Annotated in this window: 51 protein-coding genes (2 of these 51 running past the window's edge); 20 read left to right on the top strand and 31 right to left on the bottom strand. The window is 58.3% G+C overall.

Annotation, left to right across the window (positions count from 1 at the left end; genetic code table 11):
- Positions 1-388, bottom strand: the beginning of a protein-coding gene (locus AC1DWZ_RS01260) for a LysR substrate-binding domain-containing protein (RefSeq protein ID WP_477167045.1). Its footprint begins 518 nt before the window's first position; the window shows 388 of its 906 coding nt (coding positions 1-388); it begins with the start codon at positions 386-388; its stop codon lies off the left edge, out of view.
- Between the two features lie 111 nt (positions 389-499).
- On the opposite strand from AC1DWZ_RS01260, the gene AC1DWZ_RS01255 reads away from it, so the two are divergent.
- Positions 500-721 (top strand): hypothetical protein, encoded by a 222-nt coding sequence (locus AC1DWZ_RS01255; protein WP_477167044.1) that lies wholly within the window; start codon positions 500-502, stop codon positions 719-721.
- On the opposite strand, the gene AC1DWZ_RS01250 is transcribed toward AC1DWZ_RS01255, so the two are convergent.
- Positions 711-1,622 carry a diacylglycerol/lipid kinase family protein gene (locus tag AC1DWZ_RS01250; RefSeq protein WP_477167043.1) on the bottom strand — a complete coding sequence of 304 codons (912 nt, stop codon included), beginning with the start codon at positions 1,620-1,622 and terminating at the stop codon, positions 711-713. The genes AC1DWZ_RS01255 and AC1DWZ_RS01250 overlap by 11 nt on opposite strands.
- A 278-nt stretch (positions 1,623-1,900) precedes the next feature.
- Between AC1DWZ_RS01250 and rpmH the strand changes: the two genes are divergently transcribed.
- The 7 genes from rpmH (at position 1,901) to argB (ending at position 7,511) form a co-directional block, all read left to right on the top strand.
- Positions 1,901-2,035: a 50S ribosomal protein L34 gene (gene rpmH, locus AC1DWZ_RS01245; protein WP_298689909.1), complete on the top strand. Its 135-nt coding sequence runs from the start codon at positions 1,901-1,903 to the stop codon at positions 2,033-2,035.
- 51 nt (positions 2,036-2,086) lie between these two features.
- The gene (gene rnpA, locus AC1DWZ_RS01240) at positions 2,087-2,494 is read left to right on the top strand and encodes a ribonuclease P protein component (RefSeq protein WP_477167042.1); all 408 of its coding nucleotides are present in this window, start codon (positions 2,087-2,089) and stop codon (positions 2,492-2,494) included.
- Positions 2,491-2,802 carry a membrane protein insertion efficiency factor YidD gene (gene yidD / locus AC1DWZ_RS01235; RefSeq protein ID WP_477167041.1) on the top strand — a complete coding sequence of 104 codons (312 nt, stop codon included), beginning with the start codon at positions 2,491-2,493 and terminating at the stop codon, positions 2,800-2,802. The genes rnpA and yidD overlap by 4 nt, the downstream gene beginning before the upstream one ends.
- A 27-nt stretch (positions 2,803-2,829) precedes the next feature.
- The gene (gene yidC / locus AC1DWZ_RS01230; protein WP_477167040.1) at positions 2,830-4,677 is read left to right on the top strand and encodes a membrane protein insertase YidC; all 1,848 of its coding nucleotides are present in this window, start codon (positions 2,830-2,832) and stop codon (positions 4,675-4,677) included.
- A 20-nt stretch (positions 4,678-4,697) separates the two neighbouring features.
- Entirely contained in the window at positions 4,698-5,339 is a 642-nt protein-coding gene (gene yihA / locus AC1DWZ_RS01225; protein ID WP_477167039.1) for a ribosome biogenesis GTP-binding protein YihA/YsxC, read from the top strand.
- A gap of 174 nt (positions 5,340-5,513) precedes the next feature.
- A complete protein-coding gene (locus AC1DWZ_RS01220) occupies positions 5,514-6,317 on the top strand; it encodes an endo alpha-1,4 polygalactosaminidase (RefSeq protein ID WP_477167038.1) in 804 nt (267 codons plus the stop codon).
- Positions 6,318-6,629: 312 nt separating this feature from the next.
- A complete protein-coding gene (gene argB, locus AC1DWZ_RS01215; RefSeq protein ID WP_477167037.1) occupies positions 6,630-7,511 on the top strand; it encodes an acetylglutamate kinase in 882 nt (293 codons plus the stop codon).
- Between the two features lie 24 nt (positions 7,512-7,535).
- Here the strand turns inward: argB and AC1DWZ_RS01210 are convergent, their stop codons facing one another.
- Complete coding sequence (locus tag AC1DWZ_RS01210) at positions 7,536-8,339, bottom strand: substrate-binding periplasmic protein (protein ID WP_477167036.1); 804 nt, start codon at positions 8,337-8,339, stop codon at positions 7,536-7,538.
- Positions 8,340-8,558: 219 nt separating this feature from the next.
- Between AC1DWZ_RS01210 and AC1DWZ_RS01205 the strand changes: the two genes are divergently transcribed.
- Positions 8,559-10,364 carry a potassium/proton antiporter gene (locus tag AC1DWZ_RS01205; RefSeq protein ID WP_477167035.1) on the top strand — a complete coding sequence of 602 codons (1,806 nt, stop codon included), beginning with the start codon at positions 8,559-8,561 and terminating at the stop codon, positions 10,362-10,364.
- A 57-nt stretch (positions 10,365-10,421) separates the two neighbouring features.
- Here the strand turns inward: AC1DWZ_RS01205 and AC1DWZ_RS01200 are convergent, their stop codons facing one another.
- Positions 10,422-12,212 carry a GAF domain-containing hybrid sensor histidine kinase/response regulator gene (locus tag AC1DWZ_RS01200; RefSeq protein ID WP_477167034.1) on the bottom strand — a complete coding sequence of 597 codons (1,791 nt, stop codon included), beginning with the start codon at positions 12,210-12,212 and terminating at the stop codon, positions 10,422-10,424.
- Between the two features lie 275 nt (positions 12,213-12,487).
- Between AC1DWZ_RS01200 and AC1DWZ_RS01195 the strand changes: the two genes are divergently transcribed.
- Positions 12,488-12,838, top strand: coding sequence for a hypothetical protein (locus tag AC1DWZ_RS01195; RefSeq protein ID WP_477167033.1), 351 nt, complete (start codon positions 12,488-12,490; stop codon positions 12,836-12,838).
- A 10-nt stretch (positions 12,839-12,848) separates the two neighbouring features.
- On the opposite strand, the gene gcvA is transcribed toward AC1DWZ_RS01195, so the two are convergent.
- Positions 12,849-13,736 carry a transcriptional regulator GcvA gene (gcvA, locus tag AC1DWZ_RS01190; protein ID WP_477167032.1) on the bottom strand — a complete coding sequence of 296 codons (888 nt, stop codon included), beginning with the start codon at positions 13,734-13,736 and terminating at the stop codon, positions 12,849-12,851.
- A 128-nt stretch (positions 13,737-13,864) separates the two neighbouring features.
- On the opposite strand from gcvA, the gene AC1DWZ_RS01185 reads away from it, so the two are divergent.
- Positions 13,865-14,083, top strand: a complete 219-nt coding sequence (locus AC1DWZ_RS01185) for a hypothetical protein (RefSeq protein ID WP_477167031.1) — start codon at positions 13,865-13,867, stop codon at positions 14,081-14,083.
- Here the strand turns inward: AC1DWZ_RS01185 and AC1DWZ_RS01180 are convergent.
- The 3 genes from AC1DWZ_RS01180 to AC1DWZ_RS01170 all read right to left on the bottom strand — a co-directional run bounded on the left by AC1DWZ_RS01180 (position 14,075) and on the right by AC1DWZ_RS01170 (position 16,039).
- Positions 14,075-15,121, bottom strand: coding sequence for a DmpA family aminopeptidase (locus AC1DWZ_RS01180; RefSeq protein WP_477167030.1), 1,047 nt, complete (start codon positions 15,119-15,121; stop codon positions 14,075-14,077). The two genes, AC1DWZ_RS01185 and AC1DWZ_RS01180, sit on opposite strands and share 9 nt — an antisense overlap.
- A gap of 220 nt (positions 15,122-15,341) precedes the next feature.
- On the bottom strand, positions 15,342-15,674 hold the full coding sequence (locus tag AC1DWZ_RS01175) for an HU family DNA-binding protein (RefSeq protein WP_477167029.1): 333 nt from the start codon (positions 15,672-15,674) through the stop codon (positions 15,342-15,344).
- 146 nt (positions 15,675-15,820) lie between these two features.
- Positions 15,821-16,039 carry a hypothetical protein gene (locus AC1DWZ_RS01170; protein WP_477167028.1) on the bottom strand — a complete coding sequence of 73 codons (219 nt, stop codon included), beginning with the start codon at positions 16,037-16,039 and terminating at the stop codon, positions 15,821-15,823.
- A gap of 299 nt (positions 16,040-16,338) precedes the next feature.
- On the opposite strand from AC1DWZ_RS01170, the gene AC1DWZ_RS01165 reads away from it, so the two are divergent.
- The gene (locus AC1DWZ_RS01165) at positions 16,339-16,557 is read left to right on the top strand and encodes a hypothetical protein (protein WP_477167027.1); all 219 of its coding nucleotides are present in this window, start codon (positions 16,339-16,341) and stop codon (positions 16,555-16,557) included.
- 155 nt (positions 16,558-16,712) lie between these two features.
- Here AC1DWZ_RS01165 and AC1DWZ_RS01160 read toward each other — a convergent pair whose 3' ends face one another.
- Entirely contained in the window at positions 16,713-18,536 is a 1,824-nt protein-coding gene (locus tag AC1DWZ_RS01160; protein ID WP_477167026.1) for a VWA domain-containing protein, read from the bottom strand.
- Positions 18,537-19,123: 587 nt separating this feature from the next.
- On the opposite strand from AC1DWZ_RS01160, the gene AC1DWZ_RS01155 reads away from it, so the two are divergent.
- Entirely contained in the window at positions 19,124-21,523 is a 2,400-nt protein-coding gene (locus AC1DWZ_RS01155; RefSeq protein ID WP_477167025.1) for a tetratricopeptide repeat protein, read from the top strand.
- A 272-nt stretch (positions 21,524-21,795) separates the two neighbouring features.
- Positions 21,796-22,851: a choice-of-anchor A family protein gene (locus tag AC1DWZ_RS01150; RefSeq protein ID WP_477167024.1), complete on the top strand. Its 1,056-nt coding sequence runs from the start codon at positions 21,796-21,798 to the stop codon at positions 22,849-22,851.
- 69 nt (positions 22,852-22,920) lie between these two features.
- Here the strand turns inward: AC1DWZ_RS01150 and AC1DWZ_RS01145 are convergent, their stop codons facing one another.
- The 3 genes from AC1DWZ_RS01145 to AC1DWZ_RS01135 all read right to left on the bottom strand — a co-directional run bounded on the left by AC1DWZ_RS01145 (position 22,921) and on the right by AC1DWZ_RS01135 (position 26,689).
- Entirely contained in the window at positions 22,921-24,243 is a 1,323-nt protein-coding gene (locus AC1DWZ_RS01145) for a UDP-glucose dehydrogenase family protein (RefSeq protein ID WP_477167023.1), read from the bottom strand.
- A gap of 56 nt (positions 24,244-24,299) precedes the next feature.
- A complete protein-coding gene (locus AC1DWZ_RS01140) occupies positions 24,300-25,085 on the bottom strand; it encodes an isoprenyl transferase (protein WP_477167022.1) in 786 nt (261 codons plus the stop codon).
- 83 nt (positions 25,086-25,168) lie between these two features.
- A complete protein-coding gene (locus tag AC1DWZ_RS01135; protein WP_477167021.1) occupies positions 25,169-26,689 on the bottom strand; it encodes an exopolysaccharide biosynthesis polyprenyl glycosylphosphotransferase in 1,521 nt (506 codons plus the stop codon).
- 666 nt (positions 26,690-27,355) lie between these two features.
- Between AC1DWZ_RS01135 and AC1DWZ_RS01130 the strand changes: the two genes are divergently transcribed.
- Positions 27,356-27,955 carry a polysaccharide biosynthesis/export family protein gene (locus AC1DWZ_RS01130; protein ID WP_477167020.1) on the top strand — a complete coding sequence of 200 codons (600 nt, stop codon included), beginning with the start codon at positions 27,356-27,358 and terminating at the stop codon, positions 27,953-27,955.
- A gap of 74 nt (positions 27,956-28,029) precedes the next feature.
- Positions 28,030-29,217: a hypothetical protein gene (locus AC1DWZ_RS01125; protein WP_477167019.1), complete on the top strand. Its 1,188-nt coding sequence runs from the start codon at positions 28,030-28,032 to the stop codon at positions 29,215-29,217.
- A gap of 30 nt (positions 29,218-29,247) precedes the next feature.
- Here AC1DWZ_RS01125 and AC1DWZ_RS01120 read toward each other — a convergent pair whose 3' ends face one another.
- From AC1DWZ_RS01120 to AC1DWZ_RS01075, 10 genes are all read right to left on the bottom strand, one after another.
- Positions 29,248-30,390: a glycosyltransferase gene (locus AC1DWZ_RS01120; protein ID WP_477167018.1), complete on the bottom strand. Its 1,143-nt coding sequence runs from the start codon at positions 30,388-30,390 to the stop codon at positions 29,248-29,250.
- Between the two features lie 47 nt (positions 30,391-30,437).
- Entirely contained in the window at positions 30,438-31,289 is an 852-nt protein-coding gene (locus AC1DWZ_RS01115; RefSeq protein WP_477167734.1) for a glycosyltransferase family 2 protein, read from the bottom strand.
- Positions 31,290-31,352: 63 nt separating this feature from the next.
- Complete coding sequence (locus AC1DWZ_RS01110; RefSeq protein ID WP_477167017.1) at positions 31,353-32,837, bottom strand: lipopolysaccharide biosynthesis protein; 1,485 nt, start codon at positions 32,835-32,837, stop codon at positions 31,353-31,355.
- Positions 32,838-33,095: 258 nt separating this feature from the next.
- A complete protein-coding gene (locus AC1DWZ_RS01105; protein ID WP_477167016.1) occupies positions 33,096-33,956 on the bottom strand; it encodes a glycosyltransferase family 2 protein in 861 nt (286 codons plus the stop codon).
- 92 nt (positions 33,957-34,048) lie between these two features.
- On the bottom strand, positions 34,049-34,822 hold the full coding sequence (locus tag AC1DWZ_RS01100; protein ID WP_477167015.1) for a glycosyltransferase family 25 protein: 774 nt from the start codon (positions 34,820-34,822) through the stop codon (positions 34,049-34,051).
- Positions 34,819-35,991 (bottom strand): glycosyltransferase, encoded by a 1,173-nt coding sequence (locus AC1DWZ_RS01095; RefSeq protein WP_477167014.1) that lies wholly within the window; start codon positions 35,989-35,991, stop codon positions 34,819-34,821. The genes AC1DWZ_RS01100 and AC1DWZ_RS01095 overlap by 4 nt, the downstream gene beginning before the upstream one ends.
- Before the next feature lie 146 nt (positions 35,992-36,137).
- Complete coding sequence (locus AC1DWZ_RS01090) at positions 36,138-37,202, bottom strand: ExeA family protein (protein ID WP_477167013.1); 1,065 nt, start codon at positions 37,200-37,202, stop codon at positions 36,138-36,140.
- A 71-nt stretch (positions 37,203-37,273) separates the two neighbouring features.
- Positions 37,274-38,059 carry a CpsD/CapB family tyrosine-protein kinase gene (locus AC1DWZ_RS01085; RefSeq protein ID WP_477167012.1) on the bottom strand — a complete coding sequence of 262 codons (786 nt, stop codon included), beginning with the start codon at positions 38,057-38,059 and terminating at the stop codon, positions 37,274-37,276.
- 237 nt (positions 38,060-38,296) lie between these two features.
- Positions 38,297-39,271, bottom strand: a complete 975-nt coding sequence (locus tag AC1DWZ_RS01080) for an SDR family NAD(P)-dependent oxidoreductase (protein ID WP_477167011.1) — start codon at positions 39,269-39,271, stop codon at positions 38,297-38,299.
- Positions 39,272-39,449: 178 nt separating this feature from the next.
- Positions 39,450-39,995, bottom strand: a complete 546-nt coding sequence (locus tag AC1DWZ_RS01075) for a hypothetical protein (protein WP_477167010.1) — start codon at positions 39,993-39,995, stop codon at positions 39,450-39,452.
- 351 nt (positions 39,996-40,346) lie between these two features.
- On the opposite strand from AC1DWZ_RS01075, the gene AC1DWZ_RS01070 reads away from it, so the two are divergent.
- The gene (locus AC1DWZ_RS01070) at positions 40,347-42,863 is read left to right on the top strand and encodes a tetratricopeptide repeat protein (protein ID WP_477167009.1); all 2,517 of its coding nucleotides are present in this window, start codon (positions 40,347-40,349) and stop codon (positions 42,861-42,863) included.
- A gap of 8 nt (positions 42,864-42,871) precedes the next feature.
- Here AC1DWZ_RS01070 and AC1DWZ_RS01065 read toward each other — a convergent pair whose 3' ends face one another.
- Positions 42,872-44,290 carry an O-antigen ligase family protein gene (locus AC1DWZ_RS01065; RefSeq protein WP_477167008.1) on the bottom strand — a complete coding sequence of 473 codons (1,419 nt, stop codon included), beginning with the start codon at positions 44,288-44,290 and terminating at the stop codon, positions 42,872-42,874.
- Positions 44,291-44,546: 256 nt separating this feature from the next.
- Here AC1DWZ_RS01065 and AC1DWZ_RS01060 point away from each other — a divergent pair, with 256 nt between their 5' ends.
- A complete protein-coding gene (locus AC1DWZ_RS01060; protein WP_477167007.1) occupies positions 44,547-45,986 on the top strand; it encodes a right-handed parallel beta-helix repeat-containing protein in 1,440 nt (479 codons plus the stop codon).
- Between the two features lie 34 nt (positions 45,987-46,020).
- On the opposite strand, the gene AC1DWZ_RS01055 is transcribed toward AC1DWZ_RS01060, so the two are convergent.
- From AC1DWZ_RS01055 to AC1DWZ_RS01035, 5 genes are all read right to left on the bottom strand, one after another.
- Positions 46,021-46,683: a serine O-acetyltransferase gene (locus tag AC1DWZ_RS01055; protein WP_477167006.1), complete on the bottom strand. Its 663-nt coding sequence runs from the start codon at positions 46,681-46,683 to the stop codon at positions 46,021-46,023.
- 51 nt (positions 46,684-46,734) lie between these two features.
- Positions 46,735-47,697 carry a glycosyltransferase family 2 protein gene (locus tag AC1DWZ_RS01050; protein ID WP_477167005.1) on the bottom strand — a complete coding sequence of 321 codons (963 nt, stop codon included), beginning with the start codon at positions 47,695-47,697 and terminating at the stop codon, positions 46,735-46,737.
- Positions 47,698-47,814: 117 nt separating this feature from the next.
- Complete coding sequence (locus tag AC1DWZ_RS01045) at positions 47,815-49,536, bottom strand: hypothetical protein (protein ID WP_477167004.1); 1,722 nt, start codon at positions 49,534-49,536, stop codon at positions 47,815-47,817.
- Positions 49,537-49,589: 53 nt separating this feature from the next.
- Positions 49,590-51,239 carry a VPLPA-CTERM-specific exosortase XrtD gene (gene xrtD, locus AC1DWZ_RS01040; protein ID WP_477167003.1) on the bottom strand — a complete coding sequence of 550 codons (1,650 nt, stop codon included), beginning with the start codon at positions 51,237-51,239 and terminating at the stop codon, positions 49,590-49,592.
- The gene (locus AC1DWZ_RS01035; protein ID WP_477167002.1) at positions 51,217-52,284 is read right to left on the bottom strand and encodes a glycosyltransferase family 4 protein; all 1,068 of its coding nucleotides are present in this window, start codon (positions 52,282-52,284) and stop codon (positions 51,217-51,219) included. Before AC1DWZ_RS01035 ends, xrtD begins: the two co-directional genes overlap by 23 nt.
- A 582-nt stretch (positions 52,285-52,866) precedes the next feature.
- On the opposite strand from AC1DWZ_RS01035, the gene AC1DWZ_RS01030 reads away from it, so the two are divergent.
- A complete protein-coding gene (locus AC1DWZ_RS01030; protein ID WP_477167001.1) occupies positions 52,867-53,661 on the top strand; it encodes a vWA domain-containing protein in 795 nt (264 codons plus the stop codon).
- On the opposite strand, the gene AC1DWZ_RS01025 is transcribed toward AC1DWZ_RS01030, so the two are convergent.
- Both AC1DWZ_RS01025 and galE read right to left on the bottom strand, forming a co-directional pair.
- The gene (locus tag AC1DWZ_RS01025) at positions 53,636-54,013 is read right to left on the bottom strand and encodes a VanZ family protein (RefSeq protein WP_477167000.1); all 378 of its coding nucleotides are present in this window, start codon (positions 54,011-54,013) and stop codon (positions 53,636-53,638) included. The genes AC1DWZ_RS01030 and AC1DWZ_RS01025 overlap by 26 nt on opposite strands.
- A 12-nt stretch (positions 54,014-54,025) precedes the next feature.
- A complete protein-coding gene (gene galE / locus AC1DWZ_RS01020; RefSeq protein ID WP_477166999.1) occupies positions 54,026-55,012 on the bottom strand; it encodes a UDP-glucose 4-epimerase GalE in 987 nt (328 codons plus the stop codon).
- Positions 55,013-55,169: 157 nt separating this feature from the next.
- Between galE and AC1DWZ_RS01015 the strand changes: the two genes are divergently transcribed.
- Positions 55,170-57,059 (top strand): acyltransferase family protein, encoded by a 1,890-nt coding sequence (locus AC1DWZ_RS01015; protein ID WP_477166998.1) that lies wholly within the window; start codon positions 55,170-55,172, stop codon positions 57,057-57,059.
- Between the two features lie 71 nt (positions 57,060-57,130).
- Here AC1DWZ_RS01015 and AC1DWZ_RS01010 read toward each other — a convergent pair whose 3' ends face one another.
- Positions 57,131-57,671, bottom strand: the 3' portion of a protein-coding gene (locus tag AC1DWZ_RS01010) for an acyltransferase family protein (RefSeq protein ID WP_477166997.1). Its footprint extends 476 nt past the window's final position; only the last 541 of its 1,017 coding nucleotides appear in the window; its start codon lies off the right edge, out of view; it ends in the stop codon at positions 57,131-57,133.

Below are 57,671 nucleotides of genomic sequence, written 5' to 3'. Positions count from 1 at the left end.
CCACCAGCACGTCGACCCTGATCTGCGGATGCGCGCGGGCAAAACGCCCCAGCAGCACGGGCAGCCAGCTTTCGGCGAAATCCTGCACCAGGCCGAGCCGCACCCATCCCTCGACCGCCACGCCGCGGGTGGCTGCCAAGGCTTCGTCATTCAAGTCGAGAAGACGCTTGGCATAGGACAGCATGATCTCGCCGGATGCGGTGAGAGCAAGACCCCGGCCATCCTTGCGCAGAAGGGTCTCGCCGACCTGTTCCTCCAGCTTCTTCAATTGCAGGCTGATGGCCGATTGCGAGCGTCCCAGCCGGTCCGCGGCCTTGGCAAAGCTGCCCAGCTCCGTGCCTGTCACGAAGCTGCGCAGCACATCCATGTCCAGGTTCGTCAGCTGCATATCGTTCAGTTATTCAAAAGCATTGGTTTAGAACTACCAATTTTTCAAAACAATCATGCGGAATTACATCTAGGCCGTCAAGCCGCTCAAACCTGAACGATGGAGCTTAAAATGACGGATTCGACCCATAGCCTGTTTCGCGACGACCGCCTGCTTGAAGACCGGGCTCCGGCCAATGTGGCGAGCCTCAGCTTCGGCGCGGCCTTGGTCGCCATGCTGATTGTCGCCGCCTTGGTCCTGGCCGCTCTTAAACTGAGCACATTTCCGGCCCCCGACCTGCCCTCGCTGATCCCGATGGATCAGCCGGCCCTGCATTCGGGCTTCACGGCCTAAATCCGTGGGGCATGACCAGGCGGATGGGCATGCTTGCAATATCGATGATGGCGGGCAGATGGCCCAGGATGTCGCCATCCCCCTGGATGGGGTCCTGGGCTGGCCCGTCGATCACGACATGGCGCCCTTCGAGGATGCGATAGCCACGCGCCCTCGGCAATCTGCCCAACGCCAGCGCCATCGCATAGCGCAGCATATGAAAGGCGCCCTTGCGCTCGAACAGGCACACCTGGAAGGACGGCGCCGCCAACTGCGCCAGCGGTGCCACCACATGCCTACCACCATAGAAACGGCCTTTGGCAACGATCACTGACGCTGCATCGAGGGCAGCATTGTTGTCGATCTGCACGCGGTAGGTGGGAAAGCCGAAGCGGAACAGCTGACGCAGCGCACCGATGACATAGGCCGCCTTGCCGATCCGGCGCTTCAGCGCCACGTCGAGCTCCGCCACCACATGGGCATCGACGCCGACACCGGCCATCAGCGTGAAGGCCCGGCCATTGGCACGGCCGATATGAACCGTCTGTGTCCGCCGGGCATCGAGCGCCGCTGCGATCGCATCGACATTGACCGCAAGCCCGATCTCCGCCGCCAGGACATTGGCCGTCCCCATGGGAATAATGCCGATCGACATCGGGTTGGTGGCGGCGACCAATCCGTTGATGGCCTCGCCAATCGTCCCGTCACCACCTGCCACAGCCAGGAGATCCGGCCGTGTCTCGGCCGGCAGATTGGCAATCTCGCGGGCAAAGCGCTCAGCATCGCCCCTGGCGCCGGTGGGCTTCAGCTCAACCGCCCAGCCCCGTGCCACCAGCCGGTCGCACACATCCTCCAGCACCAGGCGGCGGCTGCGCCCGGCAATGGGATTGAAGATAATGGCGATGCGGGGCGGCAGGCTCAAAGGTGGCTCGGTTGGCAGGAATCGGTAAAACGCGGCAGACCCTAGCCCGATCGGATCACCTTCGCCACACCATGGCTAAGGTGTGTCGGGAAGAGCAGAAGTAAATATTCATGATCGATATATCATAGTGTGATCATCCCAGGACTATACGGCGCCGCTCCGATCCCCTATAAGCAGCGCCTTGCGGCCGTTTCGGTGGCCGGTTGATTGACTCTGGACGAGGCTTTCTTTATATAGCCGCGCCAAACCACAACTGATTGAATTCTTGGAGATAAACTGTGAAACGTACCTTTCAGCCCAGCAAGCTGGTCCGCGCGCGCCGTCATGGCTTCCGTTCGCGCATGTCGACTGTGGGCGGCCGCAAGGTCATTGCCTCGCGTCGTGCCAAGGGCCGCAAGCGTCTCAGCGCCTAATCTGGCGCTGACCTTGTTCCTTGTCGCTACCGTGAAGTCTGTATCCGCGCGATGACCAGCATCGGCCGCCTGAAACGGCGTGCCGAATTCCTGGCCGCCGCCGCTGCGAACCGCAAATGGGTGGCGCCAGGCCTGGTGCTGCAAGCCCGTGCAAACGAGGCAATGGCAGCCGAAGCTTCTCTCATTCGTCTAGGATTCACGGCCAGCCGCAAGGTTGGCAATGCGGTTGCGCGCAATCGCGCCCGCCGGCGCTTGAAGGCTGCCGCGGCCGAGGTGTTGCGCGAAACGACCGTTGCCGGTGCACCGACTGATCTGGTTCTCATCGCGCGCCCAGCCACGGTGGTGCGCGATTACCAGGCCCTCAAGGAAGATTTCCGTCGCGGTCTGAAAAAACTGGGTGTCGCCCAATCAACTCAGCCCCAATCGACTCAGCCCCAATCGACTCAGGCCGCGTCATGATCCATAAAACGGCCCAGAAAACACCCGGGCCCTGGTGGCTGCTGATTGGCATTCTGCCGATTCGTCTCTACCAGCTGACCTTGTCGCCCTTCATCGGCTTTCATTGCCGCTATCAGCCGACCTGTTCGGCCTACGGTATCGAAGCGATTGAGCGGCATGGCCTGGTCAAAGGTGTTGCGCTGACACTGCGCCGTCTCGGCCGCTGCCACCCCTGGGGTCGCAGCGGATACGATCCGGTACCAAATACGCAAGATCACCGCCACGACGCCACACTTTGCAGCCACTCGGCTGCCTCTTCCCGCCATTAACTCTCTTTCTGGGATTCGATCGTCATCATGATGCCGCAGACCGACAAGAAGAACATGATCATCGCCATCGCCTTGTCGGCAGCGATCATCTTTGGCTGGCAATTCTTTTACGAAATGCCCAAGGCCGAGAAGCTGCGTGCGCAACAAGCCCTGCAGGCGGAACTCGCCCAGAGCCAAGCCGCAACCAGCAATGCGACGGCGACGACGAGCACGACGCCCGGCACCACGACCGCGGCTGCCGGCGCCGCAGCGCCTGGCGATGTCGGCGTCAACCAGCAATTGCCGCGGGCCGACGCCCTGGCACAAAGCGCGCGTGTTGCCATCGATGCGCCCAAGCTGAAGGGCTCGATCTCGTTGAAAGGTGGCCGCATCGACGATCTGGTGTTGAAGAATTATCGCGACACCATTGCCGCCGACAGCCCGAACGTCGTCCTGCTCTCGCCCGCCAACACGCTCCACGGCTACATTGCCGAAACCGGTTGGGTCGCAGCTGCGGGTGTCGCTACGCCGACGGCCGACAGCGTCTGGACGGCCAGCGGCACCACGTTGACGCAGCAAGCGCCACTCACCCTCACCTGGGACAATGGCGCCGGCCTCGTCTTCACGCGCAAGATTTCCATCGATGACGGCTACATGTTCAAGATCGAGGAGACGGTCGAGAACAATGGCGGCGCCAATGTAGCGCTGGCGCCCTATTCCCGCGTCGTTCGCTTCGGCCTGCCGCCCTCACCCAGCCAGACCTATGTGCTGCATGAAGGCCCGATGGGCGTCTTCGACGGGACGCTCAACGAAGAGAAATACAGCAAGATCAAAAGCCATGCCGAGGATGCCGAGGCCAATGAGGCCAAATCGCTGAACTTTACCAGCACCGGCGGCTGGGTCGGCATCTCCGACAAATACTGGCTGGTGGCCCAGGTGGCGCCGGCTGATGCAAAGATCAGCGCCCGCTACATCTACGAGCCGAAATTCGATTCCTATCAAGCCGACTACACCGGTGACATGCGCGACGTGGCTGCAGGTGGTGGCTCGACCAGCTTTGCGCATGAGATCTTCGCCGGCGCCAAGGAAATCACGCTGCTCGAACATTATCGCGACACGCTCAACATTCCGCTGTTTGAGCGCGCGGTCGATTTCGGCTGGTTCTTCTTCCTGACCAAGCCGCTCCATGCCTTCCTCGACTGGATCTATCATCTCATCGGTAATATGGGTCTTTCGATCCTGTTCCTCACGGTGTGCGTGAAGGCCGTCATGTTCCCGCTCGCCAACAAATCCTACGCTTCGATGAGCAAGATGAAGGCGCTGCAGCCGCAGATGGCCGGCTTGAAGGAGCAGTATGGCGAGGACAAGGCGCGCTTCCAGCAGGAGATGATGGCGCTCTACAAGAAGGAAAAGGTCAATCCAGCCGCCGGCTGCTTGCCGATCGTCGTGCAGATCCCGGTCTTCTACGCGCTCTACAAGGTGCTCTACGTCACCATCGACATGCGCCAGGCGCCGTTCTTCGGCTGGATCCATGACCTGTCGATGCCGGACCCGACCACGTTCCTCAATTTGTTCGGCCTCATCCCCTGGGACCCGACGCTTTACCTGCACACGCCGGTGCTGGGGTCGCTGATCCATTTCCTGTCGATCGGCGTCTGGCCACTGATCATGGGCTTCACCATGTGGGCGCAGATGCGCCTCAACCCGACCCCGCCGGACCCGGTGCAGGCCAAGATGTTCGCCGTCATGCCGTTCATCTTCACCTTCATGCTGGGCACGATGCCGGCCGGCCTGGTGATCTATTGGGCCTGGAACAACACGCTCTCGATCGCCCAGCAGCGCTACATCATGTATCGGCAGGCGAAGAAGACAGTTAAGCAGCCACAAAAGGCTTAAGTGGCCGGAAAGTCGAAACAGTGAGCGGCGAACGAAAAGCGGGCGAACGCAGCCCCGGAGACAAGCTGTTCCAGCGCGAGTGTGTTTTCGTTGCAGGCGCGATGAAGCTTGATCAATTGCCGCCGATGGGACCGGTCGAAGTCGCTTTCGCCGGCCGGTCGAATGTCGGCAAGTCGAGCCTCTTGAACGCGCTGACCGGCCGCAAGGCGCTGGCGCGCGTCTCGCAGACACCTGGCCGTACACAGCAGCTCAATTTCTTCGACCTCAATGGCGAGCTGGTGCTGGTCGACATGCCGGGCCATGGCTATGCCAAGGTCGGTCGCGCCAAGGTCGCCGAATGGTCGGAACTGATCGAGGGCTATGTCCGCGGCCGTGCCAACCTGCGCCGCGTGCTGCTGCTGATCGACAGCCGCCATGGCTTCAAGGAAAGCGACGAGGCCCTGATGAACCTCCTCGACCAGTTCGCCCTCTCCTATCAGGCGGTCATGACCAAGTCGGACACGTTGAAGCCCTCCGCCCTCGAAACCAACCGCAAGAAATTCACTGCCATGATTTCGAAGCGCCCAGCCGCCCACCCCGAGATCCTGATCACCAGCTCGGAAACCGGCGCTGGCATGACCGAACTGCGTGACAGTCTGGCGACCTTGGCGGCGCAGGGCTGAGCCCCGCCAAGCGACCCTGCCCCAACGACGTCATGACGGGCCTTGCCGATCGTCTCAATCGTTGTCATTCCGAGAGAAATTGCTTTGGCCGAGAGAAATTGCTTTGGTCGAGAGAAATTACTTTGGCCGAGAGAAATTACTTTGGCCGAGAGAAATCACTTTGGGTAGCCAGGCATGAGACGTCCAGCTTGGCTCGCGGCGGCTTTAACCGCGGTTGTGATCGTCGTCTTTCCACATCTGACATTTGCCGACGGCCAGAGACCTTTGAAGCTGCCGCCCAATGCCATCGCCGACTATCAGCTCGGTGGCAGCTATACGCCGCCGGCGACAGTCAATGTCGTGGTACGCGACAGCACCGAGTTGCCGGCCAAGGGGCTCTACAACATCTGCTATATCAATGGCTTTCAAACGCAGCCGGACGTGAAGTGGCCAAAGGATCTCTTGGTTCCTGGCGCCGATGGCGCGGCCTTGATGGACCCGAACTGGCCAGACGAGCACCTCCTGAATATTTCTTCGGCTGGCCTTCGGGGTCGCATTCTTGCTCGCCTCAAAGCCACAATATCTATCTGCGCCAGAGCTGGATTTGACGCGGTCGAATTCGATAATCTTGACTCCTATACGCGCTCAAAGGGTGCGCTGACTGCGAAAGATGCAGTTGCTTTTGCAAATCTTCTTGTCCGCGCGGCTCACGACAATGGATTGGCAGCCGGGCAGAAAAACGCACCGGACTTGAGTGACGTTGGCAGAAACCAAATCGGCTTTGATTTCGCCGTAGCCGAAGAATGCCATCGCTTCGACGAATGCGCTGCGTACACCCGGATATACGGCGATCAAGTCATTGATATCGAATATGTTGGAAGATTGCGCGGCTCTTTCGCAGATGTATGCGCTCATCCCCAAACGCCTCGGGATACCTTGCTGCGCGATCTGGAACTATCGCCACCTGGCAAAGAGCAGTACGCTTATGACCATTGCTAAATGACCGTCCCCTCCCGGCATGACCGAACTCCGCGACAACCTTGCCACCCTGGCGGCCCAGGGGTAAACCGCCCAACGTCTCCTTATTCCCCGTCGTCACCGCCCTCCTACCGTCACCCGCGGGCAAAGCCCCGGGGATCCACACGTGCCGTGGGGGAGCGTGGATGCCGGTTCTGGCCCGGGCATGACGGACGAAGAGACGACCGTCATATAATTCCCTCTTGATTTTAGGGGGCGTGGACCGCAACTTGCGCCCCGAATAACCCTTCTTCACCTCCCCAGATAGGGACGAACCGGGCAGCGATGGCGCAGATGAGCATCACCGACACCAAATATTGGCTGAAGACCGCACGGACGCTGACCGAAGCGCTGCCCTATATGCAGAAATATGCCGGCAAGCGCTTCGTCATCAAATATGGCGGCCATGCCATGGTGGACAAGGAATTGTCCCACATCTTCGCCAGCGACATCACCCTGCTGCGCCAGGTCGGCATCCTGCCGGTGGTAGTCCATGGCGGGGGGCCGCAAATCGGTGAGATGCTCAAGCGCCTCAATATCCAGTCGCGCTTTGTCGACGGCCTGCGCGTCACGGACGCTGCCGCCATGGAAGTGGTCGAGATGGTGCTCTCCGGCTCGATCAACAAGCAGATCGTGGCCGCCATCAACGCGGCCGGCGGCAAGGCGGTCGGCATTTCCGGCAAGGACGATAATCTGCTCCATGCCAAGAAGACCGAGATGACCAAGGATGGCGAACGCGTCGACCTCGGCCTTGTCGGCGAGCCAGACAAGGTCAATCCCAGCATCATCCGCTCGCTGGAGCAGGCTGGTGTCATCCCGGTGATCGCACCGGTGGGCTTCGGCCCCGATGGCCAGACCTACAACATCAATGCCGACACCGCGGCCGGCGCCATTGCCGCGGCCATCGGGGCTTCGCGCCTCCTCATGCTGACCGATGTCCCTGGTGTGCTCGATAAATCGGGCCAGCTGGTGCAGCAGCTTACCGCCGGCGAAGTGCGCGCGCTCGCGGCGGACGGCACGATCTCGGGCGGTATGATCCCAAAGCTGGAAACCTGCCTCAGCGCCGTCGAAAGCGGGGTTGAAGCCGCCGTCATCCTCGACGGCCGCGTGCCGCATTCGATGCTGCTGGAAATCTTCACCCCGCAGGGCATCGGCACGCTGGTGACCCGGGGCTAAGGCATCGCCAATCATGCGGGCACCTCAGTAGAGCGTGTTCCCGCCCATGCCGTATTTTTGCAGGATCGGCGCATAGCCGCCATCCGAGCGCATGACATCGAGCACGCGTTCGAATTCCGACAATTTCGCGGCATGGGGTGATTTTTTGCCGAGACACAGTACGTACTCGAATGTGTCGACCACCAACGGCAGCATCACCAGCTTGGCAGCCAATGCGGGCTCCTGCAGGTAGTAGGAACCGGAGGTCGTGGTACCGAGGGCAAGGTCACCGCGCCCTTGTGCCAGACCGCGCAGCGATGATTGGAAGTCCGTCGCGTAATAGACGTCGAACCCAGCCAGATTCTGCTTTGCCCAGCCGTTGCCGAAATAGCTGACGATATTGAAGCTGCGCAGATCGGCAAGGCTCTTGGCCGCCTCAATGCCAGCCCGGCGCGGATTGTCCTTGCGCACGATGGGATGCAAGCCGGCACGCAGGACCGGGATCCGGCCGCAATTGGCATAGGCGGCACGTTCCTTGGTTGCGACGGTGATGAAGCCGTCGGCTTCGCCGGCACGCACCATCTGCTGCGCGCGTTCCCAGGGATAGAGGGCGGCATCGACGGGCTGGCCCAGGCGCACGGCAAAGACCTCGCGCGCGATATCGACCAGGATGCCGCGGACCTGTCCCGCTTCTTCGAACGAGAGGGGAGCGAGTTCCACCGCGAAGACCAATCGCACCGGCGGAGTGCCTGTCTCGGCCACAGCCGGGCGCAGCTGCGCCACAGATGGTGCCAGGGCCAGCACCAGCATGGTCAGGATGGCGCCCTTCACGAAGCTTCGTCGCGGCATGGCTGGTCTTCCCCATCCTTCCATGGTCGATCTTACCAAAGGATTGCCTGGTGACGAAACGGGTTCGGCTCGATCGACACCAAAGAAGGTGATCCCCATGCCTTCGGCCTTTGCGGTGCAGCAGAGGAGATGGCTATAGTAGGCACGACCGGCGGAACGCGCCGCGTGCGGCACGGCCCAAGAGGTTATTTGGGCCTGAGAATAAGAGGTTACAGCGACTTGGCGTTCATCAATCAGCTCATCTTCCTGGGAGCCCTGCTGGCGCTCATCAGCATCATGCTAGGGCAGATTTCCTCCCGGCTCGGGGCGCCCTTGCTGCTGGTGTTCCTGATCCTAGGCATGCTGGCCGGCGAGGAAGGGCTGCTCGGCATCCAGTTTGAGAGCTACCAGACGACGTTTGCGGTGGGATCCATCGCCCTTGCCATCATCCTGTTCGAAGGCGGCCTGCGGACGCCGCGGGAAGTGGTGCGGTTGGTCTTCTGGCCATCCCTGACGCTGGCAACGGTGGGCGTCCTGCTGACCGCCCTGTGCATGGCCGGCATGGCGGTGGTCGTCATGGGCATGCATCCGCTGGAGGGTATCCTGATGGGCGCCATCCTGGCCTCGACCGATGCCGCGGCGGTGTTCATGCTGCTCCATGGCCAAGGTGTCGCGGTCAACGCCCGTGTCGGCGGCACGCTGGAGCTTGAATCCGGCATGAACGACCCGATGGCGGTGTTCCTCACCCTGATGGCCGTCCATGTGCTGCAGGTCGGGTCCGAAGCCACCGGCCTCTATGTTCTGGGCAGCTTCGTCCTGGAACTGGTGGGCGGCGGCCTCATCGGCGCAGCAGGCGGCTTCGCCCTCCGGTGGCTGCTGCAGCGCCTGACGCTGAGCGCCGGCCTCTATCCCGTGCTGGCGACCGCAGGCGCCCTGCTGATCTTCGGCGGCACGAACGCCCTCCATGCCAGCGGCTTCCTCGCCGTCTATGTGGCGGGGATCATGCTGGCCCAGGCACCCTACCGCGCCCAGCAGGTCATCATGCGCTTCCTGGATGGCCTGGCCTGGCTGGCGCAGATCGCCATGTTCATCATGCTGGGCCTGCTGGTGACGCCCTCGGCACTGCTGGCTGACCTCGCGGCTGCCCTTGTCCTCTCCCTGGGCCTCATCCTGATCGCCCGGCCCGGCGCCGTGCTGCTGTGCCTGCTGCCGTTCCGCTTCAACTGGCGTGAACGCGGGTTCGTGGCCTGGGTGGGACTGCGTGGCGCGGTGCCGATCTTCCTCGCCTCGATCCCGATCCTGGCCGGCGTGCCGAATGCCCAGGTCTTTTTCAATGTGGCCTTCGTGGCGGTGCTGACCTCGCTCCTCGTCCAGGGGTGGACAGTGGGCCGTGCCGCCCGGTTCCTAGGCCTCGAGGTGCCGGCGGCAGCACCGCATGGCCAGGATCTCGACATCAGCCTGGGTCATGGCGCCACGCGTGAACTGGCCGGCTTCCGTGTCCAGGAAGGTGCCCGCATCCTCAATTATGATTATGGCGAGGTCGATCTGCCGGCGCAGGCTGACATCGTCAGCGTCATTCGCGAGTCAGCACCGATCGCCCTCTTCCGCGAGACCCGGCCCAAGGTCGACGATTACGTCATCGCCATCGCACCGCCGGCAGAGATCGCGGGCCTCCATCAGAACTTCGCCTATCACGAACCCGACGAAGCGGTGGCTCCGGCCGGCTTCGGTGAGTTCGTATTCGAAGCCGATGCACCGGCGAGCGACCTTGCGTTGATCTACGGGCTGCCGCTGGGAGCCGATGCCAAGGGTCAGAGCCTGGCTGATTACCTCCATGACCGCCTCGGCGATCATGTGGTGGCCGGTGACCGCTTGAAGCTGGGCGAGATTGAATTGGTGGTGCGCGAGGTGAAAGATGGGCGCATCGTCCGCGTCGGCCTGGAGCTTGAGGATACCCGCGTGCACCTGCCGGTCACACGGGCGCTGCGCAAGCTCAAGCACCCGATGAAGACCTGGCGTGCCTTCCGGCGCCTCACCGGCATGTAGCGCCAGTCAGGGATTTCAGTCAGTCAGGGATTCTTGCCAGTCAGGGATTCCTGTCAGTCAGGGGTGGACCTGGTCCAGCACGTCGCGAATGCAGCTTGCCAGTTCATGGCGCCGGTAGGGTTTTGACAGCAGCCGCACCTGTTCCGGCACATTGCCGCGATCGCGCGCGGCGCCTTCGGCAAATCCCGTGACCAGGATGACCTTGATCTGGGGGTGATTGTGCAGCACATGCTTCGCCAGATCGAAGCCGCTGAGCCCGCCGGGCATGGCGATGTCGCTGAAGACCAGATCGATCCGCACTTTCTTGGCTAGGAGATCGATCGCCTCTCCGGCATCGCGCGCTTCCAGCACATGATAGCCGAGATCCTTCAATCCCATGACGGCTGTCTTGCGCACGGCGTCCTGATCATCGACCACCAGGATGGTTTCGTGGCCAATACGCGACAGAGGGAACTTGTCATCCATGGGCGCCACCGCCGCAGCTTCCGCCATGGCCCGCGGCAGATAGAGATTGACCGTCGTGCCCAGGCCCATCTCGCTATACGCACCGAGATGGCCGCCGGATTGCTTGGCAAAGCCATAAACCATGCTGAGGCCAAGCCCCGTCCCGTGCCCTGGCTTTTTCGTCGTGAAGAAAGGCTCAAATACCCGCTCCAGAATTTCGGGCGGCATGCCGGACCCCGTATCGCTCACCGCGATCCTGACATAATCGCCTTCCGTCACCTCCTGCTTGCTGCCGGCATAGGAGGCGTCGAGATGCACATTGCTGGCCTCAATCGTGAGCGCCCCGCCATCGGGCATCGCATCGCGGGCATTGATGGCCAGATTGAGGATCGCGGTTTCGATCTGGTTGGGATCGGCCAGACATGGCCACAGGCCCTGCGGCGTATTCACGGTCACCGTGATCGTGTCGCCCAGCATACGGCCGAGCATCACACCGGATTCCTTGAGCAACCGGGTGATATCCGTGGGCGTCGGGTCCAGTTGCTGGCGCCGTGCGAAGATCAGCAACTGCTTGGTCAGTTCGGACCCACGCAGGGCGCCGCCGATCGCTTCTTCTGCCAGCTCGCGCGAGATCGGGTCGGCCAGCCGGCCGACAAGTGATTCGAGATTGCCCACCACGATGCTGAGGATGTTGTTGAAGTCGTGAGCAATGCCACCCGTCAGCTGCCCCACCGCCTCCATCTTCTGTGCCTGGCGCAACTGGTCCTCGACATGCTGTTGCCGCGCGGCGTTCTGCTTCACCTCGTCATAGGCGCGGCGGATTTCTTCGGCCTGTTCGGTGGCCGCCGCTGCCATCTCGCGCAACGACGCTTCCAGATTGACATTGGCAATGGCGGTCGCCGTGGCGCGGGCGAGACTCTCCAGAAGGGCCACTTCCTCTGCATCGGGTACGTAGTGCCGGGCCCAATAGGCGCCGATCGCTGCCAGCGGGTCTTCGAGGCGCACCGGAATCATCACCAGGCTTTTGACAAAGGTCGGGCGATAGGCGTCGTGGGGAATACGTGGATCGGCATAGATATCCGGCACCACGACTGACTGCTTGTTGAGCATTGCCCAGCCGGAAATGCAGGAGCTCATGGGAAATTTGTGACCCTTCCACAAGGGCCCGATCGCCTCTTCATCGACATAGTAACAGGACTGTCCTTCGCGCAGGACAATGGTGACACCGTCGGCACCGGAGATTTTCCTGGCTGCGTGCTTCACGATATCGATGACACGCGCAAAATTGCGGGCAGCAGACAGCTGTTCGATAGCATCGATCAGTGTGTGCCAGGTCGCGCGCTGCAGAACGGCAATATCCTGATCTGGATCACCTGATTGGCGTACCGGCAATTCTGGCGTCATCGAATCCGCTCACCGCCGAATGGTTCTAACTGCACCTAGGTACTCAACCGGGATAACTCGGCTCTCACGACATCAACGTCACAGAGGAAGCCTAGTGAACGCAGCAAGTGCCGTAAATGGTAATAAAACCGAAAAAACAACCAATTAGAGTTAATAAAAAGTGACTTTTGATCAATATTCGCGAGATCAGAACAAGAGCACGCTCCCAGGGAACCATCGTCCCATGGCGCGCGTTTGGCTTATTCACTTCACACCATCCCACCGGAAACCATCTCATGAAAATTGAAAATCAGGTGATCGGCCAGGTGATCGGCCAAGTGATCGGGTTGGCAGTGCTCGCCTTCCTCCTGCCGATCCTTGGCGACAGCCCAGCACGCGCGAGTTCAGACGCGGCCTGGGCGGAATTGGCGGCGAAGGCGACCAAGGCCTGTCTGCTGGCAAGTGATCTGGATGCTGCGACCGTCACATGGTCGACGCTCGATTTCGAAACCAAGGCTGCGGCGCTGGTCGCGGGTAAATGGAAGCCGAAACACATGAAGGGGCAGAAGGCCGCAATGCTCTGCCTCTATGATAAACGCTCCGGCCTCGCCGAGGTGCAGGAGTTCGACCGGAATCTGCTGAAATAACCGATTGCCTTCAGGCCGCCTCGGCCACCTGCTTCAACAGCCAGTCGCGAAAGGCGCGGATCTTGGGCAGATTGCGCCGCTCCTGCGGATAGACCAGCCAATAGTCCACATTTTCCGGCGCCACGATCGGCAACACCTGTACGAGCCGGCCGGCGGCGATATCCGCCCGGAAGAAGGCAGGTGTCAGTAGTGCGAGCCCCTGGCCGTTCGCCGCCGCAAGACCCAGCATCACTTGGGTCTCGACCATGATGTTGGGGCCGGATGTCGGCTGCGGGTCATTGATCCCGGCAAAGGCGAACCAACGTCGCCAGGCATTGTCGGTCCAGTCGAGCAGCGGCAGGCGCAGAAGATCGGCTGGTCCCTCGATGCGACCGGCACGCGCCAGAAAATCGGGACTGGCGAAGACGGCAAGCTCCAAGGGCATCAGTTTGTGGGCCGCAAGGCCCGGCCAGACGCCATTGCCGCTGCGAATGCCGACGTCAAAATTCTCCTGCGCGAAATTGATCCAGCGCGAGGAGGCATCCAGGCGCACAGCAATGTTGGGATGGGCAATCTGGAAGGTGCCAAGACGCGGCACCAGCCAATTGGCGCAGATCGTGTGCACGGCCGTCACCGACAAGACACCTTCATCGCTGGCACGCAGAGCATCGAAGGCAAGCGTCAGGCGCTGGAAGGCTTCAGCCACTGCCGGCGCCAGGCGTTTGCCAGCCTCCGACAGCACCACCTTGCGTGCCTGGCGCAGGAACAGGGGCGATCCGACCCGATCTTCCAGTTGCTTCACCTGGTAGCTGACCGCAGCCTGGGTCAGGCCCAATTCCTCGGCTGCCTTGGTAAAACTGCCATGACGGGCCGCTGCCTCGAAAGCACGGATGGCGGCAAGCGGCGGCAATTTCGACATGGTCTATCCATAAGCCAAATTGATGAATTACCCCAGAGGATCGATTTGTTTTCTCGACCTGTCCAGCACAAACTGAAGGTGAAAGATAAAGGTGATTAGGCCTTATCCACAATTCCAGAGGTGCAGTGATGAGAGAGAATGCTGGCTTTGCGACCGTCCGCTGGTTTGCCGCGAGCCTTGCCGCCTTTTCCTGGCTGGGAAGAATCCGCCTTGGCCGCCGCACGGATTGCCGGGAACAAAGCGTCCGCTTCGAAGACCTGTCGCCACACATCCTGCGGGATCTCGGTTTTTCCGCGCAGCATGCCCGGGACTTGGCCGCCCAGGAACGCACCCGTTTCCTAAGCTAGGCGCAGAGCTTTGACGGTCGTCACGCGCTGACGGGCAACGTCGAAGCCGGTGGTGGTCACGGCCATGAACAGCGAGTTGAGGATCGCCTCCTCCGTGGCTTCAATCGCGCCCAGGAACAAGGGGGACATCTGCTCATTGGGCAGGTCGGACAATTGTGCCACGCGCCGCCGGCGCTCAGGCGTGCGGCGCACGCTGTCAGCGGTGGAAAAGGCGAGCGCATAGTCGCCCGACCCGTTGCTGAGCGCTGCGCCTGTGCGCGCCAGGCCGGCGAAGCATCGCTCTGCCAGACGTTTGAGATTGCGATCGGAAAGCGGCGCATCGGTTGCCAGCACAATCATGATCGATCCGTCGGCGTCAGCAGTGGCAATGTCGCCGACCGGCCGTCCGTCGATCCGCAGCGCACCGCCATAGTTGGACTGCACGAGGACACCGACGTGATAGGCACCGCCCTCGGTATTGACGCGCCGTGAGCTGGTTCCGATACCACCCTTCACATCGAAAGCCACTGTGCCGGTACCGGCCCCGACACACCCTTCAGCCACCATCCCGGCACTGGCGGTTTCAATCGCCTGCACAACTTGCTCCGATGTCGGCCAAGTCGCGCGGATGTCATTGAGATGGCCATCATTGGTCTCGCCGACCACGGCGTTGACCGACCCCACGCGCTCATTGCCGGGTTGCGCCAGGGTCCAGCGATTGATGCCCTCGATGGCGCGGCCGACCGCGAGCGTATTGGTAAGGATGATCGGCGTTTCGATCTCGCCCAGTTCCACAAGCTGCGTCGACCCGGCGAGCTTGCCGTAGCCGTTGAGAATCGCAAGCCCGGCAGGCACTTTGTCGCGATAGAGGTTGCCACCGTGCGGCAGGATCGCCGTCGCACCCGTGCGCGTACGCTCACCCTCTTTCAGAGTGACATGGCCGACCAGCACACCAGAAACATCGGTGATGGTGTTGAGCGGTCCGGTCGGCCATGAGCCGACGACGATACCAAGGTCGCGGGCGCGCTGGCCGCGGGCTGGTGCAATTTGATCGGACATCGTGCGGCATCGTCATTGTTTCGGTGAGTTGCCCGATCCTAGCGCGTGCTGGGGACGATATGAATAGAGGCGAGCTTCTGGGCCGAAAATACAAAATAGTCCCAAAAATACAAAACCCGCTTCGCACCCGTGAGGGTGCCGGAAGCGGGTTCTGCTGTCAGTCATCGACTTTAGGTGGGAATCACCGGGGCCGACAAACAGACGGTCGTGAAAGGTCGGTTTAGACCGATTCTTTCAATTCCTTGGCGGCGCGGAAGGCAATCTTCTTCGACGCCTTAATCTTGATGCTCTCGCCCGTGGCGGGGTTCCGGCCCATGCGCGCGGCGCGCTTGCGAACCTGCAGGATTCCGAGGCCGACGAGGCGGATCTTGGCGCCCTTCTTCAGCTGCTTGCCGACCGAGGCGATGACATCCGTGAGGATCGTCTCGACCTGCTTCTTCGGCAGTTCATGCGCCTCGGCGGCTTCCGCGGCGAGATGCTTCAAGGTAATGACGGCCTGTTTGCCGGCTGCTGCTTTGGGGGCGGCTTTCTTGGCCGCGGCTGCTTTAGCCATGATAGTTAGCTCCTTGTGTCTTGCGGTTAATCCAGATGAGGGGACCACACCACGATGATCAATTCAACGATTCGCTGCACCAGAGGGCGGGAATCGGCCTGATTCAGGCTTAGCAAGAGCAAATTGCACGATCATTGGCGAGTCGGCTACTCCACTTTGTACACTGCACGGTCCACCACCGGGACCATTTTGCTCGGGTCAGCATCCTCGCGCCGCCCCATCATATAGGGGCATGGCCCCTCCCCCTGGAGCGTCAGCTCCACCCCCAGGGACTGCCCAAATGCGATCAGTGCCTGCTCGTCATCCGCCGCCAGCTCGGTATAGGTATAGTCGTCCACTTGTCGCCAGAGCGCATAACGCGGCATAGATCATCTCCAGAGGTCATGTCTTCGCCCAGTCACATCTTCACGCAGTCACAACACCCGAAAACGGCATTCGATGCGTGTCGAAATGACCCGCAGCTGATTTTGCCCGCCTTTCTGGGCGGATAATGGCCGCAGGCCCACGTTCCGGTGCTACCCTGCCCGTCCAAACTGCGCAGCATCTCCAGCAGCGACAGGCGCCTGGAACCGGCGCTCTCCCAAGGAGTTCCTTGTGGACAGATATCGAGGCCCCGGGCCGACAATTACGGGCCGATAACCACGGGCCGATAACGAGGATCAGTATGCGATACGACATTTACCGCCGCGACAATGCGATCATGGTGATCGAAAGCGCGAAGCCACCCCAGAATGTGGATATCATGAAGTGGACACGACTTCATATCTCGGCAACACATTATGTGCTTGCCGGCAAGGCGAAGACGGTCGCGTTGATCGACGAGGAAATCAAGGCCCACGGCATGAGCACCTTCCCGATGAAGGCTGGTGCGCGCAGCTTCTAGAACTCACCCCTCCCCAAGGACATATTCTGGGGCGCATTCTGGCTCACACATAAAAAAACCTGGATCTATTGGCTTCCCAACAGATCCAGGTTTTTCCGTCTACTCGGTGCGAATGGCAGAGCAGATCCCCACCGACCTCGCGCTCGAGCTATCTGTTAGCTCGCAAGCAGTAGTGCCAATTCATGATCATTCGCCGTGGTCGGGATATGCGCCATGGCACTTGCATGAGACTCGTCCACCGCGGCCAGCGACGGCACCGGTGTGTCGACAATCGTAATCACGAGATCAGCGCCACCCGGCTTGCTGTTGCTGTTATCCGCGTCTGTACCACCGATGAGGTCGACGTCGCCGTCAGCATCCTTCGTCTCGTAATGGAAGACAACATCCGTATCGGCCTTCACTTCAGTCGCTGCGAAGGTATAGTCGCCAGTCTCGAAATCGAAGGTCATCTTGCCATATTCCGTATCGAACGACACTTCGTGGTTGTTCACGGTAACATTCTGACCGCCAGTATAGGTCGCCGCCGCCGCCGAGCCATCCCACTTGACCTCAATCGTATACGCCGGATTGGCACCGACATATGACAGTACATCGATATGCGTGGTGCCATCACCACCGACATCGGCCTGACCCGGCACGCCATTATCGCCCACACCAGACGTATCGACGCCGGTGAGAACATTGCCGGAGACTGGATGTACCTCGATGGTTGAAACGAGAACCGAAGAAAGGTCGGCCGCCGGATCGGTCACAGATATAACGTCTCCGGGAGGCAAGCTGTCACCATCCGGGCGCGCCACACTTATCAGGTCCGGATCGCTGGCGCTGACATCATCACCGATGCCGACGGCATAAACATGATCGATGCCATTGGCGGGATGCTCAAGGAAGCTATCCCATGCATCCTTCTGCGCATCAGTCAGATGGACATTATGAACATGACCGTCGGGGCCTCTCTCTTGTGGCAGGCCATCGGAGAGGAAATAAACGACGTTGTTGGTATCGCCCGGCAGCTTGCCGCTTGCCCCCCAAGCATCCGCCGCCGTGTCGAGCGCCGCCGCGTAGTTCGTCAGGCCTTCAGCAATCAATGCAGGCGCGTTCAAAGCAGCGATCGCATCTGCCACACTACCCCAGCTGAAATACTGCGACGCCCCCGTGTTGAAAGTCACAATGGTAACAGCCACATCACCCAGTGCTTCATAGGTCAACAGCAGGTTCGCGAGGACCTCTTTGGCGACATCGATGCGCTTCTGCACGCCAGGCAATGTTTGGTCCGCATCCTCATTCATTGTGAAGGACGTATCCAACACGATCATGATGTTCGTGTCGCGATAGGTCGATTCTTCGCCCGTATTGGCGTCGTTGTAGTTGATCGGCACCAAGTTTTCAGGCGTGGTGGCAGCTGCCGTCTCAGGCGCATCCTCCGGGATGAGGACCCGGTTCTCGACCTGGATCAGACCATAGCTTAGGGCCGTGGCACCGAGGCCACCGATGGCATTCAAGCCACCAATGCCAGCCGACGGATCGAACGGTGTGAATACGCCGCCATTGTTGTCGACGCCCGTCCCGGGATCGCCAGCACCCGGGCCCGCCGCTGTCTGAATATCGAGATTGGGATCCGTTGTGGCAACGGTTGCGGCCACGTCGACGGGGTCCCCGCTCGTGTCCACGACATTGACGCCGCCATTTTCCACCGCATCCGCATATCCCTGCAGAATGATCGTCGTGTCGCCGGACTTGATGGCCACGTTGCCATTGTCGTCGCTAAAGCGCGCGCTCAGATCGTCATCCTCGAAGGGCAGGCGAATGGTCGAACCGGCAATGACGGGGATGCGCACGACGTTCTGCCCTGCCGGCACCGTGACATCCACGGTCTCAGACCCGGACTGGGTCAGATAGGTCCGCTCGACATCGTCTTGCGAAATAGTACCGGAATCTCGATCCAAATTGACGATCACGGGATGGGTGTCAGCGTTCATGGGGTGGTCCTTCCGGTGCGTTGGATGGATATTTAGCTGTGCAACTGCTTATCATTTGCGGCTGAAACTACGTGAGCACGACCAACGTAGTGCAGCGCAAAAAGTTGCTTGCGGTTAGCTAAACTCCGCAGGTGGGATTCGGTCAACGGAACAATATGATTAAAATACCAGATTTGTTACTTATTCGGCGTATGTGACGCATGTGCCACAGTAATGTCTCAGATACTTCACAGCCGTTGCGCTCACTATTTTTCAAACTCGCACATGATTGCAAGTATTCCTAAAGCGGACAAACTGCTAGTTCAAAAAGCAAATTGCCCGCTTTTTAGTCACCCCACAAAGGAAGCTGCAGGTCATAGGGAATAGTTTCCGCTTGCGACAGGGGCCATTTTCGCAGCAACCTAAAGTCGCGTATTTGACGCAATGTACGGATCGCCTATAATCCTTAACGGCGCTAAAACGCTGCCAATAAGCTATCTTTTGACCACTACCGCAACGCACAAAACCGACGCGATTTTCGGGCGCTTGCGATCGTCGGACAAATGCATATTGTGCACTGCAATGTCCTCTGAGATCAGGCCCTGGTCATGTTCGCAACACCGCGTCGGCTTCCTGCGCTGGCCCTGATGGGCCTGCTTTTTTGCGCCGTGCTGGCCGGTTGCGATTCACCGGAGGAGCGGGCCAGCGATTTCACCAGCCGCGGCAAGGCACTCTATGAAAGTGGCGACGAGGTCAAGGCAGCGCTCGAATTCCGCAATGCGCTGAAGGCGAACCCGGTCGCGGCCGAACCGGCCTGGTACCTTGCCAAGATCGCCGAGAAGGCTGGGGACCTGCAGGGGGCGTTCGGCTATTACACCGCCGTTGCCGACCAGGACCCGCGCAATGCCGATGCGCAGCTGGCCGCCGGCCGTCTGGCGCTCCTGTTCGGTCGCACCGACGATACCGTCTACCGGGCTGACAAGCTGATCACCCTCACGCCGGAGAAGGCCGATGGCTATCTCTTGAAGGCAGCGGCCGAGATCGCCAGAAACAAGCCACCGGCAGCCGAGACATTGCTCCAGAAAGTCCTGACGCTTGATGCAGACAATGTCGACGCGATCGGGATGCTGGCGGAAATCCGGGCCCGTCGCCAAGATTATGAGGCGGCCCTCCAACTCTTGAACCGCGGCCTCACAATCGCACCACAGAATGTTGAGCTGCTGGGCGCCAAGCTGGCGCTGGCAAAGCTGCGCCACAATGATGACGAGGCCGTCGCCCTCCTCCGCCGTCTCCACGCAGCACGGCCGAAGGACCCGGGTTATGTGGATGAACTGGCGATGGCTCTGTTGGCCACTGGGCGCGAGGATGAAGCGAAATCGACCTATGAGGCGGCGATCCGTGCCGGCGGCGCCAATCGCGCCATGACCGTGAGATATGCAGCATTCCTCGAACAGAATTTTGGGATACAAAGCGCCCTTGCCGGCGTCGCGGGCCTACCGGACACGGCCATGCCGAAGGCACAGAAGCTGCAGTTCCTGGGCCAGATGGCGGTCAAGGCCGGCGATTTGGCGGCTGCTGAACGCAGCTTCCAGGAGCTTGGCGCCGAGGGCGGTGATCTGGCCAATCAATCGAATGCCCAAACGGGCCTCGCACAGGTTGCTCTGCTGCGCGGCGATATCACCAAGGCACGCGCGAGCGTCGAGGCAGTGCTCGCCAAAGACCCGGGCAATGAGCCGGGCCTGCTGGTGCGGGGTGCCATCTCTTCGGCGGAGCAGCAGTTTGATGCCGCCATTGCCGATGCCCGCACTGTGCTGCGTACGGATCCCGATTCAGCGCCGGCCTTTTCCCTGCTGGCGCGGACCTATCTTGCCATGGGCGACAGGACGATGGCGGCGCAGTCTTTGCGCGACCTCATTCGAGTTGATCAGTCGGACGCACAGGCCCGCCTCGACCTGGCCGGCCTTTTGGCAAACACAGCTCCAGGTGAGGCTATTTCTCTGCTGGACCAAGCCATTGCGCTGCGCCCCAACGCCCCGGAACTGCGGGCGCAAAAGGCCCTCTACCTCCTGCACCTGGGCGAGCGCGACAAGGCCGAGATCATCGGTGGCGAGCTTGCATCCAAAGATAAAGACAATGCCGCTCTCGGCAATCAAGTCCTTGCAGAAGTAGCGATGGCGCGCGCGGACTTTACCACGGCGATCGATCGTTTTCAGGACGCCATCAAGGAAGGCGGCAGCTTCACGACCCTCGGACCGAAGCTGACACAGGCCTATGTCAATCTCGGCCGAACGGCCGATGCTGAGGTCATGCTGAAGGATCGCATCCACCAGCATCCCGATGAGGCCGCCAGCTATCTGCTTCTGGCGTCGATAAGGCGCCATGCCGGGGCGCTCGACGAGGCCGATGCGCTCCTGATGCAAGCCATCGAATCACGCCCTAGCGATCCAGCATCTTATGTCGCCATGTCACAATCCATGATGGCGCAGGGTTATGCCGCCGATGCCGCGAGGTTGATGCAGATCGCCGCCGACCGTTTCCCGGAGAGTGAGAATGTCCAGGCCATCTCGGCCGCGGCAGCCGACTCCCTTGGCAACTTCCCGGCAGCACAGGCTGGTTATGAGAAAGTCCTGGCAAAATGGCCAGAGAACGCCCTCGCCGCCAACAACCTCGCAGCCCTTATCGCTGACGTCTCCGCCACCGATTCGCCGCAGCTGACGCGCGCACGGCAGTTGGCAGAGCGATTCCGCGGCAGCAATAACCCGCAACAACTTGATACACTGGGCTGGGTCCTGCTCCGCCAGGGAGAAGTGCAGGACGCCACGGTCGTCCTTGCCAAAGCGGTCGATTTGGCGCCCCACAATCAACAGATACTCTATCACTACGCCGTGTCGCTCAGTCAGAAGGGGCTGAAAGACAAGGCGCGCGCCACGGTCGCCCGCGCGATTTCCGATAGCCCGACATACCGCGGCATCGAAGATGCACGGCAACTGGCCGACAGCCTGCAATAGACCCGTTGGCCGCCGCAGATACGATAGCGATGTTACCCAAAAGCAACAGAATCGCGGCTTATCCAAGAATTTTAAAAGGACATACGAGCGTGTGTTCGATCGTGCCTTTTATGATTGGATACTGGCAAAATTTGCCCTAATTATTGATCCAATCAGTGTATGGGCGAGCTATGGGGGACATCTTGAAATTTCTGTCGCGCGGGTTGACGGCGAGTGCTGCGGGCGTGCTCTGCGCCCTGGCTATTTCTGGAGCGCCTGCCTTGGCTGCGCCCATGAGCGCGTCCGAGATTTTGAACACATACAATCTCGTCGTCTTTGGCGACCTCGACAGCAGTTCGCATGTCGACGGCAGAGCCTTCGTCAGCGGCAATGCTGCCGGCGGCGATTATGGCCAGCATTACAACCAGTTGCCGGTCAGCCCGGAAAGCACGTTGACGGTCGGTGGCAACTTGACCGGCAGCGTCAACATCAATGGCAAGGGTCTGACCGTTGGCGGCAACATCGCCACCAGCAACCTCAATGTTAATGGTGGCGGCGACGTCTTTGTCGGTGGTGACCTGAAGAGCAGTTTCAACGCCAATTTCAATGGATCCGGCAATCTTTATGCCAAGGGTTCGGTGACCAACGGCGCCAACATCAATGCCAATGGCGGCAGCATTTATCTGGGCGGCACCGTGCAATCGGGCACCGCCAACGGCGCGCATGTGAACTCGCCGATCCCAGCCAGCGTCGTGCCGGATGTGGCTGCCCAAGCCAGCGAAATGCATGAGACGATGACCAAATACTCGTCCTATCTTTCGACCCTCGCCGCCAACAGCTCGACCGGCGCCAATGGCAACAAGGTCACCTTCACCGCGACTCCCGACGAGAATGGCTTGGCGATCTTTACCATCAGCGATGCCGTCAGCTTCTTTAACGGTGCCGGCGAATTTCAATTCGTCCTCAACGGTGCCACCTCCGTCGTCATCAATGTTCTTGGTGCCGGTGGCCAAGCCATCAACATCGCAGCAAACTTCCTGAACGACATCGCCAAATTGTTGGCGACGAATACCATCTGGAATTTCGTCGATGCGACGGAAATCAACATTCAGAACCAGTTCGGCGGATCCATCCTGGCCTTGTTGGCGCACGTCACCAACTACAACAATATCGAAGGGACCTTGATCGCCGGTTCGGTGACGCAGAAGGGTGAAATCCACTATAACGGCAACATCAACGTGCCGGTCTCGCAGACGCCGATCCCGCCGGCCCTGCCGCTCTTCGCCGCGGCCCTCGGTGGCTTGGCGCTGGCTGGGCGCATGCGCGCCAGACGCCGCGCCGCCGCCTGAATGAGGCATAAAAAAGCCCCCGTCCAGCTATCTGGGCGGGGGCTTTTTCTATTCAGGCCGACAGGCGTTTCAGGCTGACAGGCGTCGTGGGCGCCCGAGGCTGGCATACCGGAAACCGGCATCGGTCATCTCCTCCGGCCGGTAGATGTTGCGCAGGTCAACGATGCTGGGGGCCTTCAAGAGGCGTTTCACGCGCGCAAGATCGAGTGCCCGATAATTGTTCCATTCCGTCAGAATGACGAGCACATCGCTGCCGACCATCGTCTGGTAGGGATCTTCGCAATATTCGATCGTATCTTCAAAATGCTTGCGCGCTTCGTGCATGCCGACGGGATCATGGGCGCTCACTTTGGCACCGCGCTTGATCAGCTCCGGCAGGACAACGAGACTGGGCGAGTCACGCATGTCGTCCGTATTGGGCTTGAAGGTCAGGCCAAGGACGGCAACCCGCTTGCCAGTCACACCGCCATCGACGGCGCTCTCAATCCTGTCGACCATTTGCAGCTTGCGAGCTTCGTTGAACTCCACGGTCGATTCAATGAGCGAGATAGGCGATTGGGCATCACGCGCCGTCTTCACCAATGCCAGAGTATCTTTCGGAAAACAGGAGCCGCCGTAACCGGGACCTGGATGCAGGAACTTTGACCCGATACGGCCATCAAGCCCGATACCACGCGCAACGTCGTGGACATCGGCGCCGACCTTCTCACACAGATCCGAGATCTGGTTGATAAAGGTGATCTTCATCGCCAGGAATGCGTTGCTTGCATATTTGGTAAGTTCGGCCGTCTCGAGATTCGTGAACAGGGCCGGCGTTTCCAGCAGAAACAACGGGCGATAGAGCTTCTGCATCACTTCTTTTGCGGCTGCCGTCTCACAGCCAATGACAACCCGGTCCGGACGCATGAAATCGTTGATGGCGGAGCCTTCGCGCAGGAATTCCGGATTGGAGACCATGTCAAACTTGGCATCCGGATTTGCCTTGCGAATGATCTCGGCGACCTTGCGCCCAGTGCCGACCGGCACGGTCGATTTCGTGGCCACAACCGTATAGTCGCGGATGTTCTTCGCGATGGTTTCCGCGGCGGCGTACACATAGCTGAGGTCGGCATGTCCGTCGCCGCGCCGGCTGGGCGTGCCAACGGCGATAAACACCGCCGCAGCCCCTTCCATGGCCTTGTCCAGCTCTGTCGTGAAGGTGAGCCTTTGACGCACCACATTGTTATGCACGAGCGTGTCCAGTTGGGGCTCGTAGATCGGCATCTTCCCCTCTTGGAGCATGGCGATCTTCCGCGGGTCTTGGTCGACGCACACGACATCGAAACCAAACTCGGAAAAACAGGCACCGGAGACAAGGCCGACATAACCGGCGCCGACGATCGCAATTTTCATCTCGAATCCTTCATGTGATGATGGCGCGCCTCACCGCGCGGTAAGCAAATCCGTTGTCAAATGCCGCCGAAGCGGCGATACCGACGACGATACTCGTTCACTGCCGCCAGCAGATCTTCCGCCGTGAAGTCCGGCCAGAAGCGATCGACAAACAACATTTCTGCATAGGCAATCTGCCATAATAGGAAGTTGCTCACCCTCTTTTCGCCACTGGTTCGAATGAGAAGATCCGGGTCGGGCAAGAAGGCGCTCTGCAGCTTCAAGGCAATGCAAGACTCGTCTATGTCAGCCGGGCTCAAACGACCGGCCGCGACGTCCCGTGCCAGTTCTTGCACACACGCAACGATCTCCGACCTGGCGCCATAGTTGAGTGCGATTGTGAGATTGAGGCCGATATTGTCGCGCGTACGAATTTCGGCTCTTTCGATCAGCGCCACGATATCGCCCGGCAGCCCGGCGCGATCGCCAATCACTGCCAAGCGCACATTATTCTTATGTAGCTGCTCGATATCCTTCTTGAGGTAGTTCCTGAGCAACCCCATCAGATAATCGATTTCGCTGGTTGGCCTCTGCCAGTTTTCGGTTGAGAAGCCGAAAAGCGTCAGGTGGGTCACGCCAATCCTGGCCGCTGCTTCGATGACCTTTCGTGCGCTCTCGGCACCGAAATAGTGGCCCATCGTTCTGGGCAGGCCGCGCGATTTCGCCCAGCGGCCGTTGCCGTCCATGATGATCGCGACGTGGAATGTCGTTTGGGGACCGCCGGCGGACGACCGTACGGAGGATGTCAGCGCTTGAGGCACACTTTCAAGCTGCGCAGCCGGCGCGCTCGACAGCCTAGTCATGAAAGCCTCTTCTTTTTCTTATTGGCATTTGCCTCATGGCCAGACGTCAAAACCGCAATACGGTTTATGCCCGACGAGACGATCTAGAAAGCGTTCTTCGTCCGGATCAACTCCACCGCCGTCATGATGAGGATGCGGAGGTCAAAGGAGAATGACCAGTTATCGATGTAGTAGATATCATGCTGCACACGGGCGACCAGCAGCTCGGGCTCCTCGATGGCACCGCGAAGGCCGCGGACCTGGGCCCAACCGGTGATGCCTGGCTTCACCCGATGCCGGACTGCATATTCACGCACGATCTCGTCACACAGCTGATCACCAACCTGCATGCCCAAAGCGTGCGGACGCGGGCCGACAAGCGACATTTCGCCACGAAGGACATTTAGCAACTGCGGCAACTCGTCGATGCTGGTCCGGCGGAGCAAGGCGCCGACACGCGTGATCCGGGAGTCGTTGCGCTTGGTCTGCTGCTTGGCGTCAAGATCGGCGCAATCGACATACATCGAGCGGAATTTATAGACACTGAAGCGCTTATTGTTGAACCCCATACGCGGCTGCAGGAACCAGACCGGCCCGGTACTGTCCAATTTGATTGCCAGCGCTGCGATCAGAAAGACCGGGGAGAGCAATATGAGCAGGCCAAGCGCGGCGACGAAATCAAAACACCGCTTGGCCACCCGGCCCAGAGCCGACTGCGCCCGACGACCGACATCAAGCAGCTGCGGGTACGGGTCGCGATTGAGTTGCCGGTCGACACGTCCACCGACGAATTCCGGCACCAGGGCGACGTCGACATCGAGATGCCGCAACCGCTGGAGCAATTCCAGGATCCGCTCTTCGGCGCGCATCGGCAAGGCGATCAGGACCTTTTCGATGTCCGGATTCTCATGGACCATCGACAAGAGGCGGGTCATGCCGCGTTCCACGGGAATACCGTCAATTTCGACCGGCACCCGATCTATACGGTCGTCAAATACGCCACGAACCTGCACGGTATCCGGATAATCGTCCCGGATCATCTGCATGAGCCGCTGCCCGATCGCGTCCGCGCCAAAGAGAACGACCTGGGTCGCCAGGAAGCCCGACGATTGCAGGCTACGCAGATAGCCGATGATCAGCAGCCGTTCAAAGCAAAGCGCGCCGGCCGACAGGCCAGCGAACGTCAGTTCAAGAGACAGGAAGTCCGCAGAGGCCGCCTTGGCCTGCATGCCGGCGGCAATGTTTCCAGACATTGCTACGCTCTGCGCCAGGGTCCACTCAATGCCGGTTGCAAACAGGACCGCAACCAATGTGATCAGCGCCGGCACGAGCGCAAACTGGGTGCGCGAGACACGCGAGATCCGAAAATAGCTTTCGCCGCGATAGGATTGCGCCAGGGTGTGCGCGACGACAAAACACATTGCACTGGTGACGAAGAAGTGCAGGAGCTCCGGGCGCAAATACAGATCGACGGGCGCCAAAGTACTCGCGGAGACAATTACCATCGTCGCAATAAATACTGCGAAATCGCACAAGGCGAGGACAATGGCGCCCAGCTTGGGATCGCGCGGTATCAGGCGCCCAAGAACGAGGCGCGACGACGCATTCCCACCCGGGACAGACACCACGGATTTCGTATTAAAACTCGGGGCTGTGTGCAGTTGCAGCATAGCGACACCTGTTAATTTCCCCCGACCAATATTTCCCGCGGAGTAATTTTTTTTGCTTATTTATTAAACACATCTGATGAAAATAGCAGCAGACCCTGTTTTCGTCAGAAGGCAACAACGCTGGTTTGGTGAGCATTCTTACCGCAGATGCGAACCGAGCATACCGCAACGCAATAGCTGAGCCAAGACACTTTTTACCTTCTGTAAATCATAAGGGGTTTCCCAGTTAACCGGCGCACAGAGCATGCACATGATTACTAGGCGTGGCTGAGATAATTCTGGGACAAAATCGTGCCGGTTGCCGGGGATATTCCCTTTTATTGCCAGGCATTCTTCACCTGCACCCTCAGTTGTTTCTGTAGCCGGGATAAACCCGGTAGAGCCTGGGCGAGTTCCCAAAATTTCTGCCCCATGCCACGAAAGCCTCAAACCATCTTTACCTGCCTTCATGACACGGAAATGTCGCTGCCGTGAAAGGTGATCTTGCCCTATCGATACACACGAATGTTTGCGCCCATGGCGCGATGCGGGTACATTTGCGGCAACGACTGTAAATATTTATTTCAAGTCATCATGCGGGCGGGGCCAGCAACGGTCGCGCGCTTTCCACGGGGAAACTCAATGTTGAACGGATTCAGGCTATTCTTCGTCGCGTTTGCGACTCTGGCAACGATGGCTTCGGTTCAGGCGCGGGCCGACGACGATTCCTACCGGATAAACGGCGGGGACCAGATTCACATTTCGGTCTACGGGGAGCAAAACCTGAATGATGACGTGACGGTCCAGCCGGACGGCAGACTGTCCTTCCCCCTGGTTGGCAACATCACCGCCTTGGGGCTCACCCTGGAAGAGTTGCAGGCCAAGATCGCCGACAGTCTGCGGCAGAGCCAGTATTTCCCGAATCTGACCAATAACGAGGTGACCGTCGCGCTGCGCAAGGCGACCGGCAACTCGGTTTCGGTCATCGGCCAGGTGAAACAGGCCGGCACCTATACCTTCGACACGCGGCTCGATGTCATGCAGGTTCTGAGCCTCGCGGGCGGCCTCACCCCCTTCGCGGACAAGGAAGGCATTCTGATCCTGCGCCGAGATGCGAGCGGCAAGCAGGTCAAGATCCCGTTCGACTACGAAACCGTGGAAGAAGGGGATCATCTTGATGCCAACATCATACTGAGGGGGGGCGACGTCGTCGTCGTGCCGCAGGCTGGGTTCGGGTTCTAGTGCTCCGGTTCAATTTTCTTCCCCGCAGGCGTCGGCAGCGGAAATGGGCCAATGCCGGCCTATCCGTTGCGGCCTTGTTAGGCACGCAGGTCTTTTGTCACGCCGCCGCGGCGCAGGAATGGAAGCTGGACACCAGTATTTCGCAGAGATTTCTCTATAGCGACAACCTGCTGCTTGGCCGTGACAATGAGATCAATACGGCCGGATCGGTTACGACGCCGACACTGCGTCTGACACGCAATTCTCCGACGCTGAATGTCTCGTTGGATGGTGCCTTCGATTTTTCTGAGTATTTCAGCGCATCCGATTTCAACTCCCAGGACCAGCGGCTGCGCCTGAATGCCACCAAGATTCTCAGCGAAAGAAGCTCGCTGTCTTTGGGGGGCGGCTTCATCAACGATACGCTGCTCAAAACCGAACTCAATGAAAGCGGCAGATTCGTCAATCACCCCATCGGCCTCATAGCGTGGGACGTGCGGCCGAGCTGGAGCTATCTTCTCTCGCCGGTCGACCAGTTTACTTTGTCGGGAAGCTATCGCTCCAACACCTACGACAGCAACGACAAGGTCGACTACACCTATTATGGGGCCACGACACAATACGGCCACAAGCTGAGCGACATAGACCAGCTCACAGCGACTGCCAGCTACTTTCGCTATGTGCCCGATGGCAGTCGTGACAGCGGCGATGACGTCGCCACCAACACGTTCAGCGCACTTCTTGGCTATGGATACGAGCCGTCGGAAAGGCTCTCTCTCAGCGGCGCTGCCGGCCTCGGCTACAGCATACGCGAGAGCTCGAGCGGGTCTGGGCAGAATAACGACAATTCAGATGATACGGGCCTTGGCTATCGCCTCAAATTCAATGCCCGCTATGACATCAGCGAAGTGACATCGGTCCGCTTCGACCTGTCCCATGATTCCGAGCCAGGCAACGACGGTGACCAGACGACCCGCAACCGCTTGACGCTCGGTTTTGATCAGGCCCTGACGCCGCTCACGAAGTTTTCCCTCAACATGCAATATGTCGACACGTTCGACTATCTCGGCCTCAACAACGATCCTTCCAGCGACGGCAATGAAACGCGCTTTATCGCGGTCCGGCCGTCCTTGTCCTGGCGCCTCACGGAAGATGTCAGCCTCAATGCCGAATATAACTTCCGCTACAAGCTCTATGAGCAGGGCGACGATGCCGCCATGGCGAATGCGGTCTATTTGACGTTACGCTACCAACTGCCGACCTGGGCGTGGGACGGCTACTGAACACGAACCCGCGGCCGGTCTCCGCGAAAATCAGAAGACAGCGCTTAGCTCTGCCCAATAGAGATCCTTGGCCCGCGCGACGCTGTAATATTCAGCCCGTTGCGCTGCTTTAACACCATACGCCTTGCGACGCTCAGGATCGGTCATTGCCTGCAGCGCCCGCGCCATGGCCGCCGGATCATTGGGCGGCACCAGGACGCCATGCTCGGCAAAGACCACATCGTTGGCCACCGCTTCACGCGGCAGGTTCGCGAGAACTTCAGACGGGCCGGACGTACAATTCGTCGATATGACCGGAATGCCGAGGCTCATCGCCTCAAGAAGGCTATTCGGGAAACCTTCTGCATTTGATGGCAGAATAAACATCTCGGCTCCCCGCAGGGCTGAAAACGGATTGGCCGAGAAGCCGGCCAAAGTCACCTGCCCATCAAGACCGTGCTGCGCGATGAGTGCCGCCAACCGCTCTTTCTCCGGCCCTTCGCCGAAGATAACCAGGCGCTTTCCTGTCTTGGCAGCCGCCAGTGCCTCAATCAGCATGGCAAAATTCTTGTTTGGCACCAACCGCCCCATGGCCATCAGATATGGCCCGCCAGCGACCGCCGCCGGATCGCGTGCCGCGTCGCTGCGAATCCGCTCAACGTCGATCGGGTTTGCAATGACCGGAATCATGTCACGTGGCACACCAAATGACGTAACCAAATCGTCAGCGACACCTGGAGAGACGGCAATGATACGTTGCGCCAAAGGATAGACGAGACGCACCAGCCATTTTGCCAACGCCGCTGATCGGCCGGTTGCAAGATGCGTCGACGTGTTGACACGTTCGCTGATGAAAACCGGAATCCGCAACAGCCTTCCGGCAATGACATTCGCAAGATTGGCACGGGTCAGGAAGCTCAATGTCGTCGTCGGTCGCAAGCGCCGCAAGGCCAAGAACAGCTGCCAAGTACTCCGCAGCAGCGAATGCCGGCAGTCAAGCTGCTCGACCTTGACCCAGTCCGGAGGCTGATAGGCGGCCGGCTCCTGGTCCAGCAGGACCAAGGTGATGTCGTTGGCCTCGCTCTCCGCCTTGGACGCGCGCAGCAGCGTGCACATGACACGCTCGGCACCACCGCCAGCCAGAGAATTGATAATGAAGACGACACGCCTGCGCACCGTTGACATCTTAGCCATCTGGTCGGTCATATTTCCTCGTCGCGAACATCACGCATTGCGCCACGTCATCCTGCATCATTTCGGCACAGACGGAGCATTGTGACAAATCCGCTCATCATCGAGCGTTGAATTTTGATATCTCGGCCACTCCGCCAGATCTCTCGGGCAAAAGCACGGATGCATGTCAGTCGGTTGCGGCCCCTATAGCGGTAGATAGATTTGGCATAGACGCCGCCGGCGCCAAACAAATAATAGATCCTGCGCTGCCTTGCTTCGCTGCGATCGCGGCGGTGATCATGCGATACTTTTGGATCCGGGAAATAACCACCCTTCCAACCGAGGAAGGAGACGCGCAATGCCACTTCCCATTCCTCGCCAGCGAACGGCGTTCCAGCACCAAACCGTTCATCGAACTCTCCGACGCTCACCAGGCACTCCCGGCGAAACGCCATGTTCGATCCCTGGATAAAGCCATTCGGGACAAAGGCCCGCGCTTCAACCCATTTGATTCCTTCGTACTCAATGCACCCAAGAGTATCTTGTTCGGCAGTATGGCGCCGGATCATGCCCGAGGCGTAGCCGATCTCGGGATAGTCAGCAAAGACACGGATCCACGCCGTCACAAGGTCCCTGTCGACGTAACAATCATCATCGGTGAAGATCACCAGATCGCCCGCCGCCTCGCGCATCGCAACATTGCGCCCCGCGGAATTGCCAGGTGTCAGCGTTTGCAGCACGCGACACTGGAAGCGGGTTTCTTTTCCAAAATCCTCCAATATTTTGAAGGAGATCTGATCGGTGGAGCCATTGTCTACCAGCAGCAGCTGAAGATCACTATCCGCTTCAAGCGCTTCAATATGCTGCAAGCATGTCCGGAGGCGATCGCCACCGTTCTTGGTGCAGAGGATGAAGGTCACACGCAAGGAATGCTCCTACACGGCCATGAAGGGATATGTCGACGCGCTGCCATCACCAAATCCCTATCTTCTCAAGAATTTGCTGCTCGCCTTGCGCCACAACGCCAAAATCTCCTCCTCCGGCCCATTTGGCTTGCCCGCAAGAAGCCAAAGAACCACTGTACTGGCGATGTAGCAGCCAGCACCCACCGCCACCAGGACGGTGATGTACGAAAGAAGTTCTGTCGTCGTTTCGCCTGCACTCCAAACCATTTGCAGCCCGTAGACGCCGGCACTCATGATTGCCACAGCTGTCATGGATCGGAGATTGGCTTTCAACTGCACGAAGATAGGCAGCGCTATCAGCTTTTTTATGAGAAAGAGGTTGATGAACACAGCCACGAGGCCGGTAATGATGCGCGCATAGACCGCACCCTGCAGGCCATCGAAGTAGATTCCAGCAGAGATCAACGGCAGGCGAAGAAAGAAGAATTGCGTATCTCGAATGAAGAGCAGACGTGTTACACCCAACGCCATGCCCAGCGGCTGCACGAGAGTTCCGATCGTTTGAATGGCAAACACTGTCGCGAGCGCTTTGATAACGATTGTCACCGGCAGCCACTTCTCACCCATCGTGACCAGTACGAGCGGATCGGCGACCAGCGCCATTCCCACGCCGAGAGGCAAAGCAATGGCCGTGACCAGCCCTTGCGCTCGCTGATATGCACGCCTCAGGCGATCATGGTCGTCTCTCAGGCGCGCGAACGCTGGAAACAGCGTTTGCGTCAGTGGCAAAGTCGCTTCACGCGTCGGTAGCATGGAGAGATTGCTGCCGACGGTGTAATAGCCAAGCGGCGCGGCTCCCAGAAATTTTCCGATAAGCAGCTGATCAAAGCGCCAGATAATCGTGGTCGTAATCTGACTAAGGGACAGCCATATGGAGAAAGACCACAACTCCTTGGCATGCCGAAAGCCGATCTTCGGCCGAAAAGGCAGGACCGTATACGAAATCATGACCTGCGCCACCTGGCCGGCGATTGTGCCAGCAATGAGCGCCCAGTAACTATGATAGACGAGTGCAACCACAATACTGACAACAACACCGATCAGCTTCTGCGATACGCTCAGAACAAAGTCCTGCCAAAAAATCAGCTGCTTCTGAAGCATGATGCGTCTTGGATTGGCGAGTCCGCTCAGGACAACGCTGAAACCAAGCGCATACATGATGCTGGTCAGCCGCTCATCGCCGTAGAAATTTGCAGCCATCGGCCCTGCCGCGGCGAACAGACCACCGAGCACGACACCGCGCGTCATTCCCAGCGTCCATGCCGCATGAAAGTGATCGTCGGTCGGCTCCCGGTGATGCATGAGCGCTTGAGACAGCGAAAGTTCGGTGACGGCCTGAAGGATTGCCAACATGGTCGTTCCCAACGCGACCAGACCGAAATCTGCGGGTAACAGGAGGCGCGCCAGGACGATTGTCGAGATCATTCCCAGGCCATTCACCAGGCCGCGCGATGCACTGATCCAGACGCTTCCTTTCAACAATCGCGTTGAGAGATTGCTCACGGACGCTTCCTCAGTAATGATTCAGGCCGAAGGGCTGCCTGAAGGCAGTGTGGATGATTACAGCCTTCAGGTGGTGTCTCTATGACCATAGTTGTGTTCAGGCTCATTGCCGGTATGCCGACGTCAATTCTTTGTTGCGATTATTTGGACGTATCAAATCAATGAAGAGAAATCTTCATGAGATGTAGAGATCATCCATCTCGCCAGCCCGCTACCCGGTGATGAGCATTTTGCGATCGGCGTTCTTGACCGGCAGCTTCACGCACGGTTGCCGGCCCAGCTTTGCCGCAGCCAAGCCCACGCATAGCGGGCGGCGCCATAGCTTTCCCAATACCCACAGGTCGGTCGCCATCTAACCCGGCGCGGCAGACCGATCCAACCACGCAATGCGTGGCTTGGCGCTCCACAGCTCAGCAGCAGCTTGGCATGGTAGGCACCACGCCCAATGTCGTAATCCCGGTGCAAAGCTGCGATCGAATCTGCCTTGCGCCCATGATGATGCGCAACCACGATCGCCGGATCGTACTTGCCGTGCCATCCGGCCAAGCTGGCGCGGGCTGCAGCATCGCAATCCTCGGCAGGAAACGGCGCACCGCTGCCGAACAGCGGATCGAACCCATCGATCGCAGCAAGAACCTCGCGCCGGAATGCCATATTGGCGCCTTTGAGCACGCCGGGCACGACATACTGGCCCCGCGGCAGGAGCTTCGGCTCGGTGGAGAGGCTGATCGTTGCCGGAAAGTCGGTCGGATCATGCAGCAGAATGCGACCGCTCACGTATCCGAGTGCTGGATCCTGAAAAGCAGCGACTGTCGCCGTCAGAAACGTTGGCGCGACATAACAATCATCGTCCGTGAAGGCGATGATCGCGCCTTTCGCGTTGGCAATCCCGGCATTGCGCGCGTTGCTCAACCCCTTGATCGGCTGCCTGACATATTTGACGGCCATCGGCGCCGAAGCGGCGAAGCTTGAAATCACCGCAGCAGTGTTGTCGCTCGAGCCGTTGTCGACCACGACAAGCTCCCACGCGCCGTCATAGTCGATCGCGGTGATCTTCTCCAGGCAAGCACCCAGCTGTGCGGCACGATTCCTTGTGCATACAACGAGAGAGATATCCATAGGCACTTCCTGTTGACGATCTGCTGCAGCCTTCATCGAACTTCTCTATGGTCACATGTGTTCTTATGAACCAGATGTTCGAACGCTCGCATTCAAAGCTCTCCCCGGCCCAGCAGCTTTTGCACCCGATGCGATATTCGCATCGAGCGGATGTAAGTTCGCGTCATCTGCTTATCCAACAAATGACGGATCTTGAGGTGCGGCGGCATCTTCTGCGTCTTGTAACGATCGAGGCCGATCGCTGAGTCTGCCGATTCCTCCATGACGGAGAACGGAAAGACTGAGAGATTACGGATGCCGTGCCGCCACGAACTATCGATCTGGTCATCGATCGGGCGGCGAACATGCTTGCAATACTCCATAAGAGTCTTAGCAGCCGGCTTGGCGATGACATAACCCTGCGTGCCGCTGGCATAGCCAAACAACTCGACGATACGCCGATTGTAGTTGATGAAGCGCCGCTTCACGATGCTGCTCTTGACCGGCACATTGTAACACAGTCGCAAATAGCTGATGTCGAGTTCCGAAAGATCAAATGCCGCAATCTTGGCGACCAACTCCCAATCAACGATGACATCATCCTCTACAATGACGTACTGGTCGTATGAGCTCTGCAACAGGCTTTCCCAAGCGGCGTAGTGACTCGAATAGCACCCAAGTTCGCCAGGGCTGAGCGTGCGGCCCTTGGCTACCAGGGCGTCGGCGTCGTTATACGTCAGCGCCGGATGCAGCGTCGTATAGGCCGAGAAGAATTCCCAGCCGATTGGTGTATTCTGCGAACGCTCCGCAAAGCGGCGGCGTCGCTCGATTGAGCTATCCATGCTGATGACCACCACCTTGGTGGCGATTTTTGCGTCCGACGTCATACCGCTCTTTGCTCCTGTCGGGACAGCGATTCCGAATTTTTCAGTCCAGCCGTCCCGGCATGTTCCTGAAGCACAGTATCGTAGATGTCTTCCAGGCGTTTCGATTGTCGCATGATGTCAAAATTCGCGTGCACATGCGCTCGTCCTTTCCGCCCCATGTTCCGCGCCAATTCGGCATCGTCAAGAATGGCCGCCAATGCCCGCGTCAGGCTCTCGACATCTCTATCAGTGGCCAGAAGGCCCGTCTCCTGATCGGCGACTGCTTCGGGGACCGGTCCTTGACGAAAGGCAACGACTGGTACGCCGAGCATTTGTGCCTCCAGATAGACAAGACCCAACCCCTCATTGTCACCATCTGTCGCCTGGGTGCTGGGCATGCAGAAGATGGTCGAAGACTTCATCTCCCGCAGCACCTCTTGATGCGGTTGCGCGCCTCGAAACTCGATTGGCAGGCTACGATCACGGGCACTTCGTTGCAGATGATCGGCGAGCGGGCCCGTGCCAATGAACACGGCATTCACCTTCTTCCCTTGCTGGACCAGTCTTTCGATGGCGTCGAGCAGGAAAAACACGCCCTTTTTCTCAACCAGTCGGCCGACAAACAGGACTTTATTGCTTCGCGTTTCACCCTCGGCCATTTCGTTGGTCGCGAGAGGAATACCCAGATAGTGCCGCGTCATTCTGGCTGCGGGAAAACCGCGCTTCTTGCATTCAGCCAGCAGGTAGTCCGAGACCGGCAAAAACCGCGCGACCGTTTCAAGTAATGTCTTCTGCAGAAACTGTCGAGAAAGGCGGCGCCGAAGGGAAATACCTGCCGCATTGCGCAGCACATCGGCGCCATGGAGTGTCACCAGCAAAGGTATCCGCTTCCGCGCCGCGTAGCGCGCCAGCAGGATGCCGTTGTCGAGAAAATGCGCATGCAGAATGGCAATCTCATTGTCTTCGACGAGCTTGTCCAGCGGCCGGCAGATTCCAAAGAAATACAGGCCGAGTTTTTCAACAACATTGAGTGAGAGAATCCGGGTCTTGGCCGGATCCGTCGCGATGCCGGCCACTTTCTTCAGCCCCACCAAGAGGGAGTCGAAGCGCCGCAAAGAGCGGGCATGCTGATCGATAAACGTCTCCGACGTCGGCAATAGGCTTCCCGTAAAGACCAGCACAGTCGGCATTATTCGTCCTAGATTTTGGCTGGCAGCCGCCAATGCTGCAGCGCACAATAATTCCCGCTCAGCGCTCTTTTGTCCAACGAAAAAGAGGTCACAGCACCAGCAATTTGGTGCGCTATGAGCGGTCGACCAGAGCTGGGCTGTATTCGCTAATGAGCGCCGCGAAAGGCGCGCCGGAACCAGGACGGGCGCACCTGCTGAGTACGCTCAACACGATGCCCTGCATATAGCTCGTCATCAGTAATGGCTTTGACCGGCATCGCCAGGCTTTCCATCTTGCTCGCTTTGGCGACCTGGCTTGCAAATGGCGGCAATTCGGCCCGCGCTATGTTCGCTTCCTTCACGAAAGACGAGATATCCTTCACGACATTGGGATCTGTCGGGTCACCACTGCCCGGAAAGGCGGACAGGCCGCTCGCCAACCGATCTCCAATCACACGAAAGATCGTATCGAGATCGATGGACCGGCGCTGCTCGGCATAGCCATACACCAGGGCCATATCGCAGATGGAATTGATGACACGAGGCACGCCCATCGAGAAATAATGGATCCCGCCGATCGCCATGTCATTGAAGATCAAATCCGGAGCGCCCGCCACATTGAGGCGATGTGCGACATAATGCAAAGTCTCCGCACAGGAAAGCGGAGACAGGTGATAGGAAACACTAATTCTCTGGGCGAATTGACAGAGCTCCGGCCGGCGCAGTTTTTCCAGAAGCTGTGGCTGCCCAACAAGAATGATCTGCAACAGCAAGTCTTTATCGGCATTGATGTTGGAGAGCAGCCGCAACTCTTCCAGTGCTTCGATGCTCAGATTCTGCGCTTCATCGACAATAAGGACGCATCGCTTGCCGGCGCCGTATTCCTTTATCAAGTACATCATCAATTCATGATGCAGATCGGCATTGGCGCGCATATTGGTTGGTTGTCCAAATGCAGCAAGCGCCCAGCCAGCGATGTCGGAATGCGTACTATGGGTGTTTGAGATCAAACCGATGGTCAGATCCCGCCCCACCCTACGCAGAAGAGCCCGGATAAGCGTCGTCTTGCCCGAGCCAATCTCGCCGGTAATCGCACAGAACCCGGCCTGCCCGGCCAGGCTGTACTCCAGCATGTTGAGCGCCAGAGAATGCTTCCCGCTCAGAAACAGAAAGTCGGGATCCGGCAACAGAGAAAATGGCTTCTCGCGCAGATCATAGAAGGCTTCATACATGATAGGAGACCACCCGCATGCAGCCAAACAACTGAGCTGGCTGCGTTCGCGCAAGCAGTTCCGTTGCCGCATCAATGAGCATTCAGCAATGTCCCTACAATTGGCTTGCTGCCCAACAACTGGGCCGACTTTTCAACATCGGCTTTCGTCGTATTGCCGCTTCTTGTCACAAGAAGAACTGCATCGACATTGGGAAGGAAGCCCAGCGTATCGCCCGACGTCAGCAGTGGCGGCGTGTCGTAAATGATGATCCGGTCCTCGTAGCGATTCCGCAATTCGGCCGCCAGCGCCGTCATGCGTGGCGAACTGATGATCTCGGCTGCCTCGCTGCTTGCCGTCCGTGCCGGCAGCATGACGAGCCGGGAGACACCCGGGCTGATCAGGCATGATTTGAGGTCAGCCTTGCCGCGCAAATAATCATCAATGCCAGCACGCGGCGCGATGTGAAATTTTTCGTGCAGCCCGGGATTGCGCAGATTGACGTCGACAAGAAGGACCGTCTGATTGACGTCGAGTGCAATCGCGAGCGCCAGATTGGCAGCGGTCGTGGTAACGCCTGCCGATCGTTTGGGGCTGGTGACGGCGATGGTCGACATCTTGTTGACCTTGAGGCGCTGAAGCACCTGTGTCCGCAGCAATCCGTAGATGTCGGAGACGGGGTGTTCCAATCGGTCGCCGATCAGCCGCGCTTCGCTCACCCGCCGGCCATTGGGGGCCGCGACAGCCGTTTCCGTATATTCCGGGGCTATGCCGTTGCTGGACTCGTCGTGGCGGTTATCGGCCGTTCTTTGGCGACCACCGAGATGGGCGACCCGCGCTTCACGCGCCAGCGCCATCGCCTTTTCAATTGCTTCCATATCTGCTCCACGAATATCCAGTCAGCATCCGGTCGCAGATTTTGCTGCGCCTGCGAAGAGTATAGCCAGAGCTGCGTTGGATCGTAAGACCCGTCAGTCAATTGGTCACAAAAATCCAACGGAATCCGGGCCCAGATCCTTAACCATCCCTCATCAGGTAAGTTCCCGGCGGCTCCGTGGATAATCGTAAACGGCCAGCCCGGTTTTGCGGCCTATTGCTGGACCGGCAGGCCCCTCCTACGCCGCGGCGTAGCCCCGGTACCAGTCGACGAAGCGGCCGAGTCCGGTCTCCAGAGAGATACTGGGCGCATAGCCGAGCTGCTTCCTGCTCGCATCGATATCCGCCCATGTGGCAGGGACATCGCCTGGCGACGGCGGACCATAGTTAATTTGGGCCTTCCGACCACAAGCTTGTTCGACGATCTCGATCAGCCGGGACAGGCGTTCCGGCTTGTCATTGCCAAGATTGTAAAGGTGATGCGGTATGTCGCCGCTTGGTGGCCGGTACAGTGCCGCAACGATGCCATCGACGATGTCGTCAATATAGGTGAAATCGCGGCTTTGCGCCCCGTCCCCATTCACCTCGATCGGCCGTCCAGCCAAGATCGCAGCCGTAAATTTGAAATACGCCATGTCCGGGCGGCCGGCAGGCCCATAGACCGTAAAGAAGCGCAGCCCGGTTTGGGGAATCCGATAGAGGCTCGCATATGCCGCACTCATTAGCTCGTCAGCGCGCTTGGTCGCCGCGTACAACGATACCGGCTGCGCAACTGGATCCTCGATCCTGAAGGGGACGTTCTGGCTTGCCCCATAGACCGAGCTTGAACTGGCATAGACCAGATGCGCCAGATGCGGCATCGATCGCGCCAGCTCCAAAATATGCAGATGGCCGGCGAGGTTGGCATTCAGATAGTCGAGTGGCTGATCAATGGAATGCCGAACACCGGCTTGTGCCGCCAAATGGACGATGTGCGAGATACTGCCCTCGCTGGGGGCCAATGTTGCGCGCAGTTCTTCGACCTTGGCGATATCGGCAAGGTGGAAAGTAAAAGCTTGCGATCGCTGCAGTTCCGCAAGGCGCGCCTGCTTTAGCCGCGTATCATAATAGGCATTTATATTGTCTATTCCGATAACACTCTCACCACGCGCGATCAAAGCTTTGGCGACATGATAGCCGATGAATCCCGCCGCCCCCGTTACCAGTATCGCCATTCCTCAAACCTCTAAGTCGATCAAACTGTGTGAATGATTTTGCTGAATATGCCGTGACGGAATTTATGACGGATGGTCAACAACGTGCCGCCAGGCAAAGAAAAAGCCCCCGGATAATATAATCCGGAGGCTCTTACTTCATTGCCTATGCCACGCGACGAACCGTCGCGCGCAACCCTCAGGCCGCTGTGGCAGCCAGCTTACGCTTGCGGTAACCCGCGAAGCCAAGGCCGCCGAGTGCCGTTGCAAACAGCAGCAGAGCGGGCGGGATCGGCGTTTCGGTAACGTCGACGTTAAACTTGTAAGTATAGCCGTTGCCAAGCGGCGCACCGGTTGTGCCAGCAATACGGAAGAAGTAGTCACCCGACGCGAGATCCAGATAGCTGAAGGTGATGCCAGTGCCGGTCACATCGGTGAAAGTCCCAAGCGACGTGCCGGGATCTGCTGTGGTGAACAGGTCAAGCTTGAAGTTCAAGCTATCGAGCACGATCCCGAGAAAATTCGTGAGGTCTGAAATCTCGCCATTCAGCGTCGTGCTGACTGCCGCGAGCGAGAACGTGATCGTGTCCTCAAATGCGGTGATGCCGCTACCAATATTGACCACAAAACCGGACTTCCCGGTTTCAGTGATCTCGCCAAGGTCCAGCGACGAAGCCGACGCCTGCGTGCTCATCAAACCCAAGCCCATCAGGCAAGCTGCAAAGGCAAATTTTAGCGACTTCATCTGCTTAATCCCCTCAAGTCTCAATTAGGACGCCGTGAGTATTCCGGAGCTCCCTTAATGCCTGCATGTTACGGCCGCCGTTTATTAAAATACAAGTGACTTTTCGCAGATGCAAAAATAATATTTCTGTGATGAGATCTTGCAACACCTTTCGCTCCTCCGATTATTATCGTTTTTTAACATATAGTTACGATCTGCGTCAGATTTATGGCTCGCAGCCAGAAAGGTCAGCAACACATACTAATTGTTTAATGAATTCGTTAATATCGGCGTTAGCAATATATACCCCTCTATGAGGCACTTTTTGGTGCCGAAAAACCGACGACGAGGCATGCGCAGACCTCGATCACGATGGACGATCGGTCGTTTCTTTTGCCCCGCCATGCTGTAGAAACTCGCTGTAAGCTGATGTCTTCTTGGCGCGCTATGACGCCACATATACGGAATTCAACCATGCAACTGCGCTCGGCGGGTGCCCTTCTCGTGATTCTCGCCAGTCTTGCTTTAGGCGCCTGCGACTCTCCACAGGAACGGGAGGCCGAGCACATCAAAAATGGCAAGACGCTCTACGAAGCTGGCCAGTATGCCAAAGCCGCGATCGAGCTGCGCAACGCGCTCCAGATCAACCCTACCAGCACTGAAACGAAATACCTGCTTGGCCAGGTGCTCGAACACCAGGGCAATCTGGCCGCAGCCTTCTCGGCATTCCAGGAAGTGTCATTCCAAGACCCCAAGCATCGTGATGCCCAACTCAAGCTGGGGCAATACGCGCTGATGAACGCCGATGCTGCTGCCGCCACCCTCCATGCTGACAATGCCATCGCACTCGACCCGCAGCGCGCAGACGGTCACACAATGAAGGCAGCCGCCTTGTTGTTGCAGCGGAAGTTTCCGGACGTTGATGCCGAGATTCAAGCAGCGCTTTCACTCAAGCCACATGATGAAGATGCGCTCATCGTGCAGGCGAGCGAACGCTTGCTGCAGGGCCGGGCCGCCGATGCGGAGGCGGTTATCGCTGACGGCCTATCGGCAAGCCCCAAGAGCAAGCAATTGCTCACCTTCCGCGTCAAATTACTCAGAGATCAAGGGCGCACCCAGGAAGCGGAGACCACGCTTCGGCAGTTGATTGCCATCGAGCCGGATAACCCCGACTTCATCCTGGCCCTGGCCAAGGATCTACATGACGGCAATCAATTGGATGCGGCGATCAAGCTGTTCCGTGAATCGATCGCGCATAGTTCTGATCCGCTGCGCTTGCTTGGCGCCTACGCCAACTTCCTTGAGACGACCGCCGGCGTGCCGCGGGCGATCGATGAAGTTTCGGCCTTTTCCGGCACGTTCGGCGACAAGTCGAAATACAAATTTCTCCTTGCCCGCTTGCACGTGAAAGCAAAGGAGTTCGACAAAGCCATCGAGATTCTTACGCCGCTGGTCAACAGCCTGCAGCGCGAAGACGAGAAGCTCGACGTGCGCGTTGAATTGGCTCGCATCGAGCTCCTGAAAGGCAACCGGGACACGGCCATCAAGCAATTGGATGCCATCGTCCAAGAGGATAAGAGCCAGTATAATGCCCTCTTGTTGCGAGCCACCATAGCGCTCGAAGACGGCAGATATGACGCCACCATCGCCGACGCGCGGTCGGCCTTGAATGAAGACCCGCAGTCCAGCGGCGCGCTCGCGGTCCTGTCGCAGGTCTACCTGCGGACTGGCGAACAAAATCTCGCCGTCGATGTGTTGCGCAACCTGACCAAGGTGGCACCAAACAATCTAGACGCCCATTTGCAGCTCGCGGGCCTGCTGCTCCCAAATTCCGCTGACGAGGCCCTTCAGCACATAGACGCCGCAATCAAGCTCGCGCCGGACAATTCGGAGCTTCGTCTCAAGAAGGCCCAAACTCTTATCTATTCGAAGCGCTGGGATCAGGCGGAAGTAATTGGGCATGATCTGCTCAACAACCCGCCGACGGCCGGGATCGGGCATCAGATTCTTGGCGAGGCAGCGTTCGTCCGGAAGGATTACAAGACAGCCATCGCGGAACTGAAAAGTGCGCTCGACGCTGGCCGCCATTTTGACGATATCGGTCCCAAATTGACCCAGGCCCTTGAATTGTCAAAAGGCGCCGCCTCGGCAGGCGGCGAGGCACAGGATGGCGGCTCGGCGGAACAGCTGCTCAACGATCGCATTGCCGCCAATCCGAAGGATGCCATGGCTCTCATGCTGCTGGCGGATTTGCGCCTGCACGCGGGCGATCCCGCCGCTGCCGAACAGGCTTTGCGACGCGCGGTTGAGGCCGATCCTAGCAACAACATGGCCTATCTGAATCTGTCGCGTGTCCTGAAACAGGGCGGCAAGATAGATGAGATGGCGGCGGTTCTGGCGCGGGCGGCAAAGCAGTTTCCTGATGACCGGCTTATGCAGGAAAGTGAAGCGATCGGCCGCGAGATAGCAGCTGATTATACTGGCGCCAGGACCGCTTATCAGCAGGTTCTCGCAAAATGGCCGAATAGCCTGGTCGCGGCCAACAATTTGGCGCAGTTGGTAGCCGATGTCTGGCCCGATGACCGGGATCAACTCAATGCAGCAAGACAATTGCTGGAGAAGTATCGGGACAAAGACAATCCCGCAATCCTCGACACGCTTGGCTGGGTTCAAACGCGCCTTGGAAACGGAGAGGATGCCATCATTCTTCTTGAGCGCGCGACCTCTCTTGCACCAAACAACAGCGACGCGCTCTACCACTATGCTGTTGCGTTGTCGCAAAAGGGCCTGGCGGAGAAAGCGAAAACCACGGTGCAGCGGGCGCTGGCCAGCGGCGTCAAGTTCCGTGGCATCGAGGATGCCCAAGCCCTGGCCGAAAAACTCCGTTAGCAAGCGGCCTAGCGAAGATTGGCGATATCGACCGCCGCACCAGGATGAGAGCTCAGGATATTGGGCCGCCTGGGCGGTCTCGCATCTCCCTTCGGTGGCTGTGCTGGAATCTGCGATAGACCGACAGGGACGGCATGCAGCCGCATGTAAACGGTATAGCCGCACATCACACCGTAGAGAATATTCCCTTCCAGCATCCAATGCGGCATGGTTGCCATGTTCAGCAAGAGAAAGCTGAAATGGGCCATGATCAACTTGCCCCGCCCTTCCCGCCGCACGCGTATAGCCGTCAGAAACATGGCTCCCCATAGAAAGCAGAAAGCGACAATACCAAACACGCCATATTCATAGAGTGCCGAGACAAGGGTGTTATGAGCATAGACAGTCATGACGCCGATCCAAGAATCGGGGCCATATCCCACCAAGTGATTGGTTAGCGTGCCGTCGATATACGCGTCGATATAGCCCGCCCAGATATAAGGCCGTCCGGACAGCAACTGCTTCTCGTCCATCGTATATTCATATTGTGGCTTGATGAGATTGTCGAAGGAATCGGCAACAACGGCCATATCCTCGAATCTCTCACGCATCGTCCAACCGATTGCCACCACGATAACGCCACTCGCGACCAAGGCCACCGCAGCAATGATACTGCGCTGTCGCGACGAAAAGCGGCTGATGAAATCCAGATTGAATTGCGCCACAACCAGAGGCGCGAATGCCAGAATGACGGTCCGATAATTTGCCGCCAGGATGCCAAGCACGAAAACAACCAGCAATGTCCATCTTGCCCACAGGCTCAAGCCGCTGGCAAAACATGTAATGAACAGGCCGGTCGCCAGCACCACCGAGAACGCGGCTTCGTGATTGAATCCGCCAATATAGCTGGCAGAACCGTCCGCTTCATTGGCCTTGCCGGCACCGATGGCAATCGAAATGATCTGCAGCGACAAGGGAATGAGAAATGCCCATAGCAGGAGATTGGACATGCGCTTCTCGCCCAACGCGCACAGTCCCTCGTAAACGCTGATTGTCAAAACGACGAGATAACCGAACTTCACGCCGACATCGACGATGCTGGATATATCATGGTTGGCAACACCACTCAGCACGACCACGGCGATCAGGAAATAGCAGGGGATCAGCTGCTTAAGCAGCAGATGACGCGCCTGGATAAGCAATATTCCCAGAACGAAGACAGCAGCCGATCCCAACGCATTCCACGACAGGCCAATCGGGGACGAGCTGAATGTGAATGTATGATGGGCAGAGGCCAGATAGCGGAAACTGAGCGCAAAGAGTGCAAATGCGGCCGCAGCGGTGCTGGCGAAGCGAAGCCGGTAGCCGATCACGATCAACAGGAGAATGGTTACCGGATAGAGTATGGCACCCGGTAGCGTTGATCCTCCGCCGATTTCATCAATCATGCTCGCTATCCTCACACGTCAATCGATAACCCCGCTCGCTCTTTACATGTTTGATGCGGAAAAGAACGCCCGGTATCTGTGAAAATTCCATACTAATCTGCCCGCGCCAGCGTCACGAAGCCACAGATATAGAACGGATTCCAGGTTGACTATACCCGACCTACGACTCAGTCTAACCAAAATTGATAAGCTGACACTCGCGCCATTCAGTCACATATCAACAGCGGCAACACCTGTCGCGGAAAGCCATTGCACTATGGGACCTTATTGCAAAGTAACGGCACATGACAATCGAAACGCCGCCCTTTCCGGCACGGATTTGCCACGGCGCGCGATGCTCCGATTTGCGCTGGCCGCTGCCGTTCTACCTCTCGGATTGCGATTTGCATTTGGGCAGTCGAGTTCCGTTCCGTTTGAAAAGATTCTCGCGAGCACCAAGACGATCAAGCGCTTCACCCAGGCTGGCGGCGGTGATCTCGATGGCAGCAGCTGGACCAATGCCATGCCCCTCTCCTGGCTCTCCAAATCCCTGGCACTCGCGGACCCAAATTCCGCCTTCCTGCTCGGCATAGATCTCGACCGGGAAAAGCCCGCCACATTCGGGCGGGACAGGCAAATTTTCATCAAGACATCTGGCACGCCTGAGGCTCCGATCATATTGCTGGCGGGCAAGCCGGCCGGCGACCTGGAGACAGTCTCCCCTGACAGCAAAGCTGTATCGCCGCTTTTTTCAGGCACGCCAGCCTGGACCATCGAGACATTCGGCAAGCAGAAAGGGCCGCCCTGCTTCATCGCCGTTGGCGGCAGCGCTTCTCATCTCATGCTTGGAGGCTTTTCGTTTTCCAACACATCCGGCGACGGCTTTATCAAATTTCGCGCTGGCAAGGACAAGCCGGCGACGTTTGACTCCGTTCATATCGCGGGCTTGACCGGCACGTCGATTGGCCGTGCCATCGAAACAGATCGCGGGGCCACCCTGACCAATCTCCTGGTCGAGGATTGCACAGCAACCGGCGTTGTGCGCGGCTTCGGCAGGTTCCGGCAAATTAGTAAGGCCACCTTCCGGCACTTGATCATTGATGCCGATCACATGGATGCCGGGGTCAAGAACGCCTGCCAGCTGATTGCCATCGAATCCGGTGACGACATTCTGTTTGAGGATATCGTCCTGAAGAACGCCATATCCACGAAGAAGGATTCGTATGTTCAAGGCGACGGCATTGTTTGCGAACGCAAGACGCGCAACATAACACTGCGCCGTTGCCAGGGCACTGGCATGGGCGACGCCGCTTTCGATCTGAAGACAACCGATGTCACGATGGAAAACTGCTCCACAGACGATTGCAAATTCGGCGCACGCATCTGGACGCAGGGCAACAATGTCATCCGCGACTGTTCATTCACCAAGCCCACGACACGTGGCAGCACAAGTGGTGCTTGCGTGCAGGCATCGGGCACCTTGGAAATTACCAACACCAAATTTCAGGCCGGCAAGGGCACCTCTGCCATCGCCCTGCATATGCTCGATAAGAACAAACCGCCCCACGTCAGGATAAAAGGCGGCTCAATCCAACTCGACGACACTGCCGCTTTGGCCACAACCAACGGAATCGCTACACTTGAGCTGCAGGATGTCTTAGTCAACGGCGAGAAGCGCACCCAGGTCTATCAACTTGACCACAATCTCGTCAGGTAGGAGCGCGTCTGTTACGAAGCCTCGGCGCACACCATCACAGTGGCGCCAGACGGTTGACGTAGTCAGCTGACCCCTGCAGAGAAAGGACCTTGGCTGGAATGCCGCCGACCACAGCGTTTTCCGGCACATCCTTGGTCACGACTGCATTGGCACCAACGACCGCCCCATTGCCCAGCGTGACACGGCCGATCACCTTCGCACCAGACGCAAGGAAGACGCGATCACCGACGATGGGCGACCCCATGAGCTTCCCGCGGTTGGCCTGTCCTAACATGATGCCGTGGGTGAAATTGACGTTGCTGCCGATAATGGCGTCGCCGTTCACATAGATCCCGCCAAAGCGGTTGATGAACAGCCCAGGTCCGATAACGGTGTATTCCGGAATCACGATTCCGTACTTGTACCGGCAACGCAGCAATATCCATTTCGACAGGGGATAAAGCAGCAAGATCTTGGCCCAGGCATGAACGCGGAAGTAGCCGCATGTGCGCATCCAGACCGTATATTTAAAGCCGGGCGTGAACAGAAAATGCCGCATGAATGACTTGAAGTCGGCCTTGCCTGCATAGCGAAACAGATCCGCACGGAGCAGTCTTGAGAGTTCGGCAAACGAGCGTGCACAGCCGGCGGAATGTGGCTTTGCAAGATCGCTGAGCGCGGCCGGTTGCGATGTCGTGCCAGGCTCAATGTCAGCCATCATCTTCTCCTCAATGGTCAATTAACTTGCCTCCATCGTACTTATGGCTGATCAGGATCTGGCAGCACCAGACCGAAGGCCCAAAACAAAACGTATCGCCGCTCCAACGAGGCCGGAAGAAAGCGTCGCCAGCACGAGATATTTCGAAGGGTCTTCCCAAGTGTGGAATCCCTTCCATGTCGACGCCTTAAGCTGGGCCGATTTCACGGTACGGATGCAATATTTGTAAACTTCCAGATTATAAATCTTGCGCAACAGCAGCTGCACGGCAGCGGATGAGCCTGGCAACATCGCCTCGATTGTCGCGCACATGCAATGCCGTTCGTTGACCGATTTGCGATTGGTCACCATGTTGACCGAATCTTTATGGTAGATCGCGCTCATCGTCGGTGTGATCGCAACAGCGCCAAGAGCGGCAATACGGAACCACAGATCCTTGTCGCCACCGCGCGAGCACCTGCCCGCTGGGAACAATCCGGCCCGCTGCAGGGCATCTTTTCGGCACGCGGTTGCCGATGTCCAGATCGGTGACCCGCCCAGATCCAGCCATTTCTGCAAGAAGGTGCCAAAATCCAAGAACTCCGGCGTCTCGCTATTGCGGCTGCGGGAATAGATATCTGGCTCGTCGGGCCCACCGGCCACGACATTCTTGTAACCGGTACTGACCGAAACTACGTCATGATTTCCGGCCAGTTCCAGAGTCTGCCGCAGTGTTGCCAGATGTTGCGGCATCCATTCGTCATCTGCATCGAGGAACGCGATCCAGTCGCATGTCGCGCTCTCAATGGCCAGGTTGCGAGCAGCATAGCCGCCAGGCCCAGGCTGCGTCCGTCGCAGCAGCGTGATCGCCGGGTCGTTCAAGCTTTCAATATATTCGTAGCCGCCGTCGGTCGACCCGTCATCCACGATGATGATCTCGCGCGGCGCCAGCGTTTGTGCCTTCAACGAGTCAATACAGCGCTTGATATGTGGTCCTTTGTTATAGAGCGGAACAACGACGGAGAACTCAATCATGGCACTCGTTTCTCTTTAGGCGGCCACCGCCGCCACCTGACACAAAACTCATTTCCAATAGCACTTCCGAGACCCTGCAATAGATCATCGGCCGTACCAACTCATCGGCACGGATGTTCACGACACCGGCATCAACTGGAGCAGGACGATCGATCCAACAACCAAGACAGTGCCGATCGCGAGGCTGGTCACACCCGCAACACGCAATCGCCGACTGCGCAGCTCAGCACGTGTATGGATGTATGGAACTGTCGCCAATGGCATCTCACCGAAGGTGCCGAACAAGGCCTTGGCGTCGTAGATGCGGGAATCAAGGAGATCGAGACCCAGCATCAGCGCCGCCCCAAGCAACAACGCCAACAGGCTGCCGGCAGCATAGAAGAGCTTACGATTGGGCGAGACCGGAACGTCCGGATATTGGGGCGATTCAATCACCGAGAATGTCTCGCCTTTGCTCTGCAGCTCCATGGTCTCGGCCACCTGGGCGTCAGCTTCCTTGTCCTTGAAGGACTGATAGCGCTGGAGTGCCGCCGCATGCTGCTCTTTAAGCGTATTGTATTCCGCCTCGATGGTCGGCGTTTGCAGAATTCTCTCCTGCAGCTGCTTGATATTGTCTTCGATCGTCGCAGTACGCGTGCTGATCCCCGACAATTGGGCGGTTACATCAGCAAGCTGGCTCTGCAGCTGCAGATAATAGGGATTGTCCGGTGGACCTTTAGGTGCGGAAAGCTCGGAAATCTGGGGAGCAGCGGCGCCTGCGGCACTGAGCTCCTCCAACTGCCGGCGCAAGCGCTGCACCTCCGGATGCTTTTCACCATAGCGCTGCAAGGCATCATTCAACTGGCTTTGCAGCGTTTCAAATTTGGCGCGGTCCAGGGAAGCGTTGTCGATATGCCCCAACTGCTGGCGCAGAATTGATATCTGGCGCTCAAGCCTGATGACGTCGGGATGCTTGGTGCCGTACTTCGCTGACATATCACTGTGCTGCAGCTCGAGGGCGAGCAACTGCGCCTGCGGAGTTACGGGGCGGCCTTCGGAGGTCATCGGCGTATAAGGGCTGACCTGCGAAAGTTGGGCCTGCAGGAAGCTCTTTCTGTCGCTCAGAATCTGAATATCGCTACGATTCTGCATCAGCTGGGCCTGTGCCTGGCTGAGCATTTGCGTGTTGAAATTGAATTGCTCGGGCAGGCTGCCATTGTACTTCGACTTCAGATCGAGCAATCGCTGCTCAAGCGCCGTCACGTCACCATTCAGCTTGTCAGCCTGCTCCGTCAGAAACACTGTCGTGCCGGCCGCCTTCTCCTGCCGAGATCGATTGTTTTCGGCCAAATAGAGATCGGTCAGTCGGTTGGCGACCTGCTGCGAAATGTTTGGATTCTCATGATCGAAAGAAAGTGTGAAGGCGATTGTCGCCTGAGGTGCCTGCCGGGACTTATTGCCCTGTGGCGCACCCAGATTTGCACTGACGACCGACAGGGCAACCTTCGTGCGCATCTGCGCGATAATCGCTGAGCGCGGCTGGACCTTTTGCAGTTCGGGATAGAGCCCGAAGCGATCGATGATCTCGTTGAGATGCTGGCTCGTCATCACTCTCTGCTGAATGATCTGCAAGCGATCATTCGCGAAAGTCGACACGGTCGATTTGATCAGGTCTGTCGGAACGTCCGGTTCTTCGATCAGAATCGTCGCCACCGATCGGTAGACCGACGGCAGATTCTTGACAACGGCATAGGTCGCCACAATGCCAACCAAGGCAAGGGCGATGCCATACCATTTCCGGCGACGCAGAGCGCCGATCACGTCGATATTGATCAGCCGATCATCCGCATGCAATGCCATCGGATTTCCTCACCTCTCCTAAGGTGCCATGCAACGGCGCAACGACAGCCGTATCATGGCAGATATTCCGTCAACTTTGGCGCAGCCTGCGCCACAAACCTGCTTATCGTTCGATCCGCGGCGTCGACATCACCATTCTTGATCGGCGTAACGAATCGCACCAGCGCACCGTCGCGCCGGTTGTACAGTATCGAATTGGCGAATAGCCGAGCTTTGGCGATGTACTCATTGGTCTCGACGACGCCACCCTCAATAAACCAATAGTAGACCAGCTGCCGTTCTGTGCCTTGCGCGATAATAAGCCTGTTTATCTTCATTGTCTGCGCGCCGGCGCCCGAAGCAATAGGGATATCGCGGGCACCAACAGTTTCGATCTGCCAGCCACCGCCGGGAATGCATATCAAGGGTGAATGGGCGGCGCTGCCGCTGATTTGAGAGCGATAGTACGCCGACCATACATTTACGATTTCATCGTCGCCGGCCACAAAGTTCACACTCAAATAGTCAGTTGCAGCAAGAGCCTTCAGCGATTCATCGTCGATCGGCTGTGCAATGCTGCTCCATTCATCTATCTGCCGCGGGAAGGAGTCGAACGACGCCCGAGCCGGCAAGTTCTCGCTCCGGGTCCCCACGGCCAGGATGATGCCCAGGCAAAGCACGCACAGCCCGCCAACAGCCGATACCGGCAAGATCCCAAGAAGCGTCCGTCGTGCCTGCAAATCCGGCTGACCGGCTGCCTTGTGCGGGAAATCCAGATCCAGCCTGCGCAAGAGAGAGCGATCGCCTCGACCGACATAGCACAAGGCCTTCATCTCAATCGCGAGCAGCAACAGGCAGCCGCAGTAGATGACCCAGCCTTCGAATTCGTGAAAGAAGCCCTCCGCGGCCGCGGCGCCAAAATCGTCAACCAGGATCCCGGTTACGGCAATGCGGATGATGTTCATCAGAATCGTGATCGGGATGCTCGACAAGAAGATGGCGAGCCGCTTTACAGGATGACCGACAAACAGATAGGCGCAAAGAAACGAGAAGGTCGCCAGCGGAAACAAATAGCGCAATCCGCTGCAAGCCTCCGCCACCTGCAGCTTGATCGAACCGAGATCGATGATGTTGCCTTCACGCAGGACCGGAATGTCGAAGGCGCGGATGACCGCGACCGCGCCGATCGACGAGACCAGTTGCAGCGCAGAGGTCAGAATGACCTGAATGCCGTTGGCCAAAGGCAGGCCGAACAACAGAAAGACCAGCCCCGGCCATACCTGGCGCGATCTCGCTTCGCCTTGCCAGGCAACGAACAGACCAATAGCAGTCAAGAACAGGCCAACCAGTCCAGGGAAATGCGTTTGACTGAGATACTCGATCAGTCCGAGCAGCAGGCCAACAATAACGATGGCCACACCTGACCAGCCGCCGCGTATGGGAGCATCGGCCCGCCGCATGTCGCGCCACAGCATGAGGGCAACAACGGGTGGCACCAGAAGACCGTAATTATACTCCGGCGAATGTTGCCAGGTATCCAACGTGCTCAGTATCGAGGTCCAGAAGATCGCCGTGATCAAGCCCGCCGACGCAGCCAACAGCAGCAACGTGGCTGCGCTGGCCCGTGTAGGCCAGTAGCGTCCTTGGAATGATGATGCGGCTGACTGAACGAACATCGCTGATGATACCTTTGCCAATGCTTCAGCCGGTCGCAACGGCAGCATAAACTTTTTGTGTGGCCACGGTTATCGGCCCCCAATCAAAGCGGCGGCCGATATCAACGGCGTCGACACGGAAATCGCCGCAGTCTTGGCGCAGTTTGGCCGCCAGTGCCTGCGTATTTCCGCTTTCAAAATAGTTATGGGCCGGCAGGCCGATATCCAGATTCGGTCGGATATCGCTGAGCAAAGTGGGCACTCCAAGGCTTCCCGCTTCCAGCGCCACAATGGGCAACCCTTCATGGGTGGAGGGCAGCACGAACAGTTTGGCGTTACGATACAAGGTCCGCAACATATCCCGCCCTTGGAAACCGCAGAATACGATCTCGTCCGTCGCCTGCGCCATCAATCGCTCGGAATACTGATCGGCATGATCTGCCTTGCCGACAATGGCCAGCTTGCCGCCCGGCTTGGCAATGCGAAACGCATCGATCAGAAAATGGAACCCCTTTTCGGGCACGATTCTGCCAACCGCCAGAATATACTTGCCGGCTTCCAGCCCGAGGTCCCGAAGTGCGGCGGTATCGTCGCCAACACCCGCCTCGCCCGAGAGAGTTATTGCACCGTTCGGAATATGTTCGATCCGATCTCTTCGACTTGGATTCTGATCGCGCAAATCCTGGGTTACCGATTTCGAAACCACAATGACTCGATGCGCCGCTCGGATGGCGCATTGCTCACCTAACCGCAACACCATCTTGGCAAAACCGTTCCACTTCTCACGTTCGAAATCTTGCCCATGATGGGTGACAACGACTTTCATTCCCAAGAGACGGGCCAGGGGGCCGAGCAAAGCGGGGCCGATCCCATGGATGTGGATCAGGTCGGCCTTCTGAATGAAGCGGGCGTGGAGCACGCCGATGGTTGTGCTGGTGATCGCTTCGAGAAACTTGCTTCGTGCCGCGGGGAGAGGAACAACGTTGATACCCCGATATTCGAACGGCGCGCGCGCGAGATAGGGCCGGCGCGCGATGATGGTTATGTCGTATTGCTGCGCCAATTCAGCCAGACGCGGGAAAATCTGCTCGCAATGCGATTCGATCCCGCCCATGACACCGGGAACGCCTCGCAAGCCCACGACGCATATTTTGATCTTAGGTTCCGGCCTCATATGCCCCACAAATTCTTAATTTCTTTATCAAGAGCTCATGAGCTCAAAAGCGGCCATGCCGCACCGCAACTATAGTTTATTGTGCATCGCACTATCAACCGAACTCAAGGGCGGCAACGCCAAATCTTGCCAGCACCATAATGGTCGGTGCCTGCACGGTCAGACCTCACAAATCAAACCATCGCCAAGCCATATCCGTATAACACATTGAAATATATCGCATTAATTCGGCAACACTCACCATCAACGCGGCGTGGTCGAGCGCGGTGGCCAAGGACCCGTCGTTACATGATTGAGGCTGGGAATACCTGTGGCATTTTTGTAAAGAGCAGGTGAAAAGTAAGGGATAAGGTGGAACATTGCGCAAACTCTTGCACTGCAGCATTGACGATTCCGCAGCTGCGGCGTTTACTAATCAATGAGCAGATCGTTAATAAATGCGTCCCGCACAGAAAAGAGCCGCTCGGCGTATCGGAGCCTTCTTCGCGCCGACCCGCCGATTGAACGACATGGAGTGCGAAAATGGATGTCCATAGCCTCGATGACCGCGACAATCCCGGTGGGCGTGAGATCAATTTGTATTTAGACGCCTATGCCGACATGCCGATCTATCGCGGCGCGGCGCGGGGACGCTCCTTTGCGCATGGAACCGAGACCGACGCCGAGGACGAGCAGAAGCCATTCGACCCGGAAGGTCTGGAAGCCGATCCACCCGCCATCAGCTATGTCGTGCGGGAGGCAACGCCCCTCTTTGCCAGCCTCGGCGGAAATGTCGCCAATGCCTCGCCAATAGTCGACGAACGACCGGCACATCCCTGCTACCACAACACCAATCTTTTGGTCGTTCTGGACCTCGGCGTGCTGCGCTCGACAGATCCCGACCGGCGCGGTGACGTCTTGAACGCGCGGCTCAAGACCGCGCAAGCAGCGCTCGCCAATCTGCTGAATGCCTACAGCATGTTTGGCGTTTCTCGCGTCGCCATTTGCGCGTTTGCGGGCGGCGCGGCACTGCATTTTCCTTGGGGCCAACTCTCCGCAGCGCTAGCCTCGCTGGAGTCTCTTCAGGTCCATGACGTCTTCAACGGCGCCAATGCGATCGAAATGGCAGCGCACGCCTGGCATGCGGAAGGCCGCCTGCCGGACAGCGCCCACAACGTCGCCTACTTTTTGTCAGAAGGACATTCAAACACCAGCGACGGAATTGGAGAACATTTGGCTGATGAAGAAAAGGCCCAATGGCATAATTTTCTCCACGGCGCTGCCACCTTCGATCGCGTCTTTGCCATTGGCCTCAATCATCGCCCGACTTCGCTGTAGCCAGGAACAAAAACGTGGCGACGCGGTTTCCCACCAATCTCATGCCGATCATGGCCAGCGCGATGCCTGTCGAATTGGCGAGCTGGTCCCACACGGACGCTTCTCTACCGCCGATAATGCCCTGCAAGACCTCAATGGTCGCGCCGAGACAAAATAGAAAGAAGACCATTGTCCACCGCATACGCGTGCTTGTGAAGATGACGTAGCCGAGGCATGTCAGTGAAAAATAGGCAGAGGCATGAATCATCTTGTCGATGACATGCCCAGACGGCGGTGCCAGCTGCGGCGAAAGCGATCCCACAATGACCGAAACGATGGCCACACAAAAGACCACAAATAGAACGGCGCGCATTAACATGGCGCGTCAGTGGCGTTCATGGGCACTGTACTTCCTGTCCCATGCCACAGCTCCTGCAACAATTTCGTCAATCTTGCGGTATCGGGCACTCCAGCCCAGCTTCTCCGCTGATAATTCGGTTGCCGCGTATAGGGCGGCTGGATCGCCCAGGCGGCGCGACGCCTCGACCACGGGAACTTTTGTCCCCATGGAAGCCTCAACGGCATTCAGAACCGCCCGGACGGATACGGGCTGGCCGGTTCCGACATTGACGCAATGTCCACCCGTATGCTGATCCAAGAAACGCAGCGACGCCAGGTGAGCTGCCGCCAGATCGCTGACATGAATGTAGTCGCGCAAGCAGGTGCCATCGGGCGTGTCGTAATCGGTGCCGAAGACGCTGAGCGGCGACGATTGCAGGCGCGCAGCCCGGATCGCCAAAGGAATAAGATGCGATTCATGAACATGCGCTTCGCCGATGGCCAAGCTTTCGTCAGCTCCTGCGGCATTGAAATAGCGCAAAATGACGGCGCTCAACTTCCCCGCCTGCGCCATATCGAGGATTGCATTCTCGGCACCGAGCTTCGAGCGGCCATAGGTATTGATCGGCAATCGTGGCATGTCTTCACGGATCGGCAGCGCCGGCGGAACGCCATAGACCGCGCAGGTACTCGAAAAGACGATCTTCGTAATGCCTGTTTCGACCATCGCCTTCAGCAAAGACAGGGTCCCGGAGACGTTATTGTCGTAATACAGCCAGGGTTCTGCACTCGATTCCCCAACCAGCGACAGGGCGGCAAAATGCACGACCGCCTTGATCTCGTATTTCCGCATGACGCCTGCCACGAAAGCCGTATCGCGGATATCGCCCTTTTCAAACGGCCCCCATTGCACGGCCCACTCATGCCCCGTCACGAGGCTATCGAGGGTGACCGGAATCCATCCGGCTGCAGCAAGCGCCTTGCAGGTGTGGCTGCCGATATAGCCGGCGCCACCGGTTACGAGAATGTGCAAGCGACTACTCCTATCTCCAAGACAAACAAAAAATCACCGATGAGTTTGATGATGAACATGCGTTGCCCCGAGTTAAACAGATCGATTCACAAAGCACCAGACGTTCCATTCGATATTTTCAGAACGAACGGACTCGGCTCGATTGCAGGTGCTGCTCGTGAGTAAGGTTGGCAATGGTTATCGTCCTGACATCGATGGGCTTCGCGCACTCGCCGTCGTTCCTGTGGTCCTTTATCATCTGGGCTTTGGCTTGTTCCCCGGCGGTTATGTCGGCGTGGACGTGTTCTTTGTCATTTCCGGCTATCTCATCACAGGGATCATTCAGCGCGAAATCGATGCCGGGCAGTTTTCGATCATTACCTTTTACGAACGTCGCGCCAGGCGCATTCTGCCAGCATTGTTCGCAACACTCGCCGTCACGTCCATCGTCAGCACCTTCATTCTCATGCCGGACGAATTGCGGGACCTGGGCTATAGCCTCATCGGTGTCGTCACCTTCTGTTCCAATATCCTATTCTGGAAACAAACTGACTACTTCGCCGGTCCGGTAGAATTCAAGCCGCTCATTCACACATGGTCTCTCGCGGTCGAAGAGCAGTTCTACATTATCTTCCCGATTTTCCTCATGTTGATCGCCCGGTTCTACGGCCGCCGCTATGTGCGATCCACGTTGATATTGGCAATCATCTCGTTTGCTCTCAGTGTCATCGCCTTGGACTACGACCCCACCGGGAACTATTATCTTTTGCCAACGCGCGCCTGGGAACTCATGATTGGCTCCTTGCTCGCCTACCGCCGCGCGACACCGATGACAACGCCCTATATCCGTGAATGTGGTGCGGCCGTTGGGTTCGCATTGATAATCGGCTCTGCTCTCTTGCTCACAGAGCAGAGCCCATTCCCCGGCTACAATGCGCTATGGCCGTGCATTGGCGCCGCTCTTATCATAGCGACAGGCGAAGGTAGCCAGGCGCCGACCTTCGTTGCCCGCCTTCTTGGCAGCCTGCCGTTTCGCGGCGTCGGCCTCATTTCCTACTCCCTCTACCTTGTGCATTGGCCGCTCTTCGTCCTGGTGAAGTATCAGTTGCTGCGCGATCCGACCGTCATGGAGCAGGTATTGATGGCGATTGCAGCCTTCGCCCTCGCCTATCTGTCCTGGCGATTTGTCGAACAACCGTTTCGCAATCGCCAGGCCGTTTCACAAAAGGCGATTTTCGCCACGGCGTTATTCTTGGGCCTCGTCACGAGCGGTGCTGGCGCTGCCGCCTACAAGTTCGATGGATTTCCCGATCGATTCGGCTTGCCGCGTGTGGAAAAGGCAAGCGAGCAAGCCAACGCACCCGGCGCGCCGACATGTTTTCTCAAAGGCGATTGGCAGGTATGGTCGGGCGCCGAGTGCCTGCTTGCGAAGGGCAAGGGCGGCAACATCCTGTTTTGGGGAGACTCCCACGTAAATCATTATCGCGCTGTCATTCTGCGCGCCGACCCGCCGCTCGACGTCAATATATTGATGTATGCCTCCGCCGGCTGTTTGCCGATCTTCGACTATGGCCGGAGCGATCGTCCCTATTGCCGATCAAACAACGACCATGTCAGGGACATCATTCGCGACTACCACATCGATACGGTCATTCTTTCCGGATATTGGTGGCGCAGCTTGCGGAGCAACGACCTCACCGTGGCGGATGTCGCGAAGACGGTCGACAAGCTCAAGGCCCTTGGTGTCCAGGTGAAAATCGTCGGTGACAATCCCGACTTTCCATTCGCCAATCCCCAGTTTCTTGCCTACCGTCTCGGCCAGAACGGTGCGGCGGAGACCGCCTATTACATGCCAGTCAGGAATGACTTCTCGATCAATCCGCAATTGTCGAAGCTGGTACCTGCCGAAGATTTCTTCGATCCGATGACAGTGCTGTGCAAGGAGAAGGAATGCCTTGCTTATGATCACGGTCAGATTGTCATGGTCGACAATTCTCATCTCTCAGGCTATGGCAGCCGCATCGTGTTTGCGAAGATGCGACCGCTTTTTGTCGGCAATGCCCATTGACGTGCAATGGATCTGCCATGTGGTCGCCCCTTCAAAAGCTCAAATGACAATCTAGGCGCTAGCAGCCACCGCTAGGATACACGTGCCGGCATCAGTAGATACCGGACACGGGAGTCCGGCGGGAAAACGAGCAGGATGTTTCCAACCAGCAGCGGCAGCGCCAGGGCAAATACGAACTTGATCAACCCGGTTGTGTTCGCGGGCAGCAGCCAGAGCGGCACCGTGTGCAGAACGATGATTGGCGTCCCCATGCGAACGAAACCGGTGATCATACGTCCCACCATGGCCGGCAGCAGGCGCGCCAGCGGTTTCGACAGAATGATGGCGGAACACGAGATCAGGATCGCACCCGCGATGCTGAGCATGGGTGTGCCGAAATCGCCTGCCTTCAGCACCATGCGCTGGATCACATTCTCATAGATGAGCAACAGGCAGAGCCCCAAAGTGACCAGTGCCAGCGGCACCGGTATTGGCAGAGATGCCTCGATCTTGCGAAAGCCATGGCCGGCCGCAATGAAGACCAGGCAAACGAAGCCAACGCCTAGTGAGAGCGGCACTTTGCCGACATAGGGGAAGGCAAGGCTCGTTAGCAGTGCGAGAGCCAAGACACTG

Source organism: Dongia sp. P2_B8 (assembly GCF_056404715.1).
This window is presented reverse-complemented; position numbering and strand designations above follow the sequence as displayed.

What these genes read in the sequence shown, in the direction of transcription:
- AC1DWZ_RS01090 (WP_477167013.1), bottom strand. Translation starts at nt 37,202, where the DNA reads ATGTATGAAGCCTTCTATGATCTGCGCGAGAAGCCATTTTCTCTGTTG.
- AC1DWZ_RS01105 (WP_477167016.1), bottom strand. Translation starts at nt 33,956, where the DNA reads ATGGATATCTCTCTCGTTGTATGCACAAGGAATCGTGCCGCACAGCTG.
- AC1DWZ_RS01185 (WP_477167031.1), top strand. Translation starts at nt 13,865, where the DNA reads ATGAGAGAGAATGCTGGCTTTGCGACCGTCCGCTGGTTTGCCGCGAGC.
- AC1DWZ_RS01160 (WP_477167026.1), bottom strand. Translation starts at nt 18,536, where the DNA reads ATGAACGCTGACACCCATCCCGTGATCGTCAATTTGGATCGAGATTCC.
- AC1DWZ_RS01170 (WP_477167028.1), bottom strand. Translation starts at nt 16,039, where the DNA reads ATGCCGCGTTATGCGCTCTGGCGACAAGTGGACGACTATACCTATACC.
- AC1DWZ_RS01165 (WP_477167027.1), top strand. Translation starts at nt 16,339, where the DNA reads ATGCGATACGACATTTACCGCCGCGACAATGCGATCATGGTGATCGAA.
- AC1DWZ_RS01055 (WP_477167006.1), bottom strand. Translation starts at nt 46,683, where the DNA reads ATGGCTGACATTGAGCCTGGCACGACATCGCAACCGGCCGCGCTCAGC.
- AC1DWZ_RS01210 (WP_477167036.1), bottom strand. Translation starts at nt 8,339, where the DNA reads ATGCCGCGACGAAGCTTCGTGAAGGGCGCCATCCTGACCATGCTGGTG.
- AC1DWZ_RS01045 (WP_477167004.1), bottom strand. Translation starts at nt 49,536, where the DNA reads ATGGCATTGCATGCGGATGATCGGCTGATCAATATCGACGTGATCGGC.
- AC1DWZ_RS01030 (WP_477167001.1), top strand. Translation starts at nt 52,867, where the DNA reads ATGGATGTCCATAGCCTCGATGACCGCGACAATCCCGGTGGGCGTGAG.
- AC1DWZ_RS01095 (WP_477167014.1), bottom strand. Translation starts at nt 35,991, where the DNA reads ATGCCGACTGTGCTGGTCTTTACGGGAAGCCTATTGCCGACGTCGGAG.
- AC1DWZ_RS01150 (WP_477167024.1), top strand. Translation starts at nt 21,796, where the DNA reads ATGAGCGCGTCCGAGATTTTGAACACATACAATCTCGTCGTCTTTGGC.
- AC1DWZ_RS01200 (WP_477167034.1), bottom strand. Translation starts at nt 12,212, where the DNA reads ATGACGCCAGAATTGCCGGTACGCCAATCAGGTGATCCAGATCAGGAT.
- AC1DWZ_RS01255 (WP_477167044.1), top strand. Translation starts at nt 500, where the DNA reads ATGACGGATTCGACCCATAGCCTGTTTCGCGACGACCGCCTGCTTGAA.
- AC1DWZ_RS01080 (WP_477167011.1), bottom strand. Translation starts at nt 39,271, where the DNA reads ATGGCGATACTGGTAACGGGGGCGGCGGGATTCATCGGCTATCATGTC.
- AC1DWZ_RS01100 (WP_477167015.1), bottom strand. Translation starts at nt 34,822, where the DNA reads ATGACGTCGGACGCAAAAATCGCCACCAAGGTGGTGGTCATCAGCATG.
- yidD (WP_477167041.1), top strand. Translation starts at nt 2,491, where the DNA reads ATGATCCATAAAACGGCCCAGAAAACACCCGGGCCCTGGTGGCTGCTG.
- AC1DWZ_RS01155 (WP_477167025.1), top strand. Translation starts at nt 19,124, where the DNA reads ATGTTCGCAACACCGCGTCGGCTTCCTGCGCTGGCCCTGATGGGCCTG.
- AC1DWZ_RS01175 (WP_477167029.1), bottom strand. Translation starts at nt 15,674, where the DNA reads ATGGCTAAAGCAGCCGCGGCCAAGAAAGCCGCCCCCAAAGCAGCAGCC.
- AC1DWZ_RS01195 (WP_477167033.1), top strand. Translation starts at nt 12,488, where the DNA reads ATGAAAATTGAAAATCAGGTGATCGGCCAGGTGATCGGCCAAGTGATC.
- AC1DWZ_RS01025 (WP_477167000.1), bottom strand. Translation starts at nt 54,013, where the DNA reads ATGCGCGCCGTTCTATTTGTGGTCTTTTGTGTGGCCATCGTTTCGGTC.
- AC1DWZ_RS01065 (WP_477167008.1), bottom strand. Translation starts at nt 44,290, where the DNA reads ATGATTGATGAAATCGGCGGAGGATCAACGCTACCGGGTGCCATACTC.
- argB (WP_477167037.1), top strand. Translation starts at nt 6,630, where the DNA reads ATGAGCATCACCGACACCAAATATTGGCTGAAGACCGCACGGACGCTG.
- AC1DWZ_RS01145 (WP_477167023.1), bottom strand. Translation starts at nt 24,243, where the DNA reads ATGAAAATTGCGATCGTCGGCGCCGGTTATGTCGGCCTTGTCTCCGGT.
- AC1DWZ_RS01060 (WP_477167007.1), top strand. Translation starts at nt 44,547, where the DNA reads ATGGGACCTTATTGCAAAGTAACGGCACATGACAATCGAAACGCCGCC.
- AC1DWZ_RS01180 (WP_477167030.1), bottom strand. Translation starts at nt 15,121, where the DNA reads ATGTCCGATCAAATTGCACCAGCCCGCGGCCAGCGCGCCCGCGACCTT.
- AC1DWZ_RS01130 (WP_477167020.1), top strand. Translation starts at nt 27,356, where the DNA reads ATGTTGAACGGATTCAGGCTATTCTTCGTCGCGTTTGCGACTCTGGCA.
- AC1DWZ_RS01120 (WP_477167018.1), bottom strand. Translation starts at nt 30,390, where the DNA reads ATGGCTAAGATGTCAACGGTGCGCAGGCGTGTCGTCTTCATTATCAAT.
- AC1DWZ_RS01050 (WP_477167005.1), bottom strand. Translation starts at nt 47,697, where the DNA reads ATGATTGAGTTCTCCGTCGTTGTTCCGCTCTATAACAAAGGACCACAT.
- AC1DWZ_RS01070 (WP_477167009.1), top strand. Translation starts at nt 40,347, where the DNA reads ATGGACGATCGGTCGTTTCTTTTGCCCCGCCATGCTGTAGAAACTCGC.
- AC1DWZ_RS01075 (WP_477167010.1), bottom strand. Translation starts at nt 39,995, where the DNA reads ATGAAGTCGCTAAAATTTGCCTTTGCAGCTTGCCTGATGGGCTTGGGT.
- AC1DWZ_RS01140 (WP_477167022.1), bottom strand. Translation starts at nt 25,085, where the DNA reads ATGACTAGGCTGTCGAGCGCGCCGGCTGCGCAGCTTGAAAGTGTGCCT.
- yidC (WP_477167040.1), top strand. Translation starts at nt 2,830, where the DNA reads ATGATGCCGCAGACCGACAAGAAGAACATGATCATCGCCATCGCCTTG.
- AC1DWZ_RS01085 (WP_477167012.1), bottom strand. Translation starts at nt 38,059, where the DNA reads ATGGAAGCAATTGAAAAGGCGATGGCGCTGGCGCGTGAAGCGCGGGTC.
- AC1DWZ_RS01035 (WP_477167002.1), bottom strand. Translation starts at nt 52,284, where the DNA reads ATGGGCGGGATCGAATCGCATTGCGAGCAGATTTTCCCGCGTCTGGCT.
- AC1DWZ_RS01220 (WP_477167038.1), top strand. Translation starts at nt 5,514, where the DNA reads ATGAGACGTCCAGCTTGGCTCGCGGCGGCTTTAACCGCGGTTGTGATC.
- rnpA (WP_477167042.1), top strand. Translation starts at nt 2,087, where the DNA reads ATGACCAGCATCGGCCGCCTGAAACGGCGTGCCGAATTCCTGGCCGCC.
- gcvA (WP_477167032.1), bottom strand. Translation starts at nt 13,736, where the DNA reads ATGTCGAAATTGCCGCCGCTTGCCGCCATCCGTGCTTTCGAGGCAGCG.
- xrtD (WP_477167003.1), bottom strand. Translation starts at nt 51,239, where the DNA reads ATGCTGCCGTTGCGACCGGCTGAAGCATTGGCAAAGGTATCATCAGCG.